General features: G+C 72.5%; 49 protein-coding genes and 1 pseudogene (2 of these 50 only partly in view). 26 read left to right on the forward strand and 24 right to left on the reverse strand.

Features of this window, described 5'->3' with window-relative positions; all coding sequences use genetic code 11:
* Nucleotides 1–2681: pseudogene (locus tag ACZ62B_RS33390) on the forward strand (ATP-binding protein) (it extends 11 nt beyond the left edge of the window).
* Between the two features lie 13 nt (nucleotides 2682–2694).
* On the opposite strand, the gene pcaDC reads toward ACZ62B_RS33390, so the two are convergent.
* Genes pcaDC through ACZ62B_RS33420 form a run of 6 tightly spaced genes read right to left on the reverse strand, consistent with a single transcriptional unit; the run spans nucleotide 2695 to nucleotide 7922 of the window.
* A complete protein-coding gene (pcaDC, locus tag ACZ62B_RS33395; protein WP_468890482.1) occupies nucleotides 2695–3810 on the reverse strand; it encodes a bifunctional 3-oxoadipate enol-lactonase/4-carboxymuconolactone decarboxylase PcaDC in 1116 nt (371 codons plus the stop codon).
* On the reverse strand, nucleotides 3807–5138 hold the full coding sequence (pcaB, locus tag ACZ62B_RS33400; RefSeq protein ID WP_469693204.1) for a 3-carboxy-cis,cis-muconate cycloisomerase: 1332 nt from the start codon (nucleotides 5136–5138) through the stop codon (nucleotides 3807–3809). Before pcaB ends, pcaDC begins: the two co-directional genes overlap by 4 nt.
* Complete coding sequence (gene pcaG, locus ACZ62B_RS33405) at nucleotides 5135–5740, reverse strand: protocatechuate 3,4-dioxygenase subunit alpha (RefSeq protein ID WP_344558762.1); 606 nt, start codon at nucleotides 5738–5740, stop codon at nucleotides 5135–5137. The genes pcaB and pcaG overlap by 4 nt, the downstream gene beginning before the upstream one ends.
* 6 nt (nucleotides 5741–5746) lie before the next feature.
* Entirely contained in the window at nucleotides 5747–6526 is a 780-nt protein-coding gene (gene pcaH / locus ACZ62B_RS33410; protein WP_344558764.1) for a protocatechuate 3,4-dioxygenase subunit beta, read from the reverse strand.
* Complete coding sequence (locus tag ACZ62B_RS33415) at nucleotides 6523–7167, reverse strand: CoA transferase subunit B (protein WP_469693207.1); 645 nt, start codon at nucleotides 7165–7167, stop codon at nucleotides 6523–6525. Before ACZ62B_RS33415 ends, pcaH begins: the two co-directional genes overlap by 4 nt.
* On the reverse strand, nucleotides 7167–7922 hold the full coding sequence (locus ACZ62B_RS33420) for a CoA transferase subunit A (RefSeq protein ID WP_344558768.1): 756 nt from the start codon (nucleotides 7920–7922) through the stop codon (nucleotides 7167–7169). Before ACZ62B_RS33420 ends, ACZ62B_RS33415 begins: the two co-directional genes overlap by 1 nt.
* A gap of 142 nt (nucleotides 7923–8064) precedes the next feature.
* Between ACZ62B_RS33420 and ACZ62B_RS33425 the strand changes: the two genes are divergently transcribed.
* Nucleotides 8065–8529, forward strand: coding sequence for a MarR family winged helix-turn-helix transcriptional regulator (locus tag ACZ62B_RS33425; protein WP_344558776.1), 465 nt, complete (start codon nucleotides 8065–8067; stop codon nucleotides 8527–8529).
* 3 nt (nucleotides 8530–8532) lie between these two features.
* On the opposite strand, the gene ACZ62B_RS33430 is transcribed toward ACZ62B_RS33425, so the two are convergent.
* Nucleotides 8533–9528: a DUF3048 domain-containing protein gene (locus ACZ62B_RS33430; RefSeq protein ID WP_469693208.1), complete on the reverse strand. Its 996-nt coding sequence runs from the start codon at nucleotides 9526–9528 to the stop codon at nucleotides 8533–8535.
* Nucleotides 9529–9726: 198 nt separating this feature from the next.
* Here ACZ62B_RS33430 and ACZ62B_RS33435 point away from each other — a divergent pair, with 198 nt between their 5' ends.
* Nucleotides 9727–10917: a zinc-dependent alcohol dehydrogenase gene (locus ACZ62B_RS33435; protein ID WP_344558787.1), complete on the forward strand. Its 1191-nt coding sequence runs from the start codon at nucleotides 9727–9729 to the stop codon at nucleotides 10915–10917.
* A 70-nt stretch (nucleotides 10918–10987) separates the two neighbouring features.
* On the opposite strand, the gene ACZ62B_RS33440 is transcribed toward ACZ62B_RS33435, so the two are convergent.
* Both ACZ62B_RS33440 and ACZ62B_RS33445 read right to left on the reverse strand, forming a co-directional pair.
* Nucleotides 10988–13180 (reverse strand): OmpL47-type beta-barrel domain-containing protein, encoded by a 2193-nt coding sequence (locus ACZ62B_RS33440; RefSeq protein ID WP_469693235.1) that lies wholly within the window; start codon nucleotides 13178–13180, stop codon nucleotides 10988–10990.
* A 23-nt stretch (nucleotides 13181–13203) separates the two neighbouring features.
* On the reverse strand, nucleotides 13204–15693 hold the full coding sequence (locus tag ACZ62B_RS33445; RefSeq protein ID WP_469693210.1) for a ThuA domain-containing protein: 2490 nt from the start codon (nucleotides 15691–15693) through the stop codon (nucleotides 13204–13206).
* A 222-nt stretch (nucleotides 15694–15915) separates the two neighbouring features.
* Between ACZ62B_RS33445 and ACZ62B_RS33450 the strand changes: the two genes are divergently transcribed.
* The 4 genes from ACZ62B_RS33450 (at nucleotide 15916) to ACZ62B_RS33465 (ending at nucleotide 19475) form a co-directional block, all read left to right on the forward strand.
* A complete protein-coding gene (locus tag ACZ62B_RS33450) occupies nucleotides 15916–16908 on the forward strand; it encodes a multicopper oxidase domain-containing protein (RefSeq protein WP_468724848.1) in 993 nt (330 codons plus the stop codon).
* 85 nt (nucleotides 16909–16993) lie between these two features.
* A complete protein-coding gene (locus ACZ62B_RS33455) occupies nucleotides 16994–18034 on the forward strand; it encodes a LacI family DNA-binding transcriptional regulator (protein ID WP_344558801.1) in 1041 nt (346 codons plus the stop codon).
* 270 nt (nucleotides 18035–18304) lie between these two features.
* Nucleotides 18305–19099, forward strand: a complete 795-nt coding sequence (locus ACZ62B_RS33460) for a VOC family protein (protein ID WP_469693213.1) — start codon at nucleotides 18305–18307, stop codon at nucleotides 19097–19099.
* Nucleotides 19100–19229: 130 nt separating this feature from the next.
* Nucleotides 19230–19475, forward strand: coding sequence for a WhiB family transcriptional regulator (locus ACZ62B_RS33465; protein ID WP_344558805.1), 246 nt, complete (start codon nucleotides 19230–19232; stop codon nucleotides 19473–19475).
* A 22-nt stretch (nucleotides 19476–19497) separates the two neighbouring features.
* Here ACZ62B_RS33465 and ACZ62B_RS33470 read toward each other — a convergent pair whose 3' ends face one another.
* From ACZ62B_RS33470 to ACZ62B_RS33485, 4 genes are all read right to left on the reverse strand, one after another.
* Nucleotides 19498–20475, reverse strand: coding sequence for an acyl-ACP desaturase (locus ACZ62B_RS33470; RefSeq protein WP_344558807.1), 978 nt, complete (start codon nucleotides 20473–20475; stop codon nucleotides 19498–19500).
* 201 nt (nucleotides 20476–20676) lie between these two features.
* Complete coding sequence (gene ddaH / locus ACZ62B_RS33475; protein WP_469693215.1) at nucleotides 20677–21453, reverse strand: dimethylargininase; 777 nt, start codon at nucleotides 21451–21453, stop codon at nucleotides 20677–20679.
* A gap of 154 nt (nucleotides 21454–21607) precedes the next feature.
* Nucleotides 21608–23872 carry an excinuclease ABC subunit UvrA gene (locus tag ACZ62B_RS33480; RefSeq protein WP_344558811.1) on the reverse strand — a complete coding sequence of 755 codons (2265 nt, stop codon included), beginning with the start codon at nucleotides 23870–23872 and terminating at the stop codon, nucleotides 21608–21610.
* 10 nt (nucleotides 23873–23882) lie between these two features.
* Nucleotides 23883–25508 (reverse strand): ABC-F family ATP-binding cassette domain-containing protein, encoded by a 1626-nt coding sequence (locus tag ACZ62B_RS33485; RefSeq protein ID WP_468890469.1) that lies wholly within the window; start codon nucleotides 25506–25508, stop codon nucleotides 23883–23885.
* Nucleotides 25509–25821: 313 nt separating this feature from the next.
* Here ACZ62B_RS33485 and ACZ62B_RS33490 point away from each other — a divergent pair, with 313 nt between their 5' ends.
* Together ACZ62B_RS33490 and ACZ62B_RS33495 are read left to right on the forward strand one after the other, a co-directional pair.
* A complete protein-coding gene (locus ACZ62B_RS33490) occupies nucleotides 25822–26469 on the forward strand; it encodes a GOLPH3/VPS74 family protein (protein ID WP_344558815.1) in 648 nt (215 codons plus the stop codon).
* A 71-nt stretch (nucleotides 26470–26540) separates the two neighbouring features.
* Nucleotides 26541–27326, forward strand: a complete 786-nt coding sequence (locus tag ACZ62B_RS33495) for an isocitrate lyase/PEP mutase family protein (RefSeq protein WP_469693218.1) — start codon at nucleotides 26541–26543, stop codon at nucleotides 27324–27326.
* 9 nt (nucleotides 27327–27335) lie between these two features.
* On the opposite strand, the gene ssgD is transcribed toward ACZ62B_RS33495, so the two are convergent.
* Nucleotides 27336–27749 carry a spore wall synthesis regulator SsgD gene (ssgD, locus tag ACZ62B_RS33500; RefSeq protein ID WP_344558819.1) on the reverse strand — a complete coding sequence of 138 codons (414 nt, stop codon included), beginning with the start codon at nucleotides 27747–27749 and terminating at the stop codon, nucleotides 27336–27338.
* Nucleotides 27750–28089: 340 nt separating this feature from the next.
* Here ssgD and ACZ62B_RS33505 point away from each other — a divergent pair, with 340 nt between their 5' ends.
* Both ACZ62B_RS33505 and ACZ62B_RS33510 read left to right on the forward strand, forming a co-directional pair.
* The gene (locus ACZ62B_RS33505) at nucleotides 28090–28413 is read left to right on the forward strand and encodes a plasmid stabilization protein (RefSeq protein ID WP_344558821.1); all 324 of its coding nucleotides are present in this window, start codon (nucleotides 28090–28092) and stop codon (nucleotides 28411–28413) included.
* Nucleotides 28414–28479: 66 nt separating this feature from the next.
* A complete protein-coding gene (locus ACZ62B_RS33510; RefSeq protein WP_469693221.1) occupies nucleotides 28480–29172 on the forward strand; it encodes an endonuclease V in 693 nt (230 codons plus the stop codon).
* On the opposite strand, the gene ACZ62B_RS33515 is transcribed toward ACZ62B_RS33510, so the two are convergent.
* Nucleotides 29169–29360 (reverse strand): hypothetical protein, encoded by a 192-nt coding sequence (locus tag ACZ62B_RS33515; protein ID WP_344558825.1) that lies wholly within the window; start codon nucleotides 29358–29360, stop codon nucleotides 29169–29171. The two genes, ACZ62B_RS33510 and ACZ62B_RS33515, sit on opposite strands and share 4 nt — an antisense overlap.
* Nucleotides 29361–29571: 211 nt before the next feature.
* On the opposite strand from ACZ62B_RS33515, the gene mmpA reads away from it, so the two are divergent.
* Complete coding sequence (mmpA, locus tag ACZ62B_RS33520) at nucleotides 29572–29718, forward strand: morphogenic membrane protein MmpA (protein WP_344558827.1); 147 nt, start codon at nucleotides 29572–29574, stop codon at nucleotides 29716–29718.
* A gap of 22 nt (nucleotides 29719–29740) precedes the next feature.
* On the opposite strand, the gene ACZ62B_RS33525 is transcribed toward mmpA, so the two are convergent.
* Nucleotides 29741–30919, reverse strand: a complete 1179-nt coding sequence (locus ACZ62B_RS33525; protein ID WP_344558829.1) for a saccharopine dehydrogenase family protein — start codon at nucleotides 30917–30919, stop codon at nucleotides 29741–29743.
* 273 nt (nucleotides 30920–31192) lie between these two features.
* On the opposite strand from ACZ62B_RS33525, the gene ACZ62B_RS33530 reads away from it, so the two are divergent.
* The 3 genes from ACZ62B_RS33530 to ACZ62B_RS33540 are packed head-to-tail and all read left to right on the forward strand — an operon-like array spanning nucleotide 31193 to nucleotide 35853.
* Nucleotides 31193–32374: a CaiB/BaiF CoA transferase family protein gene (locus ACZ62B_RS33530; protein ID WP_468890466.1), complete on the forward strand. Its 1182-nt coding sequence runs from the start codon at nucleotides 31193–31195 to the stop codon at nucleotides 32372–32374.
* Between the two features lie 11 nt (nucleotides 32375–32385).
* Nucleotides 32386–33600: an acetyl-CoA C-acetyltransferase gene (locus ACZ62B_RS33535; RefSeq protein WP_344558833.1), complete on the forward strand. Its 1215-nt coding sequence runs from the start codon at nucleotides 32386–32388 to the stop codon at nucleotides 33598–33600.
* A gap of 39 nt (nucleotides 33601–33639) precedes the next feature.
* Nucleotides 33640–35853, forward strand: coding sequence for a 3-hydroxyacyl-CoA dehydrogenase NAD-binding domain-containing protein (locus tag ACZ62B_RS33540; protein ID WP_469693224.1), 2214 nt, complete (start codon nucleotides 33640–33642; stop codon nucleotides 35851–35853).
* Between the two features lie 31 nt (nucleotides 35854–35884).
* Here ACZ62B_RS33540 and ACZ62B_RS33545 read toward each other — a convergent pair whose 3' ends face one another.
* A complete protein-coding gene (locus tag ACZ62B_RS33545) occupies nucleotides 35885–36580 on the reverse strand; it encodes a MerR family transcriptional regulator (RefSeq protein ID WP_344558837.1) in 696 nt (231 codons plus the stop codon).
* Between the two features lie 220 nt (nucleotides 36581–36800).
* On the opposite strand from ACZ62B_RS33545, the gene ACZ62B_RS33550 reads away from it, so the two are divergent.
* From ACZ62B_RS33550 to ACZ62B_RS33565, 4 genes are all read left to right on the forward strand, one after another.
* Nucleotides 36801–38267: an amino acid permease gene (locus tag ACZ62B_RS33550; protein WP_344558839.1), complete on the forward strand. Its 1467-nt coding sequence runs from the start codon at nucleotides 36801–36803 to the stop codon at nucleotides 38265–38267.
* Nucleotides 38268–38309: 42 nt separating this feature from the next.
* A complete protein-coding gene (locus ACZ62B_RS33555; protein ID WP_344558841.1) occupies nucleotides 38310–38789 on the forward strand; it encodes a macro domain-containing protein in 480 nt (159 codons plus the stop codon).
* Nucleotides 38790–38917: 128 nt separating this feature from the next.
* Nucleotides 38918–40885, forward strand: a complete 1968-nt coding sequence (locus ACZ62B_RS33560) for a Xaa-Pro dipeptidyl-peptidase (protein WP_469693227.1) — start codon at nucleotides 38918–38920, stop codon at nucleotides 40883–40885.
* Nucleotides 40886–40969: 84 nt separating this feature from the next.
* Nucleotides 40970–42691, forward strand: a complete 1722-nt coding sequence (locus ACZ62B_RS33565) for a BCCT family transporter (protein ID WP_344558845.1) — start codon at nucleotides 40970–40972, stop codon at nucleotides 42689–42691.
* Between the two features lie 325 nt (nucleotides 42692–43016).
* Here the strand turns inward: ACZ62B_RS33565 and ACZ62B_RS33570 are convergent, their stop codons facing one another.
* Nucleotides 43017–43979 carry an FAD-dependent oxidoreductase gene (locus ACZ62B_RS33570; protein ID WP_468877247.1) on the reverse strand — a complete coding sequence of 321 codons (963 nt, stop codon included), beginning with the start codon at nucleotides 43977–43979 and terminating at the stop codon, nucleotides 43017–43019.
* A gap of 66 nt (nucleotides 43980–44045) precedes the next feature.
* Between ACZ62B_RS33570 and ACZ62B_RS33575 the strand changes: the two genes are divergently transcribed.
* Nucleotides 44046–45068: an oxidoreductase gene (locus ACZ62B_RS33575; protein WP_468890457.1), complete on the forward strand. Its 1023-nt coding sequence runs from the start codon at nucleotides 44046–44048 to the stop codon at nucleotides 45066–45068.
* 48 nt (nucleotides 45069–45116) lie between these two features.
* On the forward strand, nucleotides 45117–46763 hold the full coding sequence (locus ACZ62B_RS33580) for an ABC-F family ATP-binding cassette domain-containing protein (RefSeq protein ID WP_344558851.1): 1647 nt from the start codon (nucleotides 45117–45119) through the stop codon (nucleotides 46761–46763).
* Between the two features lie 155 nt (nucleotides 46764–46918).
* Here the strand turns inward: ACZ62B_RS33580 and ACZ62B_RS33585 are convergent, their stop codons facing one another.
* Nucleotides 46919–49261: a Tex family protein gene (locus ACZ62B_RS33585; protein ID WP_344558853.1), complete on the reverse strand. Its 2343-nt coding sequence runs from the start codon at nucleotides 49259–49261 to the stop codon at nucleotides 46919–46921.
* A gap of 105 nt (nucleotides 49262–49366) precedes the next feature.
* Nucleotides 49367–49498 (reverse strand): LPFR motif small protein, encoded by a 132-nt coding sequence (locus ACZ62B_RS33590; protein WP_256923486.1) that lies wholly within the window; start codon nucleotides 49496–49498, stop codon nucleotides 49367–49369.
* A 155-nt stretch (nucleotides 49499–49653) separates the two neighbouring features.
* On the opposite strand from ACZ62B_RS33590, the gene ACZ62B_RS33595 reads away from it, so the two are divergent.
* A complete protein-coding gene (locus ACZ62B_RS33595; RefSeq protein ID WP_344558857.1) occupies nucleotides 49654–50655 on the forward strand; it encodes a GlxA family transcriptional regulator in 1002 nt (333 codons plus the stop codon).
* 10 nt (nucleotides 50656–50665) lie between these two features.
* Nucleotides 50666–51301, forward strand: a complete 636-nt coding sequence (locus ACZ62B_RS33600; RefSeq protein WP_344558859.1) for a DJ-1/PfpI family protein — start codon at nucleotides 50666–50668, stop codon at nucleotides 51299–51301.
* On the opposite strand, the gene ACZ62B_RS33605 is transcribed toward ACZ62B_RS33600, so the two are convergent.
* Nucleotides 51288–52043 (reverse strand): enoyl-CoA hydratase/isomerase family protein, encoded by a 756-nt coding sequence (locus ACZ62B_RS33605; protein WP_468724879.1) that lies wholly within the window; start codon nucleotides 52041–52043, stop codon nucleotides 51288–51290. The genes ACZ62B_RS33600 and ACZ62B_RS33605 overlap by 14 nt on opposite strands.
* Before the next feature lie 102 nt (nucleotides 52044–52145).
* Here ACZ62B_RS33605 and ACZ62B_RS33610 point away from each other — a divergent pair, with 102 nt between their 5' ends.
* Entirely contained in the window at nucleotides 52146–52808 is a 663-nt protein-coding gene (locus ACZ62B_RS33610) for an HdeD family acid-resistance protein (protein ID WP_344558863.1), read from the forward strand.
* A gap of 137 nt (nucleotides 52809–52945) precedes the next feature.
* Nucleotides 52946–53407, forward strand: a complete 462-nt coding sequence (locus ACZ62B_RS33615; RefSeq protein WP_344558865.1) for an ATP-binding protein — start codon at nucleotides 52946–52948, stop codon at nucleotides 53405–53407.
* Between the two features lies 1 nt (nucleotide 53408).
* Here ACZ62B_RS33615 and idi read toward each other — a convergent pair whose 3' ends face one another.
* From idi to galE, 3 genes are all read right to left on the reverse strand, one after another.
* Nucleotides 53409–54002, reverse strand: coding sequence for an isopentenyl-diphosphate Delta-isomerase (gene idi, locus ACZ62B_RS33620; RefSeq protein WP_344558867.1), 594 nt, complete (start codon nucleotides 54000–54002; stop codon nucleotides 53409–53411).
* A gap of 158 nt (nucleotides 54003–54160) precedes the next feature.
* Nucleotides 54161–55099, reverse strand: a complete 939-nt coding sequence (locus ACZ62B_RS33625) for a cation diffusion facilitator family transporter (RefSeq protein WP_344558876.1) — start codon at nucleotides 55097–55099, stop codon at nucleotides 54161–54163.
* A 147-nt stretch (nucleotides 55100–55246) separates the two neighbouring features.
* Nucleotides 55247–56218: a UDP-glucose 4-epimerase GalE gene (gene galE / locus ACZ62B_RS33630; RefSeq protein WP_344558878.1), complete on the reverse strand. Its 972-nt coding sequence runs from the start codon at nucleotides 56216–56218 to the stop codon at nucleotides 55247–55249.
* A 285-nt stretch (nucleotides 56219–56503) separates the two neighbouring features.
* Between galE and ACZ62B_RS33635 the strand changes: the two genes are divergently transcribed.
* Nucleotides 56504–57019: the beginning of a DUF5941 domain-containing protein gene (locus tag ACZ62B_RS33635; RefSeq protein WP_468724887.1), read on the forward strand. 1305 nt of this gene lie beyond the right edge of the window; 516 of the gene's 1821 nt are visible here — the first part of the coding sequence; its start codon is at nucleotides 56504–56506; its stop codon lies beyond the right edge, outside the window.

Consider the following 57019-nt stretch of genomic DNA (forward strand, 5'->3'; position numbering starts at 1 on the left):
ACGGCCCTCGGCCGCCCCCTCGGCCGGCCTGTGGGAGCGCGACGAGGAAGTCGCCGCCATCACACGGGCCGTCGACACCCTGTGCGCGGACCGCTCCTCACCGGGCGGCCTGCTGGTGCTCCGGGGTGAGGCCGGACTCGGCAAGACCGCGCTGCTCGCCGAGACCCGCCGCATCGCCGAACGGCGCGGCTGCACCGTGTGGTCGGCCCGCGGCGGCGAGACCCTGCGCACCGTCCCCTTCAACGTCGTACGCCGGCTCCTCCAGCCCGCGCTGGTGCCGATGCTGCCGGAGGAGGCCCGCGAGTACCTCGGCGACTGGTACGACATCGCCGGCCCCGCCCTCGGCATAGCCGACCCCGGCGAGGGGCACGCCGACCCGCAGGGCGTGTGCGAGGGACTGGTCGCCGCCGTGCGCCGGCTGGCCCGCCGGGACTGGCCGCTGGTCCTGCTGATCGACGACGCGCACTGGGCCGACCAGGAGACCCTGCGCTGGCTCGCCGCCTTCGCCGAACGCCTGGCGGACCTGTCCGTCCTCGTCGTGGTCGCCCGCCGGTCCGGCGAGATCTCCGGAGTCGGCGCCCGGTACCTGGACGCCGTCGCCGCCGCGGCCGACCACCCCGTCACCACCCTCAGCGTCCTCACCCCGGAGGCCGCGGCCGGACTCACCCGCGCCACCCTGGGCGAGAACGCCGACGCCGCGTTCTGCCGCGAGGTCTGGGCCGTCACCGGCGGCAACCCCTACGAGACCGTCGAACTCCTCGCCAAGGTCCAGGACAGCGAACTCGAACCCGTCGAGGCCCACGCCGGCGAACTGCGCGACCTGAACCGCTCCGCCCGCGGCGGCGGACTCGTCGCCCGCCTGGAACAACTCGGCATAGACGCCACCCGGTTCGCCTGGGCCGCCGCCATCCTCGGCAACGACATCACCGTCGGCCTGGTGGCCCGGCTCGCCACCCTGGACGCCGACGCCGCCGCCCGCTGCGCCGAACTCCTGCGCAGCGCCCGCATCCTCACCGCCCCCGACCCGTCCGCCACGGGCCGCACCGCCACCGCCGACCTCGAGTTCGTCCACCCCCTGATCGCCACCGCCGTCTACAACTCCATCCCCGACGCGCTGCGCCGCGCCATGCACGGCATCGCCGCCCGGATCGTCACCGACTCCGGACGCGGTGCCGCCGCGGCCGCCCGCCACCTCATCGAGGTGCACCCGGACGACGACGGGGAACTCGTCTGGCAACTGCGCGAGGCCGCCCGCGAACACCTCGCCGTCGGCGCCCCGGACGCCGCCCGCCGCTGCCTGGAACGCGCCCTGGAGGAACCGCCCCGCCCCGAGGTCCACGCACACGTCCTCTACGAACTGGGCTGCGCCACCTTCCTCACCGCACCCGCCCGTACCATCGGCCACCTGCGGGCCGCCCTCGGCATGCCCGGCCTCGACGGCGACCGGCGGGTGGACGCCGTGGTCCGCCTCTCCCAGGCGCTGCTCCACAACGACCAGCTCGAGGAGGCCGTCCGCACGGTCGAGGCGGAGGCCGCCCGGCTCGAACCCGGCCCCGCGCAACTGCGGCTGCGGACCGTGCAGTTCATGTGGGAGGGCATCCACGCCGGCGAGGCCGCCTCCCCCGGCCGCTCCGAGCGGCTGGCCGAACTCGCCGCCACCTGCACCGGCCGGGACAACTCCGAACGCGCGCTGCTCATCGTGCGCGGCTTCGACGCCATGATGCGCGGCGAGAACGCCGAGGAGATCGTGGAGATCTGCGACCGCGCCCTCGTCAACGGCCGCCTCGCCCCGGGCCTCGGCTGGACCGACCCCGAGTGGGGCATCGAACTGCTGCTGATGCTGGCCGACACCTATGCCTACACCGACCGCCTGGACCGCGCCGAGAGCCTCTACCACGAGGGCCTGAACGCCTACGAGACGGCGGGCTGGAGCGGGGGCCACCTGGTCCTGGCGCACGCCTACGTGGGTCTCGGGCACCGCAGGCGGGGCCGGCTGCCGGAGGCCGAGGCGTCCCTGCGCGAGTCCCTGCGCCTCGCCGAACGCGTCGGCCGCGGACTGCCCCTGTACTGGACGGCCACCTGCAACCTCGTCGACACCCTGCTCGCCCGCGGCCGGGCGGGCCGACGAGGCCTGGGAGGTGGCCGAACGGCACGGCTTCGCACCGCCCTACCCGTCCACCATCGTGCTGCCCGACCCGCGCTCCGTACGCGGCCGGCTGCTGCTGGCCGTAGGCCGCACCAAGGACGGCATCAACGAACTCGAGGCGGCCGAGAAGGCGGCCGCCGCCCGCGGTCACCACAACCCCGTGCACGTCTTCGCGACCGCCGACCTCGCCCGCGCCCTCGCCGGCGAGGACCCGGCCCGCGCCGCCCGGCTGGCCGTCGACGTCCGCCGGCGGGCCGAACGGCTCGGCACGGACACCGCCATAGGGGAGGCCCTGCGCGCCGCCGCCGCCCTGGAGACCGGCCAGCGCGCGGTCCGCCTCGCCGCCCAGGCGGTCACCTACCTGGAGTCCTCCCCCTGCCAGTACGAACACGCCGCGGCCCGCGTCGAGTACGGCATCCTCGCCCGTTCCGTCCCCGACCTCGAGCGCGGCCTCGCCCTGGCCCGCTCCTGCGGCGCGGACGGCCTGGTGGAACGGGCCGGACAGGAGCTCAGGACGGGCGTGGGACCGCGCTAGGGGACGCCCCGGGTCACTCCTCCTCCGCCAGCACCCGCTGGGCCGTCGCGAACGCCGAGTTCGCCGCCGGGACCCCGCAGTACACGGCCGTCTGGAGCAGCACCGCCCCGATCTCCTCGGGGGTGAGCCCGTTCCGGCGCGCCGCGCGGACGTGCAGGGCGAGCTCGTCGTAGTGGCCGTGCGCGACCAGCGCCGTGAGCGTGATCATGCTGCGTTCGCGGCGGGTGAGGGTGGGATCGGTCCAGATCTCGCCCCAGGCGTAGCGCGAGATGAAGTCCTGGAAGCGTGCCGTGAACGGCGTCTGCCGGGCCTGCGCCCGGTCCACGTGCGCGTCGCCCAGCACCTCCCGGCGCACCTCCATCCCGCGCCGGGCGGCCCCGCCGAAGTGGGTCCGCAACGCGGTCAGCACCGCCTCCGGGCGCTGTGCCGGCGCCAGGTGCGAGGCGCCGGGGAGCTCCACCAGAGTGGCGTCCGGCACCGCGTCCGCGATCTCCCGCAGATGCTCGGGCGGCGTCGCCGGGTCCTCCCGGCCGGCCACCAGCAGCGTCGGCACGGACACCTCCGCCAGCCGGTCCCGCAGATCGAACGCGGCCAGCGCGTCGCAGCAGGCGGCGTACGCCTCAGGGTCGGCCTCCCGGTGGTCCCGGACCAGCCCCGGCACGGTGAACCCGGACGTGAACCAGCGGGCGTCCGCGCCCTGGGCGAGTTCGGCGAGCCCTCCGCCGCGCACCCGCGCCGCCCGCTCCTCCCACGGCCCGGCGCCGTTGAAGTGTGCCGAGGAACAGATCACGGCCAGCGACGACAGCCGGTCCGGATGGTGCACGGCCAGGTGCAGTCCCACCGCGCCGCCCAGCGAGACGCCCGCGTACGCGAACCGCTCGATGCCGAGCGCGTCGGCGAGCGCGAGCACCAGACCGGCGAGATCGCCGACGGTCGCCCCGGGACCGATCAGCCCCGCCGCCGAACCGCCGTGCCCCGGCAGGTCCCAGCGGACCACCCGGTGCGCGGCCGACAGCTCGGGCGCCACCTTGTCCCACAGGGCGTACGACGTGCCGAGCGAGGGGCCGAGCAGCAGCGGGGGAGCGGAAGCGGGGCCTTCTTCGAGGTGGTGGAGAAGTCGGTCGGTCAACGTCGCTCCAGGGCACGGTCGGTGAGGGCTCCGGCGGAGCCGGTGCAACGGGCGGGGTCGGTCGCCGCGGTGAGGTCGACCCCCTTCAACTCGGGTTCCGAGGAAAGCAGTTCGCCGAGGCCGCAGCCCTCGTCGTACACCCGCCGGGCCAGTTCCGTCAGCAGCTCCTTCGCACGGGCGCGGCCGAGGACCGGCGCCAGTTCGGCGGAGAGCCGCTCGGAGACGATCAACCCGTGGGTGAGGCCGAGGTGTTCGCGCATCGTCTCCGGGCGCACCCGCAGCCCTTCGGTCAGCTCGGCCGCGTCGCGGGCGGCACCGCCGACCAGGCGGAGCAGGTCCCTGAGCGGTTCCCACTCGGCGTGCCAGGCCCCGGCCGGCCGTTCGTCCTCGGCGACCAGTGAGCCGTACAGCGTGGCCGCGAGCTGCGGCGCGCGCCGGGCCGCCGCCGCGATCAGCGTCGAGCGGACCGGGTTCGCCTTGTGCGGCATGGCGGACGAGCCGCCGCCGCTGCCCTCGGCGACCTCCGCGATCTCGGTGCGGGAGAGGGTGAGGACGTCCGCCGCGAGCTTGCCCAGGGCGCCGGCGGCGAAGGCGAGGGCGCCGGCGAGGTCGGCGACCGGTGTGCGGAGCGTGTGCCAGGGCAACAGGGGTTCGGCGAGGCCGAGTTCACGGGCGTACGCGCCCGGCAGCGCGGTCGGGTCCCCGGCACCGTACGCGGAGAAGGCCGCCAGCGTCCCGGCCGCGCCGCCGAGCTGCGCGGGCAGCGAGCCGCGTACCGCCGTCACCCGGTCCCGCGCGTCCAGCACCAGCGACCGCCACCCGGCCGCCTTCAGCCCGAACGTCGTCGGTACGGCGTGCTGGGTGAGCGTCCGGCCCGGCATCGGGGTGTCGCGGTGCTCGGCGGCCAGGTGGGCCAGGGCCCGCCGGCAGCGGTCGAGGTCGGCGAGGACCGGGCCCAGGGCACGGTGGGCGACCAGCATCATCGCCGTGTCCATGATGTCCTGGCTGGTCGCCCCCCGGTGCACGTACGGGCCGTACTCCCCGCCCACCGTCCGGGTCAGCTCCGCGACCAGCGGGATCACCGGGTTCCCGCCGTCCCGCGCCCGCCCGGCGAGGGACGCGGCGTCGAACCGGCCGGGCTCGGCCGCCTCCGTCACCGCCGTCGCCGCCCGGGCGGGGACGAGCCCCAGCGCGGCCTGGGCGCGGGTCAGCGCGGCCTCCGCGTCGAGCAGCGCCCGCAGGAACGCCGCGTCCGCCGTCTCGGCGGCGGCCGGGGAACCGGCCCACCCGGGGGCGAGCAGACCGGCGTCGGAATCGGCTGATGTCACTGGAACTCCAGGAAGACCGTCTCGCCCTCGCCCTGAAGGCGGATGTCGAAACGGTACGTGCCGGCGCCCTCCTCGCCCGCGACCAGCGTGTCGCGGCGGTCGGTGCCGAGCCGGGACAGCAGCGGGTCCGCCGCCAGCGCCGCCTCGTCGCCCGGCAGGTAGATCCGGGTGAACAGGTGCACCAGCAGCCCCCGCGCGAACACGCACACACTGAGGTACGGCGCGTTCCCCCCGCGCGCCCCGGGGCGCAGCGTACGGGCGTACCAGTGGCCGTTCGCGTCGGTCTGGATCCGTCCGAAGCCGGTGAACTCCACGCCGTTGCGGCCGAGGAAGCCGCCGCTCGCCGGGTCCCGGCGCATCGAGCCGTCCGCCGTCGGCACGTTCCCCTCGGGATCCGGCCCCCACAGCTCCAGCAGCGCGTCCGGCAGCGGCCGGCCCTCCCCGTCGTACACGTACCCGTGCACGGTGACGGTGTCCGGGTGCCCGAGCGGCGCGATGTCCTCGCCGCCGGGGAAGGGCAGGGCGTGGCCGTAGAAGGGGCCGACCGTGTGCGACGGGGTGGGCAGCACGGTCTCCGGACGCGTGGTGTCGATCTTCGTCATGGCGGTTCAGCGCCCCTCTTCCATCCAGGTGGCCCGCGGTCCGTCGAGCACGATGTCCCAGTGGTAGCCCATCGAGAACTCCGGCACCGACAGGCTGTGGTCGTACGTCGCTATCAGCCGCTGCCGTGCGGCGTCGTCGGTCACCGACTGGATGATCGGGTCGTACGGGAAGAGCGGATCGCCGGGGAAGTACATCTGCGTCACCAGCCGCTGGGTGAACGACGTGCCGAAGACGGAGAAGTGGATGTGGGCGGGCCGCCAGGCGTTGAGGTGCTGGCGCCACGGGTAGGGGCCCGGCTGGACGGTGGTGAAGTGGTAGCGGCCCTCGTCGTCGCTGAGGGTGCGGCCCACGCCGGTGAAGTTCGGGTCCAGCGGGGCGTCGTGCCGCTCGCGCTGATGGGCGTACCGGCCGGCCGAGTTGGCCTGCCAGATCTCCACGAGCTGGCCGCGCACCGGCCGTCCGTCGCGGTCCAGCAGCCGGCCGGAGACGGTGATGCGCTCGCCGACGGGCTCACCGGTGTGCTGCCGGGTGAGGTCGTTGTCGATCTCGGTGATGTCCCGCTCCCCGAACGCGGGGGAGGACAGCTCCACCAGCTCGGGGTCCTTGGTGACGTCGATGGCGACCGGGGGCTGCTTCGGGTGGCGCAGCACCGAGGAGCGGTACGGCGCGTAGTCGCGGCGCGGCTGGTGCTCGACGGGCGCGCCGTCGGCGACCCGCTTCTCGTACGCGGCGTGCTCGGCCGCGATCTCCCGGTCGATGTCGGCTTGGGTGAGTACGTGGGTCACGACAGGCCCTCCGCGAGGGTGAGTCCGGCTCCGGTCTTGGCGGTGATCTCCTCGGCGGTCACGCCGGGAGCGGTTTCGACGAGGACGAGTCCGTCGCCGGTGACGTCGAGGACGCCGAGGTCGGTGATGATCCGGTCCACGCACTCCTTGCCGGTCAGCGGCAGCGAGCACTCCGTCACGATCTTCGGCGAGCCGTCCTTCGCGGTGTGGGTCATCACCACGATCACCGTGCGGGCGCCGTGCACCAGGTCCATCGCGCCGCCGATACCGGTGACGAGCTTGCCTGGCACCGCCCAGTTGGCCAGGTCACCGCGGACGGACACCTGCATCGCGCCGAGGACGGCGACGTCGATGTGCCCGCCGCGGATCATCGAGAACGACAGCGCAGAGTCGAAGAAGGAGGCGCCCGGAAGGACCGTGACGGTCTCCTTCCCGGCGTTGATCAGGTCGGGATCGACGGCGTCCTCGGCGGGGTAGGGGCCGGTGCCCAGGATGCCGTTCTCGCTCTCCAGCACCACCTCGACACCCGGCGGGAGGTGGTTGGGTATGAGCGTGGGCAGGCCGATGCCGAGGTTGACGTACTGGCCGTCGCTCAGCTCCCGGGCCGCCCGCGCGGCCATCTCTTCCCGTGTCCAGGCCATCAGCCGCTCACCGTCCGCCGCTCGATCCTCTTGTCCGCCGCCTGCTCGGGCGTGAGGGCGACCACCCGCTGCACGAACACGCCCGGCAGGTGCACCGCGTCCGGGTCGAGGGCGCCGGGCTCGACCAGCTCCTCCACCTCCGCGACCGTCACCCGGCCCGCCGTCGCGGCCAGGGGGTTGAAGTTGCGGGCCGACTTGCTGAACACGAGGTTCCCGTGCCGGTCGCCCTTCGCCGCCCGCACCAGCGCGAAGTCGGTGCGGATGCCGCGCTCCAGCACGTACCGGGTGCCGTCGAACTCCCGGACCTCCTTCGCGGGCGAGGCGAGAGCCACCCCGCCGGAGCCGTCGTAGCGCCAGGGCAGCCCGCCCTCGGCGACCTGCGTGCCCACCCCGGCCGGGGTGTAGAACGCCGGGATGCCGGCGCCCCCGGCGCGCAGCCTCTCGGCGAGCGTGCCCTGCGGGATCAGCTCCACCTCCAGCTCACCGGCCAGGTACTGCCGGGCGAACTCCTTGTTCGCGCCGATGTAGGAACCGGTCACCCGGGCGATCCGGCCCGCCGCCAGCAGCACCGCGAGCCCGGACTCCATCGCCCCGCAGTTGTTCGAGACGACCGACAGCCCGCCGACGCCCCGCTCGTACAGCGCCTGGATCAGCACGTTCGGCACACCGCTGAGGCCGAAGCCGCCCACCGCCAGTGACGCGCCGTCCGGCACGTCAGCCACCGCCTCCGCAGCCGAGGCGACCACCTTGTCCATCCGAGGAACTCCATCCCTTCCAGGCGACCCGATGACCATTTAGTCAGCGCACTGAGTATTTACGCGAGGTGGCTTCCCTGTCCAGTACTCTTCTGATCCCACTGAAAATCAGTGCACCGATGAAACGACCGGGAGAGCGCACATGGCCGCCGTGGACCTCACCACCCATCCCGGGCACCTCGCCCGGCGGCTCCAGCAGGCGCACCACCTGCTGTGGAACACGATGGTCTCCGAGGAGATCACCTCGCCGCAGTTCGCGGTCCTCAACGCGCTCGTCGCCGAGCCGGGCCTGGACCAGCGCACCGTGGGGGAGCGGGTCGGCCTCGACCGGTCCACCATCGCCGAGGTGATCGGCCGGCTCATCCGGCGCGGGCTGCTGGACAAGGTCCGCGATCCGCAGGACGGCCGCCGCTTCCTGCTGCGCCTCACCGACGACGGCGTGCGCACCCACCGCAGGCTGACGGTGCGCACCGCGCGGATGAACCAGGTCTTCCTGGCCCCGCTCGACGCCGACGAGCAGGCGCTCTTCATCGACCTGATCCGGCGGGTGGCCGACGCGGCCGAGGGGCTGCGCGACCCGGCCCCCACCCTGACCGCACCGCGCTGAGGCTCAGGGCGTCTTCGCGTACACCACCCAGACCTGGCCGCGCGCGAAGTTCATCGCTTCGCCGGAGCCGGTGCTGAACGAGGTGCCGTCCTCGGCCGCGGGCCGCTTCCAGTTCGCCTCGTAGGCGCGTCCGCCGCGCAGCACGGTGGCCTTCCCGGAGCCCACCGTCTCGGTGTACGGGGTGTTGTTGCCGAGGAAGTCCCGGAACCCGGAGCGGCGCACGGTCACGTACTGCACCACGACCGTCGCGGGCGCCAGCCGCTCGCCCTCCGTGGTGAGCGCCGGGGCGCCGTCCATCGAGACCAGCCAGCGGTCGCGGGCACCGGACCAGGTGAAGGTGAAGCGGGCGGCCGGGTAGCGCACCGTGAGCTCGTTCCGGGGCTCGCCGTCCGCCGGCGGCCGGCCGAAGCGGAAACCGGTGGTCAGGGCGGCCTCGCCGGGCGGGTCGTCCATGAGCCGCTCCGGTCGCAGGTACAGGTTGTGGGGAGCGGACCGGCCGGCGCCCCGGGTGTAGGCCCCGGGCTCCGACTCGGGCGTCACCGCCTCGAGCGGTGCCCGCTCGATCAGCGGCATCAGCTTGCTCTGCGCCCCGGAGTAGGCCAGCACCGGCCGGTCGAACTGGCGCAGCAGCTCCAGATCCGACTCCCGGGCGCTGCGCACCGGACCGACGGACTCCGGCAGCTCGGTGGCGTACACGGCGATCAGTCTGCTGCTCCCGCCCTCGACCTGTTCGGCGTACACCACGTCGGCGGCGTCCACGCCGGTCTGGGGCCGGGCCGCGGGGGCGTTGTCGACCTTCACGGCGAGTACCGGCGGGACGTCCTGTCCGCCGGGCCGTGTCGGCGACTCGTCCGGCGAACCCCGTCCGTCGTCGCGCGGCCCGTTTGGCGTCGTGCACCCCGCCGCCAGACCGGCCGCCAGCAACGCGGCCATCAGCACCCTCGCCCCCGTGCCGCGCCGCCGGCGCGCCCCTCGCTGCTCCGTGCCCACCGTCGCCACCGTGTTCGCCTCATGTCATCTGTTGTCTTGATTGTGCGCTTTTCCTATCGTTGCTGGCCATAGTCGATCAGGGGTGGTCCCGCGCGGTGGCTTCCGCCGATCGGCTCAGCGACCGGCGGTTCGGCACACGGCCGCTCGGGTACCCGGACGCCCACCGCACGAGCGACACACCGGCCACCACGGAGGGAGCGGGCGGCGATGAGGGCACTGACCTGGCAGGGAAAGCGGGACGTGAGGGTGGAGAACGTGCCCGATCCCCGGATCGAGGAGCCGACGGACGCGGTCATCCGCATCACCTCCACCGGACTGTGCGGATCCGATCTGCATCTGTACGAGGTCCTCACCCCGTTCATGACCCCGGGCGACATCCTCGGCCACGAGCCGATGGGCATCGTCGAGGAGGTCGGCGCGGCGGTGCCCGACCTCCAGGCCGGCGACCGGGTCGTGGTGCCGTTCCAGATCGCCTGCGGCAACTGCTGGATGTGCCTCACCGGACTGCCCACCCAGTGCGAGACCACCCAGGTGAACGCCGAGGGCATGGGCGCGGCCCTGTTCGGCTACACCCGGCTGTACGGCGCGGTACCGGGCGCCCAGGCCGAGTACCTGCGGGTCCCGCAGGCCCAGTACGGCCCGATCAAGGTCCCCGAGGGGCCGTCCGACGACCGGTTCGTCTACCTCTCCGACGTCCTGCCCACCGCCTGGCAGGCGGTCGAGTACGCCGGTGTCCCGCGGGGCGGCAGCGTCGCAGTGCTCGGACTCGGCCCCATCGGCGACATGGCCTGCCGGGTCGCCCAGGTCAAGGGCGCCGGGAGGGTGTTCGGCGTGGACCTGGTCCCGGAGCGGCTGAACCGGGCGAAGGAGCGGGGCGTGGAGACCTTCGACCTGCGCTCCTTCGACGACGAGAAGGAACTCGTCACCGCGATCCGCGACCGGACCGACGGCCGCGGACCCGACGCCGTGATCGACGCCGTCGGCACCGAGGCGCACGGCAGCGCGGCGGCCCGCATGGTGCAGAACGCCTCGGCGCTGCTGCCCCGCAAACTCAGCGGACCGATGGCGGAACGCTTCAGCGTCGACCGGCTCGCCGCCCTGCACACCGCGATCGAACTGGTGCGGCGCGGCGGCACCATCTCGGTCATCGGCGTCTACGGCGGCATGGCCGACCCGATGCCCATGCTCACCCTGTTCGACAAGCAGATCCAGATGCGCATGGGCCAGGCGAACGTCCGCCGCTGGAGCGACGAGATCATCCCCTACCTCACCGACGAGGACCCGCTCGGCGTCGACGACTTCGCCACCCACCACGTGCCGCTCGCCGAGGGCCCGGACGCCTACGCGATGTTCCAGAACAAGCGCGACGGCGCGGTCAAGGTGCTGATGCGGCCCTGACCCACGGCCCGCCGTGACGAAGCGGGAAGCCGAGACCCCCGGCTTCCCGCCCCGTGCCGATCCGTGGGAACTACAACTCCTTGATCCGGACGTCCCGGTAGGAGACGACGTCCGTCGTGCCGTGCACCTGCAGCCCGATGTAACCGGAGGCGTACCGCCGCCCGTCCGTGCCCGGGTCGTCCGAGCGCGGCGGGGTGAAGTCCTGGCCGCCGGTGTTGTCGAACTCGTTGATCAGCACACCGTTGCGGTAGACCGAGTAGTGCTGGTCCACCACCCGGATCTCGTAGTCGTTCCAGGTGCCCTTCTGCGTCACGCCCGCGCCGGCCAGGCCGACCCGGTCGAAGCCGTAGACCGAGCCCGTCTTGTACATGTCGCCGGTGGGCGAGTCGAACACCTGGATCTCGTGCCCGTACTTGATGGCGGCCCACTCCGGCCGTGGCTCTTCCGGGTGGTCGTGGATCTGCGGGAACCGCACGAACACACCGGAGTTGGCGTTGCCGGTGCCCGGGGCGTCGTCACGCCACTGGAGCTTCAGCGAGAAGTCGCCGTACTTGCGCTCGGGGAACCACAGCATGCCGAGCCCGCCCCGGGTGGTGCCGGAGGTGATCGACCCGTCCGGGTTCAGCCCGAACGAACCGCCGCCCACCTGCTCCCACTTGGCGAACGACTCCGCGCTGCCGTCCAGGATCTTGCGGTAGCCCTCGGTCTGGCCGGGCCTGCCGATGCCGGACTGCCGGGCCGCCTTGTTGATCGCCCGGTACTCCCGCTGGTCGACGACCCCTTCCTTCTTGAGCCCGTCCAGCACGCTCTTCACGTGCTTGAGGAACAGCGCCTGCGAGGTCCACTCCTTCTCGTCCTCGATCAGCTCGCCGATCCGGCACCGGTTGTTGGTGACCCGGTTCGGCACGCCCGAGTCGACCGTGCCGACGATCACCGTCAACCGCTCGTCGTACTCAGGACAGTCGGGCGCGGGCACCCCGCCGTCCGCCACGACCGTGAAGCTCACCGTGAGCGGCTCGGAGGTGTTGCCGGCGTTGTCGCTCGCCCGGTACGCGACCGTGTGCCGGCCCGCCCGGTCGACGACCACGGGCCCGGTGTACGCCAGGTACGGCCCGCCGTCGAGCGAGTACTCGATGCCGGCCACGCCGGAACCGCCGTGCCCGTCGTCGGCGCTGACGGTCACGGTGGCGTCACCGACGTAGGCGCCGTCGGAGTTCTTGGTGCCCTCCACGGTCACGCCGGTCGCCGGCGGGGTGGTGTCCTGCGGGGGAGCGGCGACGACCGTGAACTCCACGCTCTCGACCGCCGCCGTGTTGCCCGCCCGGTCGGTGGCGCGGTAGCGCACGGTGTGCGTGCCCACCTCGTGCACCATCACCGGACCGGTGTACGGCTGCCAGGCGCCGTCGGCGCCGATCGCGTACTCGATGGTGTTGACGCCGGTGCCGGTGTCCGACGCGGTGACGGTGACCGTCGCCATGTCGATGTAGTCGCCGCCGTCGTTCCTCTCACCGGCCACCGTCGCCGACGTCTCCGGCGGGGTGGTGTCGTCCGACTGCGGGGCGACGACGGTGAACTCGACGCTCTGCTCCGCCGATACGTTGCCCGCCTTGTCCAGGGCGCGGTAGCGCACGGTGTGCGTGCCGACCTGGTCGACCACGACCGGGGCGGTGTACGGCTGCCAGGCGCCGTCGGCCCCGACCGCGTACTCGATCCGGTCCACGCCGGAGTCCGCGTCGGTGGCCTCGACGGTCACGCTCGCCGAACCGACGTACTCGCCGTCGGCGTTCTGCGAGCCGGTCACCTTCGCCGTGGCCTCGGGCGCCGTGGTGTCCTCGCCACCGCCCTCGGTCACCGTCAGGATGCCCTGCATCTCGCCGTGGCCGGGGATGGTGCAGTGGTAGAAGTAGCGGCCCGGGGTGAGCGTGACCTCGGCGGTGTACCTGCCGCCCTGGGCGTCGTTCGGATTGGCCATGATGTTCAGCTGGACGTCGTTGTTGAACTCCGGGTCGGAGGTCACGAACGTCAGCGTGTGCGGCATCCCGGTGGTGTTTCCGGTCGCCGCGCTGTTCTCGAACACGATGGTCGCCGGACCGGCCACCGCGGTCGTCGGCGCGGACGTGTACGCGGTGATGCTGTCACCGGCGGTCCAGGTGAGCACCTGCGCCGCCGCTCGGGTGTCGTCGGTGGACCCGGTCTCGCCGGCCGCGGACGCCGTCTGCAGGCCGAGCACCATGAGCAGGGCGGCCAGCAGGCCGGCCCACATTCTTCGTTGCCGTGTCACTGGTTTCATCCGGCCTTCCTCGCCAGCTGGCCGGCGGCCGGGGTCGGCCCGCCGCCCGTGTAGGTGACCCGCCACAGCGCGGACTTGGAGTCGGAGGTGAAGAAGCCGCGCCCGTAGTCGAGGACGTACAGCGAGCCGTCCGGGCCGAACTTCCAGCCCATCAGGTTCTTGATGCCGTCGTTGCCGACCGGCACGATCTTCTTCAGGGACTCCGCGTGCACCGGAAGACCGCCGTCTCCCTGCGTCTTCGGGTCCATCAGCACCGCGTTGCGCGGCTGGTCGGCGTCGTAGAAGTCACCGACGAACCACTTGCCGTCCCAGTACGCCGGCCACTTGACCTCACTGGTGCTGTCGGCGTCGTAGCGGTAGACCGGACCGTTCATCGCGGCCTGCCCGCCGCCCTTGAGCCAGGGCAGCCGGTACGTGGCCTCGTCCTGCTCGTACGACGGGATGCCGTTCTCGTCGCGCGGGTAGTCCGGACCGCCGCCCTGCGGCGAGTACCAGATGTTGTTGCCGGTCACCGGCGGCAGGTTGACCAGACCGTCGTTGTTCGGCGACTCGTTCTTCGGGGCGTCGCAGTCGTACCAGCCCAGCGGCTTCGACGGATCGGGCAGGTTGCGGTCCCGGTAGGGCTGCTCGTTGCCCATGCAGTACGGCCAGCCCCGGTTGGACGCCTCGGTGATCACGGCGAACGTGTCGTACTTCGCCGGACCCCAGGTCGGCGACGGGGAGCCGGCGTCCGGGCCGACCCAGCCCGCGTAGAGGACGTCGGTCTCCTTGTCGACGGAGATGCGCGCCGGGTTGCGCACACCCATCACATAGATCTCGCCGCGCGTCTTGCCGCCGCCCTCGGCGGTCTCCTTCCCGGTGAACAGGTTGCCCTCGGGCAGCGTGTACGTGCCGTCCGGCTCCGGGTGGATGCGCAGGATCTTGCCGTTGAGGTTGTTGGTGTTGCCGGCGGTGCGGCGCGCGTCGGCGAAGGACACGCCCTTGAAGTTGGGCTCCGGGTTGTTGCCCGAGTAACCGCCGCTGAAGCCACTGGAGTTGTTGTCACCGGTGGCGATGTACAGGTTGCCCTTGGAGTCCCAGGCCATCCCGCCGCCCGCGTGGCAGCAGCTGTGGATCTGCACCGGCCACTTCAGCAGCACCTTCTCGCTGCTCAGGTCCAGCTTGTCGGTGGCCTGGTCGAGGGTGAAGCGGGAGACCCGCCGCTCGGCCATGTGCGTGTCCCGGTTGATCTCGGAGTGGGGCGTGTAGTGCAGGTACACCCACCCGTTGTCCTCGAAGGCCGGGTCCAGTTCGATGCCGAGCAGGCCCTCCTCGACCTTCCGCAGCTCGTCGCCGCCGCCCTTGTTGCCGAAGACGGTGAGCGCCCCCGCGAGGGTGACCTTCTTGGTCTCCGGGTCGTAGACGTGGATCTCGCCCTTGCCCTTGCCGATGTCGGGGTCGTTCCAGTCGGTGACGACGGGCTGGGAGGAGTCGGCACCTCCGCGCCCGATGTAGAAGACGCGGCCGTCGGGGGCGGTGACCAGGCCGTGCGGCTCACCGATCTGGTCGTTCTGACCCGGCTGGTTGGGCTGGGTCAGCCGCTCCGCCTCGTAGTTGCCGGTGATCGTCGCCTTGCAGTCGGCCTGTACCAGACGGGTGGTCCACAGCAGGGCGCCGCGCAGATGGTCACGGAAGTCGGTCTCGTCGTACGACGACACCGTGCCGCCCATACCGGTGTAGAAGGACCGGCCGCCGTCGTAGTCACGGCACCAGCTGACCGGGTGGTCCCAGCCGTTGGCGCTCGCACCGGGCGCGTACGTCGACTCGCGCACCCTGGCGACCGTGTGCACGTCGCCGGACGGGTTCTCCACCCAGTTCAGCCACTTGTCGGGCCGCTTCCACTGCGTCGGCAGGCTCTTGGTCGCCGGATGCGCCCGGTCGCCGACCTCGACGGTCGCCCGCTGCACCTTGTCCGGGCTGGAGGCGGCCGGGCGGGCGCCGATCAGACCGGTGAACCAGTCCGAGTACGGCTCCGCGCGGGCCGCGTCGTGCAGACCGACGAAACCGCCGCCGGCCTCCATGTACGCCTCCAGGCCCGCCTCCTGGTCCGGGTCGAGGACGTCCCCGCCGCCGGTCAGGAACACGACGGTGTTGAACCGGCCCAGCTTCTTGGCGTCGGTGAAGACCGAGGCGTCGTCGGTGGCGGTGACCTTGAACCGCTGGTCCGCCGGGCCGGACAGCCCGATCCTCTCGATCGCCGCGATCCCGGCGTTCACGAGCGGTGACTCGTCGCCGGCGGCGGCGGAGCCGTGGAACAGCAGCACGCGTACGTTCGCGCCGCCCGGGGGCGACTTGATGGACATCGTTGTCAGGGACGGATCCGGGGCCGGGCGCGCGCTGGCGGCGGGACCCGACAGCAGCCCGGCGGCGACGACCCCGGCGGTCACGCCGGCCGCCCAGAGGCGTCGTCTCGTTCTCGTCCTTCGTGCGCTTGCGGTGCTTCTCATGCTCAACCCTCGTAAGCGCATGGGTTCTTGATGCGATGTGGACCGCATGTGGCTACCCACCCCTCCTCGGTCGCAGCAACAGCGTCAAGGAAGCTAGACCTCTTTGCGTCAGACGCCAATACCTATCGCAGAGATGAAACGAACTTTGTCCTGAGTGTGGATAAACCCCGGGGTGGCCGCTACGGTTTCACAGGTTCATGACAGCCACGTGGGGAGTTCGGCATGGACAGACGCGGTTTCAACCGACGGGTACTGCTGGGCGGCGCTGTCGTCGCGACATCGTTGTCCGTCGCACCCGAGGCCGTGAGCGCGGCCAGACCGGCGAGGACCGCGCCCGCCGGGGGCGAGGTGCGGCGCGTCAAGCTGTACGCCGAGCGGCTGGACGGCGGACAGATGGGCTACGGCTTCGAGAAGGGCAAGGCGTCCGTCCCCGGCCCGCTGATCGAGCTCAACGAGGGCGACACGCTGCACGTCGAGTTCGAGAACACCATGGACGTGCCCGTGAGCCTGCACGTCCACGGCCTGGACTACGAGATCTCCAGCGACGGCACCAAGCAGAACAAGAGCGACGTCGAACCCGGCGGCACCCGCACCTACACCTGGCGCACCCACAAGCCCGGCCGGCGCTCGGACGGCACCTGGCGGGCGGGCAGCGCGGGCTACTGGCACTACCACGACCACGTCGTCGGCACCGCGCACGGCACCGGCGGCATCCGCAACGGGCTGTACGGACCGGTGATCGTGCGCCGCAAGGGCGACGTCCTGCCCGACGCGACCCACACCATCGTCTTCAACGACATGACGATCAACAACAAGCCCGCCCACACCGGCCCGAACTTCGAGGCCACCGTGGGCGACCGCGTCGAGATCGTCATGATCACGCACGGCGAGTACTACCACACCTTCCACATGCACGGTCACCGCTGGGCCGACAACCGCACCGGCATGCTCACCGGACCCGACGACCCGAGCCAGGTCATCGACAACAAGATCTGCGGTCCGGCCGACTCCTTCGGTTTCCAGATCATCGCGGGGGAGGGCGTCGGAGCGGGCGCCTGGATGTACCACTGCCACGTCCAGAGCCACTCCGACATGGGCATGGTCGGCCTGTTCCTGGTGAAGAAGCCGGACGGCACCATCCCGGGATACGACCCGGACGCGCACGAGCACGCTCACGAGCCCGCCGCCGAGGAGGAGCCGACGCACGAGCACTGACGCCCCGGACGTGATCCGAGAGCGCTCTCGCCCGTGACCGGGCCGGGGCTATCCTTTCCCGCAGCCGCAGGTGAGGAGCCCCGAAGTGACCGACACAGCGCCACGCCCCACGCTGGAGGCCGTGGCCGCGCGGGCCGGGGTCTCCCGGGCCACGGTCTCCCGCGTGGTCAACGGCTCCCACGGGGTGCGGGAGCGCCTGGCCGAACGGGTGAGGAGGGCGGTGGAGGAACTCGGGTACGTGCCGAACCAGGCCGCCCGCAGCCTGGTGACGAAGCGGCACGACGCCATCGCCGTCATCGTGGCCGAACCGGAGACCCGGGTCTTCGCCGACCCCTTCTTCGCCCGGCAGCTGCGCGGCATCAGCAAGGAGCTGACGGCCCACGACAACCAGCTCGTCCTGCTGCTCACCGAGGACCGCGACGACCATGTCCGCGTCGGCCGCTATGTGGCCGGCGGCCATGTGGACGGCGCCCTGGTGTTCTCCCTCCATATCGACGACCCACTGCCCGAACTGATCCGGCAGGCCGGCCTGCCGACCGTGTACGGCGGCCGGCCCGACTTCGGCGGCGGCCAGGACGGCGTCGTCTACGTCGACAGCGACAACCGGGGCGGTGCCCGCGACGCCGTACGGCATCTGCTCGGCCTCGGCCGCAGCCGTATCGCCCACATCACCGGCGCCCTGGACCAGACCGCGGCGGTGGACCGGCTCGACGGCTTCCGGGACGTCATGGCCGACGCCGATCCCCGGCTGGTCGTGGAGGGCGACTTCACCCCCGCGAGCGGCGAGCGGGCGATGCGGGAACTCCTCGACCGCCGCCCGGGTCCGGACGCGGTGTTCGCCGGCAACGACCTCATGGCGGCGGGCGCCCTGCGCGTGCTGCGCGAGCACGGGCGGCGGGTGCCGGACGACGTGGCGGTCGTCGGCTTCGACGACATGCTCCCGATCGCCGAACAGACCGATCCCCCGCTCACCACGGTCCGCCAGGACATAGAGGAAATGGGCCGTCTGATGGCCCGCCTCCTCCTGCGCGACCTCAACGGCACCGGCACGCCGTCGGAGGCCGCGGGTGCCGGCTCCGGCGGTCTGGTCCTCCCGACGACGTTGATCCGACGCGCGTCCGCGTGAATCACAGGGTTCTCGCCCCCGCCGCCCCTTCCCGTCCCGAACCCGGGGCTCCGCCCCGGACCCCGCTCCTCAAACGCCGGAGGGGCTGACACCCAGCCCCTCCGGCGTTTGAGGAGCGGGGGTCCGGGGGCAGCGCCCCCGGGATGGGACGGGAAGGGGCGGCGGGGGCGAAGAAAGACCCACACCCGTCCGGGGTGCTCCGGCGGTGATTGTCAGCGGGCGGTGGAAGACTCGTCGGGGCAGGCGACGGGACCTCTCGGAGGAGGCACCATGCTCACCACCCGCTTCGTCGACGGCGCCCCCGACTGGATCGACGTCGGTACGTCCGACATGGAGGGCGCCGCCCGCTTCTACGGCGGCCTCTTCGGCTGGGAGTTCGCCCCCGCCGGCCCCGACGCCGGTGGCTACGGCTTCTTCCGGCTGGCCGGCCGGATCGTCGCGGGCGGTACGCGGACCACACCGGACCAGGGCCCACCCGCCTGGACCGTCTACTTCCAGAGCCCCGACGCGGACGCCACGGCGAAGACCGCCCAGCAGGCCCGGGGCAGCGTGCCCGTGCCGCCGACGGACGTGATGCGACAGGGCCGCACGGCGATCCTCGCCGACCAGACGGGCGTCCCCTTCGGCATCTGGGAACCGTCACCGGGCATGGGCATCGAGGCGGCCGGGGAGGCCGGCACCCTGTGCTGGGTCGAGCTGTACACCCCCGACATCGCCCGCGCCGCCGCGTTCTACCACTCCGTCCTCGGCTGGGAGACCTCGGCGGTGACCTTCCCCGACGGTGTCTACACCTCCGTCAGCCCCGCCGGGGCGGGCGAGGACGGCATGTTCGGCGGACTGGTCCCGCCGGCCGACGACCTCGCCGGGGCGGAGCCCGGCGAGCCCCACTGGCTGCCCTACTTCGGGGTGGACGACACGGACGCCGTCGTCGCCAGGGCCGTCGAGCTGGGCGGCAGGGTACGGCTGCCCGCCACTTCCCTCGCCGGCGTCGGCCGGCTGGCCCGCCTGGAGGACCCGTACGGCGCACGGTTCGCCGTGCTCAAGGGCGATCCGCGCGAGACCTGACGCACCCGGCGCGCCGCCGTGCGCGCCGGGTGCCCCGACGTCATCATCGTGCGGTCACGGAAGACCCGAAGGGCCTCCCGTTGATCCCGCGTTGATCGAACGTTTTTCACCGCGCGGCACGCTTCCGGTCATGCACACCGAAACGATGCCGTCGCCCGACCTCACCTGGCAGGAGGAGGCGCTGTGCGCGCAGACCGGGGGAGACTTCTTCTTCCCCGAGCCGGGCAGCTCGGTCCGCGAGGCCAAGCGGATCTGCGGCCTCTGCCCGATCCGCGCGACCTGCCTCGAGTACGCCCTGGCCCACGACATGCGCTTCGGCGTCTGGGGCGGCATGTCCGAGAAGGAACGCCTGGAACTGCGCCGTACGAGCCGGTAGGCCCCCGCCTCCGCCCCTGTCGTCAGGCGCGTTCCGCGCGGGCCGCCATCCGGGCCTTGCGGGCGGCCAGCTTCTCGTCGAACTTCGACGCCTCCGCGTCCAGGCCGCCCATGAACAGGCCCAGTTCCTCCTGTGCCTTGAGGCCCTCGGGGCCCAGCCCGTCGATCTCCATGATCTTCAGGAAGCGCAGGACCGGCTGGAGCACGTCGTCGTGGTGGATGCGCAGGTTGTAGACCTCGCCGATCGCCATCTGCGCCGCGGCCCGCTCGAAGCCGGGGATGCCGTGGCCGGGCATCCGGAAGTCCACCACGACGTCGCGGACCGCCTGCATGGTCAGGTCGGGCGCGATCTCGAACGCCGCCTTGAGCAGGTTGCGGTAGAACACCATGTGCAGGTTCTCGTCGGTCGCGATGCGCGTCAGCATGCGGTCGCAGACCGGGTCACCGGACTGGTGGCCGGTGTTGCGGTGCGAGATGCGGGTGGCCAGCTCCTGGAACGCGACGTAGGCGACCGAGTGGAGCATCGAGTGCCGGTTGTCCGACTCGAAGCCCTCGCTCATGTGCGCCATGCGGAACTGCTCCAGCTTGTCCGGGTCCACCGCCCGCGAGGCGAGCAGGTAGTCCCGCATCACGATGCCGTGCCGGCCCTCCTCGGCGGTCCAGCGGTGCACCCAGGTGCCCCAGGCGCCGTCCCGGCCGAACAGCGTGGCGATCTCGTGGTGGTAGCTGGGGAGGTTGTCCTCGGTCAGCAGGTTCACCACCAGCGCGATCCGGCCGACCTCGGTGACCTTCGACTGCTCCTTGTCCCAGGCCTCGCCGTCCTCGAAGAAGCCGGGGAAGTTACGGGCGTCGCTGAACGGCACGTACTCGTGCGGCATCCAGTCCTTGGCGACCTTCAGATGCCGGTTGAGTTCCTTCTCGACCACTTCCTCCAGCGCGTACAACAGCCGGGCGTCGGTCCAGACCGAAGGGCTGCCCAGGTGGGGAGAAGTGATCGACACGGGTGACTCCAGGGGACGGTGACGTGCGGAAGTGCCGGCGAGCGGGCCGGGAACCTACGGAATCGTAGGCTACGAAGCCGTAGGTTACGTAGCCGTAGGTTAAGGGTGCCGTAAAGAGCCCTGATCAGCGGGGTTCCCATGGAGCGCCGTCCGGGCGCGGAGCCGCAGGTCGCTGCGCCTGACGGGTGATGGTGCCACCCGTCAGGCGTACAGCTCCCGCAGCCGCACCGAGAGGCAGGTCACACAGCCCTCGAGCTTCTCGAACTCGCCGATGTCCACCGGGACCGGCTCGTAGCCGAGGTCCGCGAACAGCTCGGCGGTCTTCGGCGCGCTCGCCGCCATCAGCAGCCTGTCCCCGCCGAGCAGCACCACATGCGCCCCGGACGCCTCCGGCACCGGGAGGAAGCGCGGGAACAGCGACGGCGCGTCCATGTTCGGGACGTGCCCGACGACCGTCCCGTCCGGCAGCGCCGTGACCGCCGACTTCAGATGCAGCACCTTGGCGACCGGCACGGTGACCACCCGCGCCCCCAGCGGTTCGAACGCGGCCCGCACCTGCCGCACCCCGGCCGCGTTGGTGCGCCCGCCGCGGCCCACGTACACCGTGTCGCCGGCCTTCAGCACGTCGCCGCCGTCCAGGGTGCCGGGCTCCCAGACCCAGTTCACCGAGCAGCCGAGCGACGCCACGGCCTCCTCGACGCCGGGGGTCTCCGCGCGGCGGGACTCGGCACCGGAGCGGGCGATCAGCGCCACGTTCCGGTACATCACCACCGTGTCCTCCACGAACACGGAGTCCGGGCAGTCGTCGGCCGGGTCCACCTCGATCGTCTCCCAGCCGTGGGCGCGCAGCGCCTCCGTGTACGCCTCCCACTGCTCCACCGCGCGGCCGACGTCGACGCCCTCCCGCTCGATGTGCGTCACCAGCCCCTCGGCCAGACGGGGGGAGGGGCGGCGGACGAGGGCCTTCTTGCTGGGCACGAGCGTGACTCCGTATGGGATGGGACAGGTTCCGGCCGCACCGAGGGCGTCCGTGGCCGGCCCGGTTCCCTCGGACGTCGGCGCAGCCATCATGCAGCGCGAATCCCGGCCGGGCCACCCCGGCGGCCAGGAAATGACCCACCGGTAACCGGCCTCACCGGCCGGCCCGCCGCAGGTGCTCCCCCGTGAAGGACCCCTCGGCGACGAGCAACTCGGCCGGTGTGCCCTCGAACACCACCCGGCCGCCGTCCCGTCCGCCGCCCGGGCCGAGGTCGATCACCCAGTCGGCGCGTGCGACGACATCGAGGTTGTGCTCCACGACGACGACGGTGTTGCCCGCGTCCACCAGCCGGTCCAGGAGACCGACGAGGCCGTCCACGTCCGCCATGTGCAGTCCGGTCGTCGGCTCGTCCAGCACGTACACCACCCCCTCACGGTGCAGCCGGGTGGCCAGCTTGATCCGCTGCCGTTCACCCCCGGACAGGGTGGACAGCGGCTGGCCCAGCGTGAGGTAGGTGAGGCCGACGTCCCGCAGCGCGCGCAGCCGGCGCCGTACGCCGGTGTCGTGGAAGAAGCCGAGCGCCTGCTCGGCCGTCATCCCCAGCACATCGGCGACGGAGCGGCCGTCGACGGTCAGCCGCAGCACCTCGTCCTTGAACCGCCGCCCCTCGCAGGAGGGGCACGTCGTCGTCACCGGATCCATGAAGGCCAGATCGGTGTACATGATCCCGCGGCCCCCGCAGGTCCCGCAGGCGCCGCGGGAGTTGAAGCTGAACAGCCCGGGTTCGGCGCCGGTCTCCCGCGCGAAGATCTTCCGCACCGCGTCCATGATCCCCAGGTACGTCGCGGGGGTGGACCGCGCGGAGATGCCGATCGAGGACTGGTCGACCACGACGGCGTCGTCGTGGGCGTCGGTGAACTCGGCGACCAGCGTGCTCTTGCCCGACCCCGCGACGCCGGTCACCGCGGTGAGCACACCGACCGGGAACCGCACGGTGACCTCGCGCAGATTGTGCCGGTCGGCCCCCTTCACCCACCGCTCGCCCGTCGGCTCCCGCACCGCCTCCTTGACCGCGGTACGCCGTCCCAGGCACCGCCCCGTCAGGGTGCCCGAGGCGGCCAGCTCCCGCGGCGTGCCCTCGAACACGACGCTGCCGCCCTCGGAGCCCGCCCCCGGCCCCATGTCGACGACGTGGTCGGCCAGCGTGATGACGTCCGGGTCGTGCTCCACGACCAGCACGGTGTTGCCCTTGTCGCGCAGCCGGAGCAGCAGTTCCCCGAGCCGGTGTACGTCGCGCGGGTGCAGCCCGACGCTGGGCTCGTCGAAGATGTACGTCATCCCGGTGAGGCTGGACCCGAGGTGCCGGACCGTCTTCAGCCGCTGTCCCTCGCCGCCGGAGAGCGTGGACGTATCCCGGTCGAGGCTCAGGTAGCCGAGGCCGATCGTCTCGATCCGCTCCAGTGCGGCGACGGCGGCCCCGGCGATCGGCCCGGCCACCGGGTCGTCGATCCCGCGCAGCACCGCGATGAGATCGGTGACCTGCATCGCTGCGCAGTCGGCGATGGACCGGCCGCCGATCATCGACGCCAGCGCCGCCTCGTTCAGCCTGGCGCCCCGGCAGGCGGGGCAGACGCCCTCGGCCAGGAACTCCCGCACCGTGTCCCGGGTCTTCTGGCTCATCCCCGCCAGGTCCCGCTTCAGATAGAGCCGTTCGAAGCGGTCGGCGAGCCCTTCGTACTCGGTGGTCCACGTGCCGCCCGTGCCGTTCACGGTGACCTTGCTGCCCGGACGCCCCCGCATCAGGAACTTCCGCTCGGCGGCGGTGAACTCCCGCACCGGCTTGTCCGGGTCCAGGTCGTCGCTGTTGGTGTACGCCTGCCCCTGCCAGGTCCCGGCGGCGAACGGCGGGAAGCGGACCGCCCCCTCGGCGAGGGAGCGGTCCGCGTCCAGGATGCGGTCCCAGTCGGGCCGTACGGTCCGGCCCAGGCCGTCGCACTCCGGGCACATGCCCGACGGGTCGTTGAACGAGTACGCCGTCGCCGGACCGGCGCTCGGCGTGCCGTGCCGGGAGAACAGCACCCGCAGCACCGAGTACACGTCCGTCATCGTGCCGACCGTCGACCGGGAGTGGCCGCCGATGGGCCGCTGGTCGACGACGATCGCGGGCGTGAGGTCCTCGAGGGCCTCCGCGTGCGGCCGCTCGTACTTCGGCAGGCGGTTGCGGACGAACCAGGTGAACGTCTCGTTCAGCTGCCGCTGCGACTCGACCGCGATCGTGTCGAAGACGACCGACGACTTCCCCGATCCCGAAACGCCGGTGAACACGGTCAGCCGGCCCTTCGGGATGCGGAGTGTGACGTCCTTGAGGTTGTTCTCCCCGGCTCGGGTGATGGTGATGTACTCGCTGGACTGGCTCATACCGCCGACGCTAGGCGGGATACCCGACAGCTTCTGTCGTGATTTCCTTCAGCTCCCCCTCCTCCAGCAGCAGCCACCGGGTGATGCCGATCGACTCCAGGAACGGCAGATCGTGGCTGGCCACGATCAGGGCTCCCTCGTACGACTCCAGCGCCGTGGTGAGCTGCCGGACGCTCGCCATGTCGAGGTTGTTGGTCGGCTCGTCCAGCATCAGCAGCTGCGGCGCGGGCTCCGCCAGCATCAGCGCGGCCAGCGCCGCCCGGAACCGCTCGCCGCCGGAGAGCGTCGCCGCCTGCTGGTCGGCGCGTGCGCCCCGGAACAGGAAGCGGGCGAGTCTCGCCCGGATCCGGTTGTTGGTGGCGCCCGGAGCGAACCGGGCCACGTTCTCGGCGACGGTCAGCTCCGCGTCGAGGACGTCGAGCCGCTGCGGCAGGAACCGCAGCGGGACATGTGCCGTCGCCTCGCCCGACACCGGCTCCAGCTCCCCGGCGATCGTGCGCAGCAGCGTCGTCTTGCCGGCGCCGTTGCGCCCGATCAGCGCGATCCGTTCGGGACCGTGGAGATCGAAACCGCCCTCCACGCGGGCGCCGTACACCAGCTCCAGGTCGCGCAGGGTGAGCACGGCCCGGCCCGGCGGCACGGCCGTGTACGGCAGGTCGACCCGGATCTCGTCGTCCTCCCGTACGGCGTCCACCGCGTCGTCGAGGCGTTCCCTGGCCTCGGCCAGCCTCTCCTCGTGCATGATGCGGTGCTTGCCCGCGGACACCTGCGCCGCGCGCTTGCGCGCCCCCATGACGATCTTCGGCTCGCGCTTCTGCTCGAACATCTTCTGCCCGTACCGCTTCCGCCGGGCCAACTTGACCTGGGCGTCGACCAGTTCACGCTTCTGTTTGCGCAAGTCCGCCTCGGCGACCCGCACCATGCGCTCGGCCGCCTCCTGTTCGACGGCCAGGGCCTCCTCGTACGCCGAGAAGTTGCCGCCGTACCAGGTGACCTCACCGGACCGCAGGTCCGCGATCTGGTCGACCAGTTCCAGCAGTTCACGGTCGTGGCTGACCACGACCATGACGCCCGGCCAGTTCGCGACGGCCGCGTACAGCCGCCTGCGGGCGTACAGGTCGAGGTTGTTGGTGGGCTCGTCGAGCAGCAGCACGTCCGGGCGGCCCAGCAGCAGCGCGGCCAGCCGCAGCAGCACCGACTCGCCGCCGGACACCTCGCCGACGGTGCGGTCGAGACCGATGTGCCCGAGGCCGAGTTCGCCGAGCGTGGCCAGGGCGCGCTCCTCGACGTCCCAGTCGTCGCCGACGGTCTCGAAGTGCTCCTCGGCCACGTCGCCCGACTCGATGGCGTGCAGCGCGGCCCGCAGCCCGGCGATGCCGAGGACCTCGTCGACCCGCAGCGCGGTGTCGAGCGTCACGTTCTGCGGCAGGTACCCCACCTCGCCGGTGACCCGGACGGCGCCGTCGGCCGGTGCGAGCTCACCGGCGATCAGCTTCAACAAGGTCGATTTCCCCGACCCGTTGACGCCGACGAGGCCGGTGCGGCCGGGGCCGAAGGCGACATCGAGGCCCTCGAGGACGGTGGTGCCGTCGGGCCAGGTGAAGGTGAGGGACGTACAGGTGATGGATGGTGTCATGCGGGCCTCCGCGGTTGCTCGGGGCGATCAGGGGCAAACGCGTATCGAGACACCGCGGGACGAGGACCGGCAGCCGGGAGGGAAGGCCTGGGCATGAGAAAAGCCCTGTTCCGCAAGGACCGCAAGGACGGCTCGAACGCCGAGGTCGCACGCGACGTACACACACGTGTGGTGTGACGCGGTGTCTCAGAACCTCAGACGAGCAACGTCCTTCTCCATTCGACGGCAACAGAACCGCTGTACACCGTAGGAGTGCCCGGAACGGCTGTCAACGGCTTTTCGGAGCACGACGTCACCGCCCCGAGGAGGCCCCGTGACCGACGGCCCGCTCTCACTGCCGGCCCGCCTCTGCCTGCTGGCCTGGGAGACCGACCCGGACCGGCTGCCCCCTCTGGTGCGGGCCGGAGCCCTCGCCGAGCTGGCCCGGCGCGGTCTGCTGGTCGACGACGACGGCATCGCCACACCGCTCGACCTGGACTCCCGGACCGGGGACCCGGTCCTCGACGGCCTGCTGGAGCTGGTCAGCGAGTCCTGCCCGCACCGCTGGCGCACCTGGGTGACGCTGCGCGCCCGGTACACCCTGGACGCGGTCCGGGAGCAACTGGTGGCCGAGGGGGTGCTGCGCGCCGAGAAGCACCGGGTCCTCGGGGTGTTCCCGTCGGTGGAGCACGTCCTGGCCGACGCGGGCCGGGTACGGGCCCTGCGGAGGCGGGCACGGCGGATCCTCGACGGACCGGTACCGCCCGAGGACGTCCCCGAGCCGGACGCGACGGCCGTCGCCCTGGGCGCGGCGGCGGGCCTGACCACCCTCCTCCCGGCCGGCACCCACGCCGACCGGGAACAGCGCGTCGAGCGGCTCTCCGCCCGCGCGGCGACTCCCGCGCAGGCCATGATCGTCCGGGAACTCCGGAACACCCTGAGCGCCACCGCGAAGGCATCGTCCCTCCCCGTCGGCGGCTGAAGCCCTCCGTCGTACGTTCACGTCGGATTCCTGCCAGCCGGGACGGCCGGGCCGCTGCTTGAGTGGCCGGTATGACGAACTCCACCGTCCTTCTGCGCGACCGCGCCCTCGCCTTCCGTTCCCTGCACGTCCCGGGGCGCCCGCTGATCCTGCCCAACGCCTGGGACCTCGCCAGCGCCCTGCTGGTGGAGGACGCGGGCGCCGGTGCCGTGGCGACCACCAGCGCCGGTGTCGCCTGGGCCCTCGGGGCGGCGGACGGGGACCGGCTGGGGCGCGAGCGGGCGCTCGGGGCCGTCGCGGAGATCGCCGGGGCGGTCCGCGTGCCCGTCACCGCCGACATCGAGAGCGGCTACGCCGAGGACCCGGCGGGAGTCGGCGACACCGTGCGCGCGGTGCTCGCCGCGGGCGCGGTCGGGGTGAACATCGAGGACGGTCTGTACGGCGCCGGGCAGGGCCCGTTGCGTCCGACGGCCGAGCAGGCCGAGCGCCTCGCCGCGGCCCGTGGGGCGGCCGACGCGGCCGGCGTGCCGTTGTTCGTCAACGCACGCGTCGACACCTTCCTGCGCGGCGCCGGGGGAGTGGACGACACCCTGGAGCGCGCCGCCGCCTACCTCGCCGCGGGCGCCGACGGGATCTTCGTCCCCGGGGCCGTCGACCCGGGGACCGTGAGGGAACTCGTCGACGGGATCGACGCGCCGCTGAACGTGATGGCCGGTCCCGGCGCCCCGCCGACCGGCGAGCTGGCCGCCCTGGTCCGCCGCGCCGCGCGGGAGCTGCTCGACACGGGGACGTACGACGCGCAGACCGGCGGGCTGGAATACGGCACGCTCAACGCGCTGATGAGCGGCGGTCGTTAGCCGGACACGTCACGCGTCGCGCATCAGCTCCGCGAGATCGTGGTCCAGGTCGAGCCGGAGGTGCTCCAGACCGGTCGGCACCAGCTCGCCGGTGGCCTCCAGGAACCGGCGCAGTTCGCCCGAGCGGACGTGCACGACGGCGGTCCCCTCGGGGGCGTGGAACTCCAGCACGGTGCGGTCGTAGCCGTACGGCCGGACCCGTACGTCGCCGTCGCCCTCGGGTTCCTCCATCCCCGCGGCGAGCAGGTCGCGGGCGAAGGTCCAGCAGACCTCGACGCCCTCCAGGGTGGCGGGCGCGGGGAAGGTCATGCGGACGGCGAACGGGTCGTCGCGGTCGTAGCGCAGGGTGGCGGGAATGCTCGGCATCCGCGGCGCGGCGGCGACGAGACGGGCCTCGACGGTCTGCTCGATGACGGTGGACAACGCCTTGCTCCCTCGTGACGGCTGGACAGGCTTCCGGGGCGGATCGGGTCGGCTACTGGATGAGACGACGGAATCGGCCAATCCGTGCACACGAGAAGCGAGTGACCTCTGTCACCGCCTTCATGCATACGAGTGACACGGCTCTCCTCGGGTGTTCCCTGGGGCATTCGTGCCGCCCGCCACGAGGCGCCCGGGGAGCACCCGGCCCGGCGGACACGGACGGGACGAACGCGCCGCCGGGCACACGGACCGTCCGCCCGGAGCACCGACGCACGCGGGGTGCCCTGATCGTCGTCGACGTGGGTACCCGTTCGCCGTACGCGAGAGGAAGTGAGCGGACATGCCAAGCGGTTCCAGCCCCAAGCGGGAGCGTCAGTACGAGCACATCAAGGAGAGCGCCGAGGACCGGGGCGAGAGCACCGGACGCGCCAAGGAGATCGCCTCCCGGACGGTGAACAAGGAGCGCGCCCGGTCCGGTGAGTCGAAGACGGCCAGCCGCACCTCGACGCAGGACATGTCGTCCGGCAGGCGCGGCGGCCAGCGGTCCGGCAAGGGCTCCCAGGGCCCCACGCGCGACCAGCTGTACGAGGAGGCCAAGAAGCGCGGCATCGAGGGCCGTTCGAACATGAACAAGGGTCAGCTCCAGCGGGCGCTCGGCAAGTGAGCCGCCTCCGCGCGGAGGGGAGCACCCTCCGCGCGGAGCACGCGCGCCGCGTAGGCTCGGGGCACCATGACGACCGTACGCACACCGGCCGACTGGCCCGTGACCGAGGAAGAGGCCCGCGCGGTCCAGGACGCACTCCGCGCGCGGGTGGTGCTCGACGAACCGGGCCCGCCGCCGGGGACGGGCCGTGTCACCGGAGTCGACGTGGCGTACGACGACGAGCGGGACGTCGTCGCCGCCGCGGCCGTCGTCCTCGACGCGGCGACCCTCGACGTGGTCGCCGAGTCCACGGCCGTCGGCCGGATCTCCTTCCCGTACGTCCCCGGACTGCTCGCCTTCCGCGAGATCCCCACCGTGCTGGCCGCCCTCGACGCCCTGCCGTGCCCGCCCGGCCTGGTGGTCTGCGACGGCTACGGCCTCGCCCACCCCCGCCGCTTCGGCCTCGCCAGCCACCTCGGCGTCCTCACCGGCCTGCCGACGATCGGCGTAGCCAAGAACCCCTTCACCTTCACCCACGACGAACCGGACACCCCGCGCGGGAGCACGTCCCCGCTGCTGGCCGGCAGCGAGGAGGTGGGCCGCGCCCTGCGCACGAGGGACGCCGTCAAGCCGGTCTTCGTCTCGGTCGGCCACCGCGTGGGCCTGGACAACGCCTGCGCCCACACCCTCGTCCTGGCCCCCGCCTACCGCCTCCCGGAGACCACCCGCAGGGCGGACGCCCTGTGCCGCCGGGCACTCGGCGAGGCCGCTCCCGCCTAGGACGCGTCCTCGACGCTCCACCGCCCCACTTCCCGGTACCCGGAGTCGTGGATCGCCGACCCGTCCCCGGGCTCCAGCGCGTAGTGCCGCAGGTTCCCGCCCCAGTACCGCAGGATCCGCCCCAGCTCCCCGGCGGGATCCTTCGCCAACGCTTCGCCGTCCATGGTCACTTCGAGAAGAAATCGCATGCCTTCAAGTGTTTCATTGAACTCCCCTTTGAGAGTCCGGCGCTTGTCCGGCCGCGTCCCCACCGCGTCACCAGTGTGTTCTCCGGGATGTGAGGCACGGAAGTCTCAAGCGCGAGTCGATCCTGCGTGGAACGTGCCCGTGCGGTCTGAGTACCGCTCCTGAGTACCTGTACGGATGTCCGCCCCCGCCCGCCCCGGCAGGCTGACGCGCATGACAACGCACCGTGCCGCCAAGCCTGTCGCCGCCGACTCACGGCCCGTCGAGCGGGCCGTGACCGTCGGGCTCGCCCTCGCCGTACTGGCCGGGCTGGGCTGGATCGTCGGGATGGTCTACACGCTGGTCGAGTGGCCGCTGTAGTCCCTGACCGGCCGGCCGGGCGTCAGCGGGTCGCGGCGACGCGGAAGCGGATGCCCGCCGCGCGGAGGCGGTCGGTCAGCGCGTCGCCCATCGCCACCGCCGTCGTGACCTGGCCCGCCGTCGTCGGGAGGTCGTCGAAGGCCAGGCAGAGCGCCCCCTCGGCCAGCATCTTCGCCGTCTCGCCGTAACCGGGGTCGCCGCCCGCGACCTCCGTGTACACCCGGCGTCCGCCGCCCTCGCCGACGAAGCGGACGGTGAACCAGCTCCGGGCGCGCTTCCCGGGGCCGGGACCGTCGCCGGGGCCGAGCCGGTCGGAGAGCCGGCGCCGCAGCGGCGGGAACTGGGCCGCCGTCACCAGCGCGCCCACGGCCGCCACCCCGCCCACCGCCACCGGGAGCCGCCGCACGGCCGCGTAGTGCCGGTAGCGGAAGTCGGGACCGTACCGGTCGAGCGCCTTGGCCGAACGGCGCACGATCTGCCCGTCGATGGTCGGCAGGGGCAGGGCCCAGGCGCCGACCTCCGGCGCGTAGCGCGGCGCGCCCGTCGGGGCCGACGCCCGGCGGCCCACCAGCCGCGGTTCATGGCGCCGGCGGTCCAGGGCCGCCGCGCGGAGCCCGCGGTGCCGGGCGAACTGGTTCAGCGCCGAGGCGAAGGTCCCGCCCGAGAAGGCCGCGTCGACGGTCACGAAGCCGTCCACGGTCAGCGGCACCCCCTCCGGGAGCTGCCGCACGGTGAAGTACGCGCCCAGGTCGTGCGGCACCGAGTCGAAGCCGCAGGCGTGCACCAGCCGCGCCCCGGTCTCCCGCGCGCGTGCGTCGTGCCGGACGTACATCAGGTCCACGAACTCCGGCTCGCCCGTGAGGTCGACGTAGTCCGCCCCGGTGTCCGCGCAGGCGGCGACGAGTTCCTCGCCGTACTCCACATAGGGACCGACGGTCGTGGCGACCACCCGCGCGTGCTCGGCGAGGGCGCGCAGCGAGGCCGGGTCGGACACGTCCGCCCGCAGCAGCCCGACCTCCGCGCCGCCGGGCAGCCGGTCCCGCAGCCGCTCCAGCTTCTCCGTGCTGCGTCCGGCGATCGCCCAGCGCAGCCCGGCGGGGGCATGGCCGGCGAGATACTCCGCGGTCAGGGTTCCGACGAAGCCGGTCGCTCCGAAGAGCACGATGTCGTACGGACGGTCCGTCCTGTTCAGCCTGCTCATGACACCCCTTGGTCGTGCAGCCGCGCCGCTGTCGGTGGCCGAGGCTAGCGTGAGGGGTGCGGAGCCCGACGGCGAGCCCGGAGGAAACCGATGGCCGCGCCCCGAACGCCCCGAAGAAGCGGGAAAAGGCGCGACAGGGCGTGGACCGGCGCGGGAGACGGGCGCCGCGCCGTACAGTGGCCAAGCGCTTGCTCGCCCGGTCTTGTGCCGGGTGGAACACGTTCCTAACATCATGGGTGTTACACCAGTAGTGTCACAGCCGATGGGGGCTCGATGACGGAGGCGAGGACGCCGGGACACGGTCCGCTCGGCGGTGTGCGCGTGGTCGAGCTGGCCGGGATCGGGCCCGGCCCGTTCGCCGCCATGCTCCTCGCCGACCTGGGCGCCGACGTCGTGCGCGTGGACCGTCCGGGCGGCCCCGGACTCGGGATCGACCCCGCCCTCGACGTGACCAACCGCAACAAGCGCTCCGTGATCGTCGACCTGAAGGCCCCCGACGGTCCCGCCCGCGTCCTCGACCTCGTCGAACGCGCCGACGTGCTCATCGAGGGCTACCGCCCCGAAGTCGCCGAGCGGCTCGGCGTCGGCCCCGGGGACTGCCACGCCCGCAACCCGCGCCTGGTCTACGGCCGGATGACCGGCTGGGGCCAGCAGGGCCCCCTCGCCGACCGCGCGGGCCACGACATCGCCTACATCGCCCTCACCGGCACCCTCGGCATGATCGGCGACCCGGCAGGGCCCCCGGCCGTCCCGGCCAACCTGCTCGGCGACTACGCGGGCGGCTCCCTCTACCTCGTCGTCGGCGTCCTCGCCGCGCTGCACCACGCGCGCGCGACCGGCACCGGGCAGGTCGTCGACGCCGCCATCGTGGACGGCACCGCCCACCTCTCCGCGATGATCCACGGCATGCTCGCCGCCGGCGCCTGGCAGGACCGGCGCGGCGCCAACCTCCTCGACGGCGGCTGCCCCTACTACGGCACCTACGAGACCGCCGACGGCCGGCACATGGCGGTGGGCGCGCTGGAGCCGCGGTTCTACGCCGAGTTCCTGCGCCTGCTCGGCATCGACGGCCAGAACGAGGCGCACACCGACGTCACCCGCTGGCCGGAGCTGCGCGAGCGGGTCGCCGCCCGCTTCAGGACCCGCACCCGCGACGAGTGGACGGCCCGCTTCGACGGCTCCGACGCGTGCGTGGCGCCGGTGCTGTCCCTGCGCGAGGCCCCGCACCACCCGCACCTCGCCGCCCGGGGCACCTTCACCGACCACGCCGGCATCACCCAGCCCGCACCGGCCCCGCGGTTCTCCGCGACCCCCGCCGCCATCCGCACCGGGCCCGCCCGGCCGGGCGCCGACACCGACGACGTGGCCCGCGACTGGGACGTACCCCGGCTGCTGTCCTCGCCCCCGAAGTCCCCAAAGCCCCCGAAGCCCTCGAAGCCCTCGAACCCTCAGTGAAAGGCCCCCTCGTGAGCACCGAAGCGTATGTGTACGACGCGATCCGCACCCCGCGCGGGCGCGGCAAGGCCAACGGCGCCCTGCACGGCACCAAGCCCGTCGACCTGGTCGTCGGCCTGATCCACGAGGTCCGCGACCGCTTCCCCGGCCTCGACCCGGCGGCCGTCGACGACATCGTGCTCGGCGTCGTCGGCCCGGTCGGCGACCAGGGCTCCGACATCGCCCGCATCGCCGCCATCGCGGCCGGACTGCCCGACACGGTGGCGGGCGTGCAGGAGAACCGCTTCTGCGCCTCGGGTCTGGAGGCCGTCAACCTGGCCGCCGCCAAGGTCCGCTCCGGCTGGGAGGACCTGGTCCTCGCGGGCGGCGTCGAGTCGATGTCCCGGGTGCCGATGGCCTCGGACGGCGGCGCCTGGTTCAACGACCCGATGACCAACCTCGCCACCAACTTCGTCCCGCAGGGCATCGGCGCCGACCTGATCGCCACCATCGAGGGCTTCTCCCGGCGCGACGTCGACGAGTACGCCGCCCTGTCGCAGGAGCGCGCGGCCACCGCCTGGAAGGAGAACCGCTTCGAGCGGTCCGTCGTCCCGGTGCGGGACCGCAGCGGCCTCACCGTCCTCGACCACGACGAGCACCTGCGGCCCGGCACGACGGCCGACTCGCTGGCCAAGCTGAAGCCGTCCTTCGCGGACATCGGCGAGCTGGGCGGCTTCGACGCGGTGGCCCTGCAGAAGTACCACTGGGTCGAGAAGATCGACCACGTCCACCACGCGGGCAACTCCTCCGGCATCGTCGACGGCGCCGCGCTCGTCGCCATCGGCTCCAAGGAGGTCGGCGACCGCTACGGACTCACCCCGCGCGCCAGGATCGTCTCCGCCGCCGTGTCCGGGTCCGAGCCCACCATCATGCTCACCGGCCCCGCCCCCGCCACCCGCAAGGCCCTCGCCAAGGCCGGCCTGACCATCGACGACATCGACCTCGTCGAGATCAACGAGGCGTTCGCCGCCGTCGTCCTGCGCTACGTCAAGGACATGGGCCTGTCCCTGGACAAGGTCAACGTCAACGGCGGCGCCATCGCCCTGGGCCACCCGCTCGGCGCCACCGGCGCGATGATCCTCGGCACCCTCGTCGACGAACTCGAACGCCAGGACAAGCGCTACGGCCTCGCCACGCTGTGCGTGGGCGGCGGCATGGGCATCGCCACCGTCGTCGAACGCCTCTGAAACCCAGCGACCCGCCACCTCACTCACGGAGATCCCCTCATGACCGAGAGCACCACCATCCGCTGGGAACAGGACCGCACCGGCGTCGTCACCCTCGTCCTCGACGACCCCCACCAGTCCGCCAACACCATGAACCAGGCGTTCCGCGACTCCCTCACCGTGATCACCGACCGCCTGGAGGCGGAGAAGGACTCCATCCGCGGCGTCATCGTCACCTCCGCCAAGAAGACCTTCTTCGCCGGCGGCGACCTGCGCGACCTCATCCGGGTCACCCCCGAGACGGCGCAGGACCTCTTCGACGGCGGCATGGCCGTCAAGCGGCACCTGCGCCGCATCGAGACCCTCGGCAAGCCCGTCGTCGCGGCGATCAACGGCGCCGCCCTCGGCGGCGGCTACGAACTCGCCCTCGCCTGCCACCACCGGATCGCCCTCGACGCACCCGGCTCCAAGATCGGCTGCCCCGAGGTCACCCTCGGCCTGCTCCCCGGAGGCGGCGGCGTCGTCCGCACCGTCCGCATGCTCGGCATCACCGACGCGCTGCTGAAGGTGCTCCTCCAGGGCACCCAGTACAACCCCCGCCGCGCCCTGGAGAACGGCCTGGTCGACGAGGTCGCCGACAGCCGCGAGGACATGCTCGCCAAGGCCCGCGCCTTCATCGACGCCCACCCCGAGTCCGCCCAGCCCTGGGACCGGCCCGGCTACCGCATCCCCGGCGGCACCCCCGCCCACCCGAAGTTCGCCGCCAACCTCCCCGCCTTCCCGGCCAACCTGCGCAAGCAGACGGGCGGCGCGCCCTACCCGGCCCCGCGCAACATCATGGCCGCCGCCGTCGAGGGCTCCCAGGTCGACTTCGAGACCGCCCAGGTCATCGAGGCCCGCTACTTCGTCGAGCTGGCCGCCGGACAGACCTCGAAGAACATGATCCAGGCGTTCTTCTTCGACCTCCAGGCCGTCAACTCCGGCGCCAGCCGGCCGAAGGGGGTCGAACCGCGCAAGGTGACCAAGGTGGCCGTCCTCGGCGCAGGGATGATGGGCGCCGGCATCGCCTACTCGTGCGCCCGCGCGGGCATCGACGTCGTCCTGAAGGACGTCTCCCTGGAGGCCGCCGTCAAGGGCAAGGGCTACTCCGAGAAGCTGTGCGCCAAGGCCGTCGCCAAGGGCCGCACCAGCCAGGAGAAGGCCGACGCGCTGCTCGCCCGGATCACGCCCACCGCCGAGGCCGCCGACCTCGCCGGCTGTGACGCGGTCATCGAGGCCGTCTTCGAGGACACCTCCCTCAAGCACAAGGTGTTCCAGGAGATCCAGGACGTCGTCGCCCCCGACGCGCTGCTGTGCTCCAACACCTCCACCCTGCCCATCACCGCCCTCGCCGAGGGCGTCGAGCGCCAGGCCGACTTCATCGGGCTGCACTTCTTCTCGCCCGTCGACAAGATGCCGCTGGTCGAGATCATCAAGGGCGGGCGCACCGGGGACGAGGCGCTGGCCCGCGCCTTCGACCTGGTCCGGCAGATCAACAAGACCCCGATCGTCGTCAACGACTCGCGCGGCTTCTTCACCTCGCGCGTCATCGGGCACTTCATCAACGAGGGCGTCGCCATGGTCGGCGAGGGCATCGAGCCCGCGTCGGTCGAGCAGGCCGCGGCCCAGGCGGGCTACCCGGCCAAGGTCCTCTCCCTGATGGACGAGCTGACGCTCACCCTCCCGCGCAAGATCCGGGGCGAGACGAGGCGGGCCGTCGAGGAGGCCGGCGGCACCTGGACCGCGCACCCCGCCGAGGCCGTCATCGACCGCATGGTCGACGAGTTCGAACGCCCCGGCCGCAGCGGCGGCGCCGGCTTCTACGAGTACGGCGAGGACGGCAAGCGGGGCGCCCTGTGGCCGGGACTGCGCGAGCATTTCGGGGGTTCCGGGGGTCGCCCCCCGGGCAAGCACAGCATGAAGCCCGGACATGAGATCCCCTTCCGCGACATGCAGGAGCGCATGCTGTTCGCCGAGGCGCTGGACACCGTCCGGCTGCTGGAGGAGGGCGTGCTGACCTCCGTCGCCGACGCCAACATCGGCTCCGTCCTCGGCATCGGCTTCCCCGGCTGGACCGGCGGCGTCCTCCAGTACATCAACGGCTACGAGGGCGGCCTGCCCGGATTCACGGCCCGCGCGCGTGAGCTCGCCGAGCGCTACGGCGAGCGCTTCACCCCGCCGGCGCTGCTGGTGGCGAAGGCGGAGCAGGGGGAGGTCTTCACGGACGCCCGCTGACCCGCCGCAGGGGGTGACGGGGCCTGCCCCGTCACCCCTCCTCGTCGAGCCACTGGGCCAGCTCCTCCCGCAGCGACCGCTGGAAGGTGGTCAGCAGCGCCTGCACCACCAGCGGATGCATCCGGGCGGACAGGGACCGCACGTCCCGCGCGTCCCGCTCCGCGACCGCGTCGCGCAGCAGCCGCGACAGCTCGCGGGCCGCCGCGCGGGAGTGCTCGGTGAGCGCGGTGCGCGCGGCGAGGACCGTCTCATGGGACAGCGGTACGTCCAGCAGCTCCACCCCGAGCCGCAGCAGCCCCGGGTCGACCCGCAGCACCTCGCCGTCCCGCTCGACGACGCCCATCGCCGCCAGCCGCCGGAGATCCTCCTCGCCCAGCGCCCGCCCCGCCCGGCGCTCCAGCTCCCCGCGCGGCACCGTCTCCACCGCCTCGGGCGCCCAGGAGGCCACCACCGCCCGCTGGACCGCCAGGTCCCGGGCGCTCAGATCCGGCGGCAGCTGCCCCAGGTACCGCTCGATCGCCGCCAGCGTCATGCCCAGGTGCTGCAACTCCTCGATGAGCTCCAGCCGGGCCAGATGCTCCCGCCCGTAGTGACCGACCCGCCGGGGACCGATCACCGGCGGCGGCAGCAGCCCCTTGGTGCCGTAGAAACGGACCGTGCGCACGGTGACACCGGCTCGGGCCGCCAGTTCGTCGATCGTGAGCGGCTGCTCGGTCTCGGTCGTCATGTGCAGCAGTATCGCTGTCCCACCACCGCTGTGACACCTCGACTGTCACCCCGCGCGGGTGTGTGGGATGTCCCCCGCTGTGACGTGCGCCATCGCATGAGGCGCCGCACTTCCGGAAAGGTGCCCCCTCGGTCCGTGCCGTGAACCGAGCGCGCCGGCCGAGGCAATCCGGACACCCGGGCGCGACCCGCCCGAGCGCACCAGAGAGTGGAACCACTTCGTGAGCAAGGACGCCGTCACCACGGCAACGGCCGCGGCACCCGCCGCGGCGGCCCCGGCGCCCGCGGACGCGGGCGACGCCGGCTACAGCAAGGACCTCAAGGCCCGCCACGTCAACATGATCGCCATCGGCGGCGCGATCGGCACCGGGCTCTTCCTGGGCGCCGGAGGACGCCTGCACGACGCGGGACCGGCGCTCGCGATCGCCTACCTGGTCTGCGGCGTCTTCGCCTTCTTCGTCGTCCGCGCCCTGGGCGAGCTGGTCCTGTACCGGCCGTCGTCGGGATCCTTCGTGTCGTACGCGCGCGAGTTCCTCGGCGAGAAGGGCGCCTACGTCGCCGGCTGGATGTACTTCCTGAACTGGTCGACCACCGGCATCGCCGACATCACCGCGATCGCCCTCTACACGCACTACTGGAGCGCGTTCACCGACATCCCGCAGTGGGTGCTCGCGCTGATCGCCCTCGCCGTGGTCCTGGCGGTGAACCTGATCTCGGTGAAGATCTTCGGCGAGATGGAGTTCTGGTTCGCGATCGTCAAGGTCGCCACCCTCGTCGCCTTCATGTTCGTCGGCGTCTTCCTGCTCGCCACGCAGCACGAGGTGGGCGGCGGCACCCCCGGCCTGAGCATGATCACCGAAAACGGCGGAATCCTCCCGCACGGCGTGCTGCCCGTCGTCCTCGTCATGCAGGGCGTGATCTTCGCGTACGCGGCGCTGGAACTGGTCGGCGTCGCCGCGGGCGAGACCGCCGAACCGGAGAAGGTCGTCCCCCGCGCGGTGAACTCCATCATGTGGCGCGTCGGCCTCTTCTACGTCGGCTCCGTCGTCCTGCTCGCCCTCCTGCTGCCCGGCTCGATGTACTCGGCCGGCGAGAGCCCCTTCGTCACGGTCCTGTCGAAGATCGGCGTCCCGGCCGCCGGCGACGTGATGAACCTCGTCGTCCTCACGGCCGCGATGTCGTCCCTGAACTCCGGCCTGTACTCCACCGGCCGCATCCTGCGCTCCATGGCCATGGCGGGCTCCGCCCCGAAGTTCACCGCCCGCATGAACCGCAGCCAGGTGCCCTACGGCGGCATCCTGCTGACCTGCGGCGTGTGCGTCCTCGGCGTCGGCCTGAACTTCCTCATGCCGGCCCAGGCCTTCGAGATCGTGCTGAACGTCGCCTCCCTCGGCATCATCAGCACCTGGGTGATCATCATGATCTGCCACCTGGTCTTCGTCCGCCGCGCCCGCGCCGGACTTCTCGCCCGCCCGTCCTTCCGGCTCCCCGGCAGCCCGGTCACCGAGATCGCGACCATCGCCTTCCTGCTCTCCGTCCTCGGCCTGATGTGGAACGACCCGGAGGTCGGCCGCAAGACGCTGCTGCTCGTCCCGGTGATCGCCGCGATGCTGGTCGGCGGCTGGTACGGCGTCCGCCGCCGGGTGGCGCGGAACGCCGGCCAGGAGCTCTCGCAACTGACGAAGTAGCAGGCCGCGGCCACTGTCAGTGGCAACGCCTACGGTGGCGTCATGTCGGGGATCACATATGTCCGGGGTGACGCCACCGTTCCGTCGGTGAAGGGCGTCAAGGTCATCGCCCATGTCTGCAACGACATCGGAGGATGGGGGAAGGGCTTCGTCCTGGCCGTATCGCGCCGCTGGCCCGAGCCGGAGGCCGCCTACCGCGCCTGGCACCGCGACCGCGCCACGAACGACTTCGGTCTGGGCGCGGTCCAGCTGGTCCAGGTCGACCGGTACGTCTGGGTGGCCAACATGATCGGCCAGCGGGGCGTACGGACGGGCAGCAAGGGCGTCCCCGTCCGCTACGAGGCGATCGACACCGCGCTCGGCCGCCTAGCCGACAGGGCGACGGAGCTGAACGCCTCCGTGCACATGCCCCGCATCGGCTGCGGCCTGGCCGGCGGCAAGTGGTCCCGCGTCGAGCCGCTGATCACCGAGCGGCTGGTGCGGCACGGCATACCGGTGACGGTGTACGACCACGGTGACTGAGCGGCCCCGGCCCCGCCCCCGTGCGGGAGCCGACGCGTCCCACCAGGCTTGATTTCAGCCACCGGTGGCTCCATGAGGCGTCAACCGCCCTCTTCTGCACCCGAGTTCACCCATGTACCGTCCCGCGCATGCCGAAACGCACGCGCTTCACGACCTGGAGATCACTTGCGACGGCGGCCACCGCCGCCCTGACGGCCACACTGCTCACCCCCACGGCCGCACAGGCCGCGCCACCGCGCGAGAGCCTGCCCGTCCACTCCTACGACGACGCCGTCCGCGAGGCCGTCTGGGTGGACACCGGACTCGACGAGGACCGGAACGGACGCACCGACCGGGTCGCCGTCGACATCGTCCGCCCCCGCGAACCCGCGCAGCGGGGCCGGAAGGTCCCCGTCATCATGGACGCCAGCCCGTACTACTCCTGCTGCGGGCGCGGCAACGAGAGCCAGAAGAAGACCTACGACGCGAACGGCGACGTCGTGCGGATGCCGCTGTTCTACGACAACTACTTCGTGCCGCGCGGCTACGCCGTCGTCGGTGTCGACCTGGCCGGAACCAACCGGTCCGACGGCTGCGTGGACGTCGGGGGCCGCTCCGACATCCAGTCCGCCAAGGCCGTCGTGGACTGGCTCAACGGCCGCGGCACGGCGTACACCACCCGCACCGGCACCGAACGGGCCCGGGCCGACTGGAGCAGCGGCCGCACCGGAATGATCGGCAAGAGCTGGGACGGCACCATCGCCAACGGCGTCGCCGCCACCGGCGTCGAGGGCCTGGAGACCATCGTCCCGATCGCCGCGATCTCCTCCTGGTACGACTACTACTTCACCCAGGGCGCCCCGCTCTACGACTCCGGCCCCGACTGGCTGTCCCAGTACGTCGAGAGCCCCGAGGCCCGCGCCGGCTGCGCCACGGTCCAGCGTGAACTCGTCGAGGGCGCCCCGCGCACCGGTGACTGGACGCCCATGTGGACCGAACGCGACTACACGCGCGCCGCGAAGAAGGTGAAGGCCAGCGTTTTCCTGGTGCACGGCATGCAGGACCTCAACGTACGGATGCAGCATGTCGGCCCGTGGTGGGACGCCCTCGCGAAGAACGGCGTCGAGCGCAAGATCTGGCTCTCCCAGACCGGCCACGTCGACCCCTTCGACTTCCGCCGCGCCGAGTGGGTCGACACCCTGCACCGCTGGTTCGACCACGAACTCCTCGGCTACGACAACGGCGTCGACCGCGAGCCCATGGCCGACATCGAACGCCGGCCCGACCAGTGGGTGACCTCGAAGAACTGGCCGCCGCGCGGCACGCGCACCACGACCCTGCGCCCCGCCCGGGGCACCGAGGCCGGCGTCGGCACCCTCGGCCTGCGCGAGGGCAGGGGGACCGAGACCTTCACCGACGACCCGCGGCTGAGCGAGACCGACTGGGCCTCCCGCGTCGACAGCCCGACCCCGGACAAGGCCGGCTTCGTCACCGGCCCGCTCACCCGTGACCTGCGCCTGTCCGGCGCCTCCCGGGTCACCGTCACCGCCACCCCCAGCACACCCACGGCCCACCTCTCCGCCGTGCTCGTGGACCTCGGCCCCGACACCGTCCGCGACTACGCCGCCGACGGAGAGGGCATCACCACCCTCCCCGAGCGCACCTGCTGGGGCGCGAGCACCACGGGCGACAGCTCCTGCTTCCAGGAGACCCGGGCCACGACCACCGACGTCGAGCACACGATCGTCAGCCGTGGCTGGGCCGACCTCGGCAACCACGCCGACGACGGCAAGGGCGAGCCGCTCACCCCTGGCGAGCGGTACACCATCACCCTCGACCTGGCGGCCACCGACCACGTCGTCCCCGAGGGCCACCGCCTGGCACTGATCGTCGCCGGTACCGACCGGGGCCTGATCGATCCCCCGGCCGACACCCCGACGCTCACCCTCGACCTGGCCCGTACCTCCGCGCGGGTGCCGTTCGTCGGCGGAACGGCCGCCTTCGCCCGCGCCACGGCGGGCTCGCACACCACGGTCCCGGACACCGTCCTGGACGGGGTGGACCGACCGGACGTCACCGCCCACCGCGTCCCGGGGGAGGCCGGCACATCGCGCTGAGGAGGTGAGTTTCGCGCCAAAGGTGGTAGGGGCGTAGCGGGAGGAGTGTTCTCCGCCCAACGGCTCTGATGAAAGGTGCCGCCTGTGACGCGGAACCAGCACAGCGACAAGGACGACACGGCGGGCCCGCTCCCGGGTTCGGAAGCGGGTCTGCCGGGCCGGGAGCGTCCGCGGACCGACCGGGTGGTGTTCGGCGTCACGGCCGTGCTCACCCTCGCGTTCGTGCTGTGGGGCGCCGTCGGGACGGACTCGCTCGAGGACGCCTCCACCACCATGCTCGGCGGGCTGATGCACCACGGCGGCTGGGCGTTCATGCTGGCCGCCTCCGGCTTCGTCGTCTTCGCCCTCTGGCTCGCGGCCAGCCGCTACGGCCGGATCCACCTCGGCGCCGAGGGTGAGGAACCGGAGTTCCGCACGGTGTCGTGGGTCGCCATGATGTTCAGCGCCGGCATGGGCATCGGCCTGATGTTCTGGGGCGTGAGCGAACCGCTGGCGCACTACACGGAGCCCCCGCCGGGCACCAGCCCGGCCGACTCGGGCGATCGCATGGAGGTCGCCATGGCGACCACCCTCTTCCACTGGACGCTCCACCCGTGGGCGATCTACGCGGTCGTCGGCCTCGCCATCGCCTACAGCACCTTCCGCAGGCGCCGCCGTCAGACCATCAGCGCCGTGTTCACCCCGCTCATCGGGGAGCGGAACGCCGGCGGCGTCGGCGGCCGGGTCATCGACGTGCTCGCCATCATCGCGACGGTCTTCGGCTCCGCGGCCTCGCTCGGCCTCGGCGCGCTGCAGATCGGCTCCGGTGTGGAGAAGCTCGACTGGATGGACAAGGTCAGCACGGGGCTGCTGGTCGGCATCATCGCGGTGCTGACCGTGGCGTTCGTGGCCTCCGCGGTCTCCGGTGTGGAGAAGGGCATCCAGTGGCTGTCCAACACCAACATGGTGCTGGCCCTGATCCTCGCCGTGTTCGTGTTCGTCGCGGGCCCGACCATCCTCGTCCTGGACCTGCTGCCGACCTCGGTCTTCGCCTATCTCGGCGACCTGCCCGAGCTGGCCGGCCGCACCGAGATCAGCGGAGGCGAGGGCGTCGCCGACTGGCTGGGGAGCTGGACCGTCTTCTACTGGGCCTGGTGGATCTCCTGGACGCCCTTCGTCGGCATGTTCATCGCCCGCATCAGCCGGGGCCGGACCATCCGCCAGTTCATCGGCGGAGTCATCCTGGTGCCCAGCACGGTCAGCCTGATCTGGTTCGCCGTCTTCGGCGGCTCGGCGATGAGGCTCCAGGAGCAGAACCGGCTCGGCGACGAGACGACCCCCGAGGGCCGGCTCTTCGCCGTGCTCCAGGAGTACCCCGCCGCCACCGTCACCAGCCTGCTGGTGATGATCCTCGTCGGCATCTTCTTCGTCTCGGGGGCCGACGCGGCCTCCATCGTGATGGGCACCCTCTCGCAGAAGGGCGCGCTCGAACCCAGCCGCTGGGCGGTGGTCTTCTGGGGCGTGGTCACCGGCGCGGTGGCGGCGATCATGCTGCTGGTCGGCAGCGGCCAGGGCGACGCGCTGACCGGCCTGCAGAACCTCACGATCCTCGCGGCGGCGCCGTTCGTCATCGTGATGATCTTCATGTGCGTGGCGCTCATGCGCGACCTGCGCCGCGACCCGCTCATCGTGCGGGGCGAGATGGGCTCGGAAGCGGTGGAACTCGCGGTCATCGAGGGCCACAAGAAATACGACGGCGAATTCGAGATCCGAGTGGGCCCGGGCCGAGGCCCGGACGTGGAGGGCGACCCCATCGGCAAACACTGACCCCACGCCGGACCAGGACCATCCCCTGCCCAGCCACGGGCAACCGCGCCGAGGCCATCCCCTGCCCAGCCGCGCCCACCCGCGCCGAGGCCATTGCCTGCCCACCCGCGCCGAGGCCACCCCCTGCCCAGCCGCGGGCAGTCGTGCCGAGGCCATTGCCTGCCCAGCCGCGCCCACCCGTGCCAAGGCCACCCCCTGCCCAGCCGCGGGCAACCGCGCCGAGTACGTCCCCTGCCCAGCCGCGGGCAGTCGTGCCGCAGGGCGGCACGGGTGGGCGCGACGGCACCTTGCGAACGCCGGTCGGCCGAGCACGGCCCCGCCAGGTTCAGCGGGCGGCAAGTACTGCCGCCTCCTCCGCACAGCCCCACGCCACCGTGACCCCCGCACCCCCGTGACCGTAGTTGTGCACCAGGGCCCGCCCGCCCGGCAGGGCCACGCGCTCCAGCCGCACCGCGTCCCGAGCAGGCCGCAACCCCACCCGGTGCTCCAGAACACGCGCCCCCGCGACAGCCGGACACAGCACCGCACACCGCCGCACGATCGCCTCGGCCACCCCCGGATCCGGCTCCAGGGACCACACGTCCTCCTCCGCCGTACCCCCCAGCACCAGCCGCCCCGGCTGCGGGAAGAGATACGCCATCGAACCGTCCGCCCCCGTGGACACCGTCCACGTACGGACCCCCGGGTTCTCCACGACCACCAACTGCCCCCGCACCGGCCGCACCGAGCGATCCGGCACCAGCTCCCGCGCCCCCAGCCCCGTGCAGTTGACCACCACCGCCGCACCGGCCTCCACCGGATCCGCCAGGTCAGCCACCGTACGCGTCTCCACCACACCCCCCGCCGCCAGGAACCGCTCCCGCAGCCACGCCAGATGAACCGGCATGTCGACGAGCGGCAGCCGCGCCCACACCCCCGACCCGACGGGATACTCCTCGGCCGTCGCCACGCGCAGCCCCGGCAGCCGTGCCGCGGCCCACGCGCCGACCTCGTCGAGCCCCGTCTCGCCCAGTACCCCTTCGACCATCCGTACGCCCGTGACCTCCGGCCGCGCCGCCAGCTCCTCGTACACCTCCAGCGAGCGCAGCGCCCACGCGCGCACCGACGCCACCGGCTCGATCCGGTACGGCCACCACAGCGCGCCCGCGACCGCCGAGGTGGTCCGCCCGACCGGGTCGCGCGTCCACAGCCGTACCCGTACGCCGCGCTCGGCGAGCACCACCGCCGTCGTCAGCCCGACGACCCCGCCGCCGATCACCAGCACATCGTGGTCCAGTTCGGTTCCCATCGGGGGACCGTAGCGGAATATGTCATGCCGTGCTCAGGTCCGTCCCGCGGTGGGAATACTCACCGCATGTCTGCCGAGTACGCGACCTTCGGCCTGGCACCGGCGACGAGAGCCGGTGGACTCCTCGCCGACGGTGACTACCAAGTCCACCGGGACTTCGTCGATTTCGTCGTCGACGGATGCCCGCTGCTCTTCCGCCTCTCCGACCTGGACGCCGTCTCCCCGCTCGCCTCCGACGTCCCGCCCTCCCTCTTCACCGCCCAGGTCCAGAGCCTGCTGCTGGAGACCGAGGCCCCGCTGCCCGCCGGCCGGTACATCGTCTACGGCTGCCCCGAGTGCGAGGACCTCTCCTGCGGCGCGGTGACCGCGGTCATCGAACGGGACGGTGAGGACTTCGTCTGGCGCGACTTCGCCTGGCAGACCGACGAGCACGCCGACCTGGAGCTCAACGGCTACCACGGCCTGGGCCCGTTCCGCTTCCAGGGCACCGAGTACCGTACGGCCCTCGCCGCCCTCCTCGACGGCGACGTCCCCGGCGCCCGCCGCCGGGTCCTGCTGATCGGCGCCCGGGTCGCCCTGCTCGCCAAGCTCGCCGCGGCCCTGCGCACCATCGGCATCGGCGCCGACATCGCCCATGACGCCGACGGCGTCCCCGCCGACGAACTGCGCGGCTACGACGCCGTGGTCTTCGGCCGGTCGGTGAGCGCCGACGAACGCGATGCCGTCCGCCGCGCCTTCGCCGGCGCCGGCGTCGACGTGCCTTGCGTCGACGGCTTCGCCCCCGTCGTCCCGCTCCTCGTCGCCCAGACCGAACAGGCCCTGGAGCGCGGCCCGCACGGCCGGCGCCGCCTCACGGAACTCACCGCCGCCGGCGACGCCGCGGAGCTGGAGGTCACCTCCTCCTGCCGGGTCAGGCTCACCGCGTACCGGATCGACCGCTTCTCCCGCGCCCGCGCCCAGGACCTCTTCGACGGCGTGCTCGAACCCGGCCGCCACCGCGTACCCCTGGACGCCAAGGCGCTGAAGGGCGAGGCATACCTGGTGGCGCGCACCGGCGGGACCGTCCTGGTGACGGAGGTGAGGCGGTGAGAACCGGGGGGATGCCCGCCGCGCCCGACCGTTAGGATCGGCGGTCTGATGACTGCCACCCTCGTCGCCAAGAACCTCGCCGCCGGGCACGGCGACCGCTCCCTGTTCACCGGTCTCGACCTCGTCGTCGCGCCCGGCGACGTGATCGGTCTGGTCGGTGCCAACGGCGCGGGCAAGTCCACGCTGCTGCGCCTGCTCGCCGGCCTCACCGCACCGGAACAGGGCGAGCTGCGCCTCTCCCCGCCCACCGCGACCGTCGGGCACCTCCCGCAGGAGCCGGAGCGCCGGCCCGGCGAGAGCGTAGGGGCGTTCCTGGCCCGCCGTACCGGCGTCGCCGAGGCCCAGCGGGCGATGGACGAGGCGACCCAGGCCCTGGTCGACGGGGCGCCGGGCGCGGACGACGCGTACGCCACCGGTCTGGAGCGCTGGCTGTCCCTGGGCGGCGCCGACCTCGACGAGCGCGCCGAGGAGGTCGCCGACTCCCTCGGCCTGGCCGTCGGCCTGGACCAGCCGATGACCTCACTGTCCGGCGGCCAGGCGGCCCGCGCCGGACTCGCCTCCCTGCTCCTCTCCCGCTACGACGTCTTCCTCCTCGACGAGCCGACCAACGACCTCGACCTGGACGGCCTGGAACGCCTCGAACGCTTCGTGACCGGTCTGCGCGCCGGCACGGTCGTCGTCAGCCACGACCGCGAGTTCCTCACCCGCACGGTCACCAAGGTCCTCGAACTCGACCTGGCCCAGCGGCAGATCAACCTCTACGGCGGTGGCTACGAGGCCTATCTGGAGGAGCGGGACGTGGCCCGCCGGCACGCCCGCGACGAGTACGAGGAGTACGCCGACAAGAAGGCCGCGCTCCAGGACCGGGCGCAGACGCAGCGTGCCTGGATGGACAAGGGCGTGAAGAACGCGCGCCGCAAGGCGGGCAACGACAACGACAAGATCGGCCGCAAGTTCCGCAGCGAGGCCAGCGAGAAGCAGGCCGCGAAGGCACGCCAGACGCAGCGCATGATCGAACGCCTGGAGGTGGTCGAGGAGCCGCGCAAGGAGTGGGAACTGCGCATGGAGATCGCGTCGGCCCCCCGCTCGGGCGCGGTCGTCGCCACCCTCCGGGACGCCGAGGTACGGCGCGGCGACTTCACGCTCGGCCCGGTCTCCCTGCAGATCGACTGGGCGGACCGGGTGGCGGTGACGGGCGCGAACGGCGCCGGCAAGTCCACACTGCTCGGCGCCCTCCTGGGCCGCGTCCCGCTCGACGCCGGGCACGCGGCGCTCGGCTCCGGCGTCCTGCTCGGCGAGGTCGACCAGGCCCGCGCGCTGTTCCACGGCCCGGAGCCCCTGCTCGACGCGTTCCGCCCGGCGGTCCCCGACCTGGAGCCGGCCGACATCCGCACGCTCCTGGCCAAGTTCGGCCTCAAGGCGGACCACGTCATGCGCCCGGCGGCCACCCTCTCCCCGGGTGAACGCACGAGGGCCGCCCTGGCCCTCCTCCAGGGCAGAGGCGTCAACCTCCTGATCCTCGACGAGCCGACCAACCACCTGGACCTGCCGGCCATCGAACAACTCGAATCAGCCCTCAACACCTACCAGGGCACCCTCCTCCTGGTCACCCACGACCGCCGCATGCTCGACGCGGTCCGGGTGACCAGACGCCTGGAGGTGACGAACGGCAAGGTAACGGAGACCCCCGCATAACTGCGGGCAGTCATTCCTGCCCGCCCTCTCCGCGGGCAGTCACCCCGCCCCTCCGCGGGCAGTCGTGCCGCCAGGGCGGCACGGGTGGGCGCGGGCGGCACCCGGCAAGCACCGGCCCGCGCACCCACCCCCGCCCAGCCCCGACGAGGGTGCGCCTACGCCAGCCCGGCCCGCCGCAGCGCGTCAGCCATCGCCCCGTTGGCCGGAGCAGGCGCAGCAGACTGCCCCTTCCCTCCGGAACGCCCCTGCTGCCGCTGCTTCGGCGGCCGACCCCCCTGCCGCTCCCCGCGCTGCCCCCGCTGCTCCCCCTGAGCCGCGGCCTCGTCGTCCAGCCGCAACGTCAACGAGATCCGCTTCCGCGGGATGTCCACATCGAGCACCTTCACCTTGACGATGTCCCCCGGCTTCACCACATCCCGCGGATCCTTCACGAACGTCTTCGACATGGCCGACACGTGCACCAGCCCGTCCTGGTGCACACCGACGTCCACGAACGCCCCGAACGCGGCCACATTGGTCACCACGCCCTCGAGCACCATCCCGGAGGCCAGATCGGAGATCTTCTCCACCCCCTCCTTGAAGACGGCGGTCTTGAACGCCGGACGCGGGTCCCGCCCCGGCTTCTCCAGCTCCTTCAGGATGTCGCCCACGGTCGGCAGACCGAACTTCTCGTCCACGAAGTCCTCCGGCCGCAGCGACCGCAGCACCGCCGTGTTCCCGATCAGCGCGGCGACCTCCGCCCCGGAGGACTTCACCATCCGCCGCACCACCGGATACGCCTCCGGGTGCACGCTGGACGCGTCCAGCGGATCGTCACCGCCGCGGATCCGCAGGAAGCCCGCACACTGCTCGTACGCCTTCGGGCCGAGCCGCGCCACCTTCTTCAGTTCGCCGCGCGACCGGAAGGGACCGTTGTCGTCCCGGTGCGCCACGATGTTCTCGGCGAGCCCGGACGTGATGCCGGAGACCCGTGCGAGCAGCGGCGCCGACGCGGTGTTGACGTCCACACCCACGCCGTTCACACAGTCCTCCACCACCGCGTCCAGCGAACGCGACAGCTTCACCTCGGACAGGTCGTGCTGGTACTGGCCGACGCCGATCGACTTCGGGTCGATCTTCACCAGCTCGGCCAGCGGGTCCTGGAGCCGCCGCGCGATCGACACCGCGCCGCGCAGCGACACGTCCATGTCGGGCAGCTCCTGGGAGGCGAAGGCGGAGGCCGAGTACACGGAGGCGCCCGCCTCGGACACCATCACCTTGGTCAGCTTCAACTCGGGGTGCTTGGTGATGAGTTCACCGGCGAGCTTGTCGGTCTCGCGGGACGCCGTGCCGTTGCCGATCGCGATCAGTTCGACCGCGTGCTCCTTCGCCAGCCGCGCCAGCCTGGCGATCGCCTCGTCCCACCGGTTGGCCGGAACATGCGGATGGATCACGTCCGTGGCGACGACCTTGCCGGTCGCGTCCACCACGGCGACCTTCACGCCCGTACGGAAACCGGGGTCGAGGCCGAGCGTCGCGCGCGTACCGGCCGGGGCGGCGAGCAGCAGGTCGCGCAGATTGGCCGCGAAGACCCGCACCGCCTCGTCCTCGGCCGCCGTACGCAGCCGCAGCCTCAGGTCGATGCCGAGGTGCACCAGGATGCGCGTGCGCCAGGCCCAGCGGACCGTGTCGCCCAGCCACTTGTCGGCCGGACGCCCCTGCTGGGAGATCCCGAACCGGCCGGCGACGATCCCCTCGTACGACGACGGGCCGTCCACCGGCTCCTCCGGCTCCAGGACGAGGTCGAGGACCTCCTCCTTCTCGCCGCGCAGCATCGCCAGGATCCGGTGCGAGGGCAGGTCGGTGAACGGCTCGGCGAAGTCGAAGTAGTCGGAGAACTTCGCGCCCGCCTCCTCCTTGCCGTCACGCACCTTCGCGGCCAGCCGCCCGCGCACCCACATGCGCTCGCGCAGCTCGCCGATCAGGTCGGCGTCCTCCGAGAACCGCTCGGTGAGGATCGCCCGCGCGCCGTCCAGGGCGGCCTGGGGATCGGCGACCCCCTTGTCGGCGTCCACGAACGCGGCGGCCGCGGCGAGGGGCTCGACGCCCGGATCACCGAGCAGCCCCTCCGCCAGCGGCTCGAGACCCGCCTCACGCGCGATCTGCGCCTTGGTGCGCCGCTTGGGCTTGTACGGCAGGTAGACGTCCTCCAGACGCGCCTTGGTCTCCGCGCCCCGGATCCGTGCCTCGAGTTCGTCGGTGAGCTTGCCCTGCTCGCGCACCGACTCCAGGATCGCCGTCCGGCGCTCCTCCAGCTCCCGCAGATAGCGCAGCCGCTCCTCGAGCGTGCGCAGCTGCGCGTCGTCGAGCATCTCGGTCGCTTCCTTGCGGTAGCGGGCGATGAAGGGCACGGTCGAACCGCCGTCGAGCAGCTCCACCGCGGCCTTGACCTGCCGCTCCCGTACGCCGAGCTCCTCGGCGATCCTGCCTTCGATGGACCCTGTCAGGGGTGTCGTCACGTTCCCGTACCGCCTTCTCCGCTGAGGTTGCGCGGCAATTGTGGCAGGTGGCGCCGACAATCGGGGATCAGGGCGGCGACTCGCCCGGGGACCGCACGGGCGGCGTCAGGCGCGACGGCCCCGGGCGGTGGACGAGGCCCCGCCGAACAGCCTGGCGAGCGCCCGGAACGGCAGGGTCACTACGGTGGCGACGGCCCCGCCGATCTGGCGCAGGACATCCGCGATGGCACGCAGCACGTGTCTCTCCTTCCGTCTCCCGGCCCCGTCGGCCGGGTCTGACTGCGTGTACCTCGTCCACGCTTCAACATGCATGCCGTCCCGGTCCGGGCATGGCAGGAAAGGTGGGGAACGCGTCGTTGCGGCCATGCCGGGCGCCGCCAAGAATCGACGGCATGGCGCAGCGAACCGTTCTCGTCGTCCTCTTCGACGGCGTGCAGAGCCTCGATGTCACCGGTCCCGTGGAGGTCTTCGCGGGCGCCGAGCAGCACACCCCGGGGACGTACCGGCTGAGCACCGCCTCGCTGGACGGCGCTCCCGTACGCACGACCAGCGGGCTGACCGTCGTACCGGACGGGGCGCTGGCCGACGCGCCGGAGCCGCACACGCTGCTGGTGCCCGGCGGCCGGGGCACCCGCAGGCCCGACCCGCGGCTGACCGACTGGCTGCGCCGGCACGGGCCGCGCGCCGAGCGGCTGGTCTCCGTCTGCACGGGAGCGGCCCTGCTCGCCGGGGCGGGGCTGCTGGACGGCCGCCGGGCCACCACGCACTGGGCCTACTGCGACACGCTGGCCCGCAACCACCCGGCCGTCGAGGTCGATCCGGATCCCATCTACGTCCGGGACGGCCAGGTCGCCACCTCCGCCGGCGTCACCTCGGGCATCGACCTCGCGCTCGCCCTGGTCGAGGAGGACCTGGGCCGTCAGGCCGCGCTCACCGTCGCCCGGCACCTGGTGGTGTTCCTGCGCCGGCCCGGGAACCAGGCCCAGTTCAGCGCCCAGCTCGCCGCCCAGACCGCGCGGCGCGAGCCGCTGCGCGAGGTCCAGCTGGGGGTACCTCCCACGCCCTTAAGGCAGTGGGGGAGGATCACCGAGCACCCCGGCGCCGATCTGAGCGTCGAGGCGCTCGCCGCCCGCGCCGCCCTCTCGCCGCGCCACTTCGCCCGTGCCTTCCACACCGAGACCGGCATGACACCGGGCCGCTACGTCGACCGGGTCCGCCTCGAACACGCCCGCCGCCTGCTGGAGGACACCGGAGACGGTGTCGAGGAGATCTCCCGCGCCAGCGGTTACGGCACCCCCGAGGCGATGCGGCGCGCCTTCGTCCGCACCCTCGGGACGTCACCGGCGGAGTACCGCCGCCGCTTCCGGTCCGCTCCCGCACCCACCCACACCTGAAAGGACCCCGATGCAGATCGCCATCGTCCTCTTCGACCGCTTCACCGCCCTCGACGCGGTGGGCCCCTACGAGACCCTCAGCCGTCTCCCGGACGCGGAGACCGTGTTCGTCGCCGAGCGGACCGGGCCCGTGCGCACCGAGACCGGCGCGCTCGCGCTCACCGCCGACAAGACCCTGGAAGAGGTGCCGAGCCCGGACGTCGTCGTCGTACCCGGCGGCCCCGGACAGACGCCCCAGATGGAGAACGGGACCCTGCTGGAGTGGCTGCGCGCCGCCGACGCGTCCAGCACCTGGACGACGTCCGTGTGCACCGGATCCCTGCTGCTGGCCGCCGCCGGACTCCTCCGGGGGCGCCGGGCCACCTCCCACTGGCTGGCACTCGACCACCTGAAGCGGTACGGCGCCGAGCCGACCGGGGAGCGGGTGGTGACCGACGGCAAGTACGTCACCGCGGCCGGTGTCTCCTCCGGCATCGACATGGGGCTCACCCTGCTCGGCCGGATCGCCGGCGACGAACACGCCCAGGCCGTCCAGCTGCTCACCGAGTACGACCCGCAGCCGCCCTACGACGCCGGCTCCCCGCAGAAGGCGCCCGCGCACCTCGTCGAGGAGTTCCGGTCGAACAGCCGCTTCATCCTGACGTAGACACGTTCCAGGTGAAGCGGGGCGGCCGGCGCTCCAGGAACGCGGCGACGCCCTCCGCGGTGTCGCCGCTCTCCCCGGCCCGCTCGCTCCAGTACGCGTCCCGGTCGGTGCGGCCGTTCGCGAACTCCTTCGCCGCCGCCTGCGTCAGCCGCGACCGGGACGCCAGGATCCGGGTGAACTCGGCGACCCGCTCGTCCAGTCCGCCCCCGGGCAGCACCTCGTCCACCAGACCGGTGCGCAGCGCCCGCCCGGCCTCGATCAGCTCGCCCGAGAACAGCAGGTACTTGGCGGTGGCCGGGCCGACCAGGGAGACCAGCCGCCGGGTCGCGGAGGCCGGGTAGACGATGCCGAGCTTCGCCGGGGTCACCCCGAACCGCGCCCCCTCCTCGGCGAACCGCAGATCGCAGGCGGCCGCGAGCTGTGCCCCGCCGCCCACGCAGTGCCCGCGGACCGCCGCCAGGGTCGGCTTGGGGAAGGCGGCGAGCGCCTCCTCCGCCGCCACGGCCAGCCGCTGTGCCTCGAGCGGCGACCCCCGGAGCGTGGAGATGTCGGCGCCGGCGCAGAACGTCCCGCCCTCACCGGTGAGCACCAGCACCCGTACGTCCGGGTCGGCCGCCAGCGTTTCCAGCAGCGGCGGCAGGGAACCCCACATCGCGGCCGTCATGGCGTTGCGCTTCTCCGGATGGCGGATGACGACCGTGGCGACGTGCTCGGTGACGCCGTGCAGCAGCTGGGGCTCCATGCGCCGGATGCTATCCGCCCCGGCCGGCGGGGACTTCACCCGGCGGGGGCCGGGCGGACGGCGGAGACTGGGAAGAGGGGAAACGGGAGCGAGGAGGCAGTCATGGCCAAGTCCACCAAGCCCCAGGGCGAGGCCGCGAAACTGAGCCGCGGCTTCAGCTGGCTCGCCGTACTCGGCGTGGTCCTGGTCGTCGCGGGCCTGGTCGGCCTGATCTACACCGGCCTCGCCACCCTGACCTCGATGCTGCTGTTCGGCTGGCTGCTGCTGATCGGCGGCCTGGTCGGACTGCTGCACGCCGTCCAGGCGCGGCACACCAACTTCTTCTGGCTCGGCGTGGTCGTCGCGGCCCTGAACATCGCGGCCGGCGTGGTCGTCCTGAAGACACCGGAGGCCGCGGCCGAGGCGCTCACCATGTTCGCCGCTCTGCTGTTCCTCACCGGCGGGGTGTTCCGCCTCGTCGGCAGCTTGGTGGTGCGCGGGCCGCAGTTCGGCTGGACGCTGGTGCAGGGCGCCTTCGGGCTGCTCCTGGGCATCCTGGTGCTGGCCACCTGGCCCAGCAGCAGCCAGTACGTCATCGGTACGTTCTTCTCCCTCTCCCTGCTCTTCGACGGGCTCGGCCTGATCGCCACCGGCTACGGCGGACGCCGGATCGTCGGCATGGTCTCCGACCGCCTGGCCGGCGAGAAGGCGGCCCCGGCGCGGGCGCCGGGGGAGGAGCCGCACGGCGGTGATCACCGGGCCGCCAAACCCGTACAACCCGAATAGTTCGCCGACCCGGCACAGGGCGGACCGGAACGGTCCCGCAAGCGACCGTGTCATACGCGGACGGTCGGAAACGCTCGATATCCGCTGTTTTCTGTTCAGGGGCGGGGTGCGGGGCCGACGGGCCCAACACTCGACGTGTGGTGACAATCGAGCGTGAGAGCGGCGATCCGCTGCCGTACGAAGGTGTCTGGCGATTCACCGCCCCGGCCGTCGACGCCTCGGTCCCGCAGGCCCGCCACGCCGTGCGGGACCTGCTGCTGCGCCAGGGGGTGCCGGTCGCGGACGACATCGTGCAGGGACTGCTGCTGATCGTCTCCGAGCTGGTCACCAACGCCGTACGGCACGCGGCGCTGCTGTCCCCGACGCTCGCCGTCGAGGTCGCCGTCGGCGCCGAGTGGGTCCGGGTGTCCGTGGAGGACAACCACCCCTACCGGCCCACCGCCCTGGAGACCGACCACGGCCGCACCGGCGGCCGCGGACTGCTCCTGGTGCGGGAGATCGCCCGCGAGGCGGGCGGAGCGTGCGACGTCGAGCACACCGCCACCGGCGGCAAGGTCATCTGGGCCGCCCTGCCGCTCAAGCCCACGCAGGTTCCCTAGGTCACCAGCCCGCCGACGGGCCCGTCAGTTCGCGGACCGCCGGGCGGGCCGCGTCCAGGACGGTCGGGAACCAGGCCGAGAAGGTGTCCTCCGCGTGCCGTTCCGCCAGCTCCGCCGGGGTCACGAACGCGGTGGTCGCCACCTCCTGCGGGTCCGGCCGCGGCGGGGACTGCACCATGCCGACGAAGAGGTGGTTGTACTCCTGCTCCACCAGGCCCGAGGCCGGGTCCGGGTGGTTGTAGCGGACCGTGCCGGCCTCGGCGAGCAGCGACGGGGAGACGCCCAGCTCCTCGAAGGTCCGCCGGGCCGCCGCCGCGAACGGGGCCTCACCGGGGTAGGGGTGACCGCAGCAGGTGTTGGACCACACACCGGGGGAGTGGTACTTGCCCAGCGCCCGCTGCTGCAGCAGCAGCCGCCCGTGCTCGTCGAACAGGAACACCGAGAACGCCCGGTGGAGCTGCCCCGGCGGCTGGTGGGCGGCGAGCTTCTCCGCCGTGCCGGTCGTCACGCCGTCCTCGTCGACCAGTTCCAGCAGGATCGGCTCGGCGGCGCCGTTCGACGGGCTGTTCGTCGCGGTGGCAGGTGTGATCGGCATACCCATCCTTCACTCGGTCTTCGCGCCCCAAGTCTGCCGCACGAATCCGGCACTCCCGGCACTCCTCGACGCGCCCGCATGTCCCCGGGGCGCCCGCACGGGGGCGGAAGGCCGCGTACTGCGGCGCGTCGGCGCGCGGCGGCGCGCGTGGACCGGCCCTAATGGCACAGACGCGCCTCGTGCTCCGCGTGCCCGCCGGGCTCCAGCTGGAAGGTGCAGTGCTCCACGTCGAAGTGGGCGCCCAGGCAGTTCTGCAGCTCGTGCAGCATCTTCTCGTGCCCGATGGTGTTCAGGACGTCGGAGCCGACGACGACGTGCGCGGAGAGCACCGGCATCCCCGAGGTGATCGTCCAGGCGTGCAGGTCGTGCACGTCCTCCACGCCGTCGGTGGCGAGGATGTGCTCCCGCACCCGGGCCATGTCCACGCCCTTGGGCGCCGCCTCCAGCAGGACGTCCAGTGTCTCGCGCAGCAGCTTCGCGGTGCGGGGCACGATCATCAGCGCGATCAGCAGCGAGGCGATCGGGTCGGCGGCCGTCCAGCCGGTGGTCAGGATCACCAGCGCGGACAGCATCACCGCGACCGAGCCGAGCGCGTCCGCCGCCACCTCCAGGAAGGCGCCGCGCACGTTCAGGCTCTCCTTCTGCCCGCGCATCAGCAGGGTCAGCGACACCAGGTTCGCGACCAGGCCGATCGCGCCGAACACCAACGCCAGGCCGCCCTTGGTGTCGGCCGGGGTGACGAACCGCTCGATCGCCTCGTACAGCACGTAGCCGCCGACGCCGAGCAGCAGCACACAGTTGGCCAGGGCGGCGAGGATCTCCGCGCGGGCGAGGCCGAAGGTGCGGTGCTCGCTCGGCGGGTGGCCCGCGAAGTGGATCGCGAGCAGCGCCATGCCCAGGCCCAGGGCGTCCGTCGCCATGTGGGCCGCGTCCGTGACCAGCGCGAGCGAGTCGGCCAGCACACCGCCGACGATCTGGACCACCATGACACCGAGCGTGATCGCCAGCGCCACCCGCAGCCTGCCGCGGTACGCCGCGCTCGCGGTACCGCCGGCGGGCGCGCCGTGCGCATGCCCGTGGTCGTGTCCAGCCCCCATGAAACAGCCCCTTCCCGTGACCCCGTCCGGATCACAGTGAACTACGGGGAGGGGGTATCCGCAACGCGGCACTGAACACCGTTGTCATGTGCCCTGACCTGCGCAAACGATGCGCAGGTCAGACGGTGGACGACAGTCGCGCGGCGCTCAGCGGCCCTGGTGCAGCAGCCACCCCCGCCACGCCGACTCGATCATCTCCCGCACCGAGTGCCGGGCGGTCCAGCCGAGCCGCTCGGCCGCGCGGGCGGCCGACGCCACCGCGCGGGGCGCGTCGCCCGGGCGGCGGCCCTCGACGAGCGGGGCCCGGGTGTCGCCGGTGACCTCGCCGATGACCGTGATCAGCTCGCGCACCGAGACGCCCTCGCCGCGGCCGATGTTCACCGTCAGGTCTCCCGAGAGGTCCCCCTCGGACAGCCTCCGGGCCGCCGCCAGGTGAGCCCGGGCCAGATCGGCCACGTGGATGTAGTCACGGACGCACGTGCCGTCCGGTGTCGGGTAGTCGTCGCCGAAGATGCGCGGGGCCTCGTCGCGGGTGAGCCGGTCGAAGACCATCGGCACGATGTTGAAGACACCGGTGTCGGCCAGCTCCGGCACCGCCGCCCCCGCCACGTTGAAGTAGCGCAGGCACACCGTGTCGATGCCGTGCGCCCGGCCCGCCGCCCGGACCAGCCACTCCCCGGCGAGCTTGGTCTCGCCGTAGGGGTTAGCCGGGGCGCAGGGCGCGTCCTCCGTGATGAGGTCCACACCGGGGTCGCCGTACACGGCCGCGGACGAGGAGAAGACGAAGCGGCCGACCCCGGCGTCGGCGACGGCGTCCAGGAGCGTCCCGAGGCCCCCCAGGTTCTCCCGGTAGTACGTGGTCGGGTGCGCCACGGACTCGGCGGGCTGCTTGCGCGCGGCGAGATGCACCACTCCCGTCACCCCGTGCTCCGCGCACACCCGCTTCAGCAGCTCGCCGTCCAGCGACGATCCCCTGACCAGCGGGACGTCGGCGGGCAGCCGCGCCGGTACCCCGGCCGAGAGGTCGTCCAGCGCCACGACCCGCTCCCCGGCACCGGTCATGGCCCGCGCCACATGTGCCCCGATGTAACCGGCCCCGCCGGTGATCAGCCATGTCATGGTCGCCCACCCTATGCCGAGCGGACCCGTCGGCCCCCAATGGGTGGACTCGGGTCAAATGCCCGTTCTGGTACGGCGGTTTGTGGGCCGGGCCCCGCATCACCGATGATGATCGCGGCGGAGGCGCGGGCGAACCATGCCGATCCAGCCGTCGAACAGGCGGTGAACACGGGCTTCCGGACATCCGATAACCTCTGCCGACATGCCGCCCGGAGGTACCGCACGGGCGCCTCATCGTGTACATGACCGGCGTCGACGCGTCGGCACCCAGGGAGTGAGATTCGGTTGTCGACCGCCATCCTCACCGGCCAGCCGGTCCCCGGTTCGTCACTCGAGGGCGATCTGCGCTCCCTCGGCTTCGACGTGCGGACCGCGTCCGGTATCGCCGAGGCCGGGGCCCTGCTCGCCGGGGTGCCCGCGGGACAGCGGGTCGCCGTGGTCGACGCCCGCTTCGTGGGCCACGCGCACGCGCTGCGCCTCGGCCTCACCGACCCCCGCTTCCCGCTCTCCGCGATCCCCGGCGCCGTCACCGCCCAGCCGGCCGGCCGCCAGGCCCTGATCCGCGCGATGGCCCGCGAGAACTCCGCGGCCGGCGCCGGACCGGCCGGCGCCACCGTCCTGGCCGACAGCCCCGCCGACCGCGTCGTCACCGCCCTCGACGCCGAGGGCGCCGACGTGCACCGCCCCGAGCTCGGCAGCCTCGTCGCCACCGTCCCCGGCGACCCCCAGACCCGCAACGAGGCCCGGCAGGCCGTCGCCGCCGTCGACGACGAGGCCGTACGCCTGAAGTCGGCCGTCAAG

The organism is Streptomyces sp. NPDC053426 (assembly GCF_055585405.1).

Excerpts from the sequence above, each read along its gene's own strand:
- ACZ62B_RS33530 (WP_468890466.1), top strand. The coding sequence starts at position 31,193 with ATGACGGAGGCGAGGACGCCGGGACACGGTCCGCTCGGCGGTGTGCGC.
- ACZ62B_RS33540 (WP_469693224.1), top strand. The coding sequence starts at position 33,640 with ATGACCGAGAGCACCACCATCCGCTGGGAACAGGACCGCACCGGCGTC.
- ACZ62B_RS33525 (WP_344558829.1), bottom strand. The coding sequence starts at position 30,919 with ATGAGCAGGCTGAACAGGACGGACCGTCCGTACGACATCGTGCTCTTC.
- pcaG (WP_344558762.1), bottom strand. The coding sequence starts at position 5,740 with ATGACGAAGATCGACACCACGCGTCCGGAGACCGTGCTGCCCACCCCG.
- idi (WP_344558867.1), bottom strand. The coding sequence starts at position 54,002 with ATGCCGATCACACCTGCCACCGCGACGAACAGCCCGTCGAACGGCGCC.
- ACZ62B_RS33580 (WP_344558851.1), top strand. The coding sequence starts at position 45,117 with ATGACTGCCACCCTCGTCGCCAAGAACCTCGCCGCCGGGCACGGCGAC.
- ACZ62B_RS33460 (WP_469693213.1), top strand. The coding sequence starts at position 18,305 with ATGCTCACCACCCGCTTCGTCGACGGCGCCCCCGACTGGATCGACGTC.
- ACZ62B_RS33480 (WP_344558811.1), bottom strand. The coding sequence starts at position 23,872 with ATGAGCCAGTCCAGCGAGTACATCACCATCACCCGAGCCGGGGAGAAC.
- ACZ62B_RS33605 (WP_468724879.1), bottom strand. The coding sequence starts at position 52,043 with ATGGAGCCCCAGCTGCTGCACGGCGTCACCGAGCACGTCGCCACGGTC.
- ACZ62B_RS33515 (WP_344558825.1), bottom strand. The coding sequence starts at position 29,360 with ATGCGATTTCTTCTCGAAGTGACCATGGACGGCGAAGCGTTGGCGAAG.
- mmpA (WP_344558827.1), top strand. The coding sequence starts at position 29,572 with ATGACAACGCACCGTGCCGCCAAGCCTGTCGCCGCCGACTCACGGCCC.
- ACZ62B_RS33435 (WP_344558787.1), top strand. The coding sequence starts at position 9,727 with ATGAGGGCACTGACCTGGCAGGGAAAGCGGGACGTGAGGGTGGAGAAC.
- ACZ62B_RS33505 (WP_344558821.1), top strand. The coding sequence starts at position 28,090 with ATGCCAAGCGGTTCCAGCCCCAAGCGGGAGCGTCAGTACGAGCACATC.
- ACZ62B_RS33450 (WP_468724848.1), top strand. The coding sequence starts at position 15,916 with ATGGACAGACGCGGTTTCAACCGACGGGTACTGCTGGGCGGCGCTGTC.
- ACZ62B_RS33575 (WP_468890457.1), top strand. The coding sequence starts at position 44,046 with ATGTCTGCCGAGTACGCGACCTTCGGCCTGGCACCGGCGACGAGAGCC.
- ACZ62B_RS33560 (WP_469693227.1), top strand. The coding sequence starts at position 38,918 with ATGCCGAAACGCACGCGCTTCACGACCTGGAGATCACTTGCGACGGCG.
- ACZ62B_RS33415 (WP_469693207.1), bottom strand. The coding sequence starts at position 7,167 with ATGGCCTGGACACGGGAAGAGATGGCCGCGCGGGCGGCCCGGGAGCTG.
- ACZ62B_RS33555 (WP_344558841.1), top strand. The coding sequence starts at position 38,310 with ATGTCGGGGATCACATATGTCCGGGGTGACGCCACCGTTCCGTCGGTG.
- ACZ62B_RS33420 (WP_344558768.1), bottom strand. The coding sequence starts at position 7,922 with ATGGACAAGGTGGTCGCCTCGGCTGCGGAGGCGGTGGCTGACGTGCCG.
- ACZ62B_RS33510 (WP_469693221.1), top strand. The coding sequence starts at position 28,480 with ATGACGACCGTACGCACACCGGCCGACTGGCCCGTGACCGAGGAAGAG.
- ACZ62B_RS33625 (WP_344558876.1), bottom strand. The coding sequence starts at position 55,099 with ATGGGGGCTGGACACGACCACGGGCATGCGCACGGCGCGCCCGCCGGC.
- ACZ62B_RS33465 (WP_344558805.1), top strand. The coding sequence starts at position 19,230 with ATGCACACCGAAACGATGCCGTCGCCCGACCTCACCTGGCAGGAGGAG.
- ACZ62B_RS33440 (WP_469693235.1), bottom strand. The coding sequence starts at position 13,180 with ATGTGGGCCGGCCTGCTGGCCGCCCTGCTCATGGTGCTCGGCCTGCAG.
- galE (WP_344558878.1), bottom strand. The coding sequence starts at position 56,218 with ATGACATGGCTGATCACCGGCGGGGCCGGTTACATCGGGGCACATGTG.
- ACZ62B_RS33445 (WP_469693210.1), bottom strand. The coding sequence starts at position 15,693 with ATGAGAAGCACCGCAAGCGCACGAAGGACGAGAACGAGACGACGCCTC.
- ACZ62B_RS33545 (WP_344558837.1), bottom strand. The coding sequence starts at position 36,580 with ATGACGACCGAGACCGAGCAGCCGCTCACGATCGACGAACTGGCGGCC.
- ACZ62B_RS33485 (WP_468890469.1), bottom strand. The coding sequence starts at position 25,508 with ATGACACCATCCATCACCTGTACGTCCCTCACCTTCACCTGGCCCGAC.
- ACZ62B_RS33495 (WP_469693218.1), top strand. The coding sequence starts at position 26,541 with ATGACGAACTCCACCGTCCTTCTGCGCGACCGCGCCCTCGCCTTCCGT.
- ACZ62B_RS33425 (WP_344558776.1), top strand. The coding sequence starts at position 8,065 with ATGGCCGCCGTGGACCTCACCACCCATCCCGGGCACCTCGCCCGGCGG.
- ACZ62B_RS33570 (WP_468877247.1), bottom strand. The coding sequence starts at position 43,979 with ATGGGAACCGAACTGGACCACGATGTGCTGGTGATCGGCGGCGGGGTC.
- ACZ62B_RS33600 (WP_344558859.1), top strand. The coding sequence starts at position 50,666 with ATGCAGATCGCCATCGTCCTCTTCGACCGCTTCACCGCCCTCGACGCG.
- ACZ62B_RS33595 (WP_344558857.1), top strand. The coding sequence starts at position 49,654 with ATGGCGCAGCGAACCGTTCTCGTCGTCCTCTTCGACGGCGTGCAGAGC.
- ACZ62B_RS33610 (WP_344558863.1), top strand. The coding sequence starts at position 52,146 with ATGGCCAAGTCCACCAAGCCCCAGGGCGAGGCCGCGAAACTGAGCCGC.